The sequence below is a fragment of the Aeoliella straminimaris genome, assembly GCF_024054565.1.
GTDB lineage: Bacteria > Planctomycetota > Planctomycetia > Pirellulales > Lacipirellulaceae > Aeoliella > Aeoliella straminimaris.
In genome coordinates, this window is record NZ_JAMXLR010000072.1 from 230472 (window position 1) to 288142 (window position 57671).

39 protein-coding genes, 1 tRNA gene and 1 pseudogene (1 of these 41 only partly in view) are annotated in these 57671 nt (G+C 56.3%); 26 read left to right on the forward strand and 15 right to left on the reverse strand.

What is annotated here, in order from left to right; translation table 11 throughout:
* Positions 1 to 294 precede the first annotated feature (294 nt).
* A complete protein-coding gene (locus tag NG895_RS20845) occupies positions 295 to 465 on the reverse strand; it encodes a hypothetical protein (protein WP_252854467.1) in 171 nt (56 codons plus the stop codon).
* A gap of 227 nt (positions 466 to 692) precedes the next feature.
* Between NG895_RS20845 and NG895_RS20850 the strand changes: the two genes are divergently transcribed.
* The 5 genes from NG895_RS20850 (at position 693) to NG895_RS20870 (ending at position 5810) form a co-directional block, all read left to right on the forward strand.
* Complete coding sequence (locus NG895_RS20850; protein WP_252854468.1) at positions 693 to 1184, forward strand: bacterioferritin; 492 nt, start codon at positions 693 to 695, stop codon at positions 1182 to 1184.
* Positions 1185 to 1269: 85 nt separating this feature from the next.
* The gene (locus NG895_RS20855) at positions 1270 to 1914 is read left to right on the forward strand and encodes a DUF1801 domain-containing protein (RefSeq protein ID WP_252854469.1); all 645 of its coding nucleotides are present in this window, start codon (positions 1270 to 1272) and stop codon (positions 1912 to 1914) included.
* Positions 1915 to 1968: 54 nt separating this feature from the next.
* On the forward strand, positions 1969 to 3081 hold the full coding sequence (locus NG895_RS20860) for a DUF2891 domain-containing protein (RefSeq protein WP_252854470.1): 1113 nt from the start codon (positions 1969 to 1971) through the stop codon (positions 3079 to 3081).
* Positions 3078 to 4310 (forward strand): Nramp family divalent metal transporter, encoded by a 1233-nt coding sequence (locus NG895_RS20865; protein WP_252854471.1) that lies wholly within the window; start codon positions 3078 to 3080, stop codon positions 4308 to 4310. The genes NG895_RS20860 and NG895_RS20865 overlap by 4 nt, the downstream gene beginning before the upstream one ends.
* 135 nt (positions 4311 to 4445) lie before the next feature.
* Positions 4446 to 5810: an outer membrane protein assembly factor BamB family protein gene (locus tag NG895_RS20870; RefSeq protein WP_252854472.1), complete on the forward strand. Its 1365-nt coding sequence runs from the start codon at positions 4446 to 4448 to the stop codon at positions 5808 to 5810.
* A gap of 16 nt (positions 5811 to 5826) precedes the next feature.
* On the opposite strand, the gene NG895_RS20875 is transcribed toward NG895_RS20870, so the two are convergent.
* Positions 5827 to 7701: a heavy metal translocating P-type ATPase gene (locus NG895_RS20875; RefSeq protein ID WP_252854473.1), complete on the reverse strand. Its 1875-nt coding sequence runs from the start codon at positions 7699 to 7701 to the stop codon at positions 5827 to 5829.
* A gap of 615 nt (positions 7702 to 8316) precedes the next feature.
* Between NG895_RS20875 and NG895_RS20880 the strand changes: the two genes are divergently transcribed.
* The 3 genes from NG895_RS20880 to NG895_RS20890 all read left to right on the forward strand — a co-directional run bounded on the left by NG895_RS20880 (position 8317) and on the right by NG895_RS20890 (position 16861).
* Positions 8317 to 8574 (forward strand): hypothetical protein, encoded by a 258-nt coding sequence (locus NG895_RS20880; protein ID WP_252854474.1) that lies wholly within the window; start codon positions 8317 to 8319, stop codon positions 8572 to 8574.
* Between the two features lies 1 nt (position 8575).
* Complete coding sequence (locus NG895_RS20885; RefSeq protein ID WP_252854475.1) at positions 8576 to 8809, forward strand: hypothetical protein; 234 nt, start codon at positions 8576 to 8578, stop codon at positions 8807 to 8809.
* 465 nt (positions 8810 to 9274) lie between these two features.
* Positions 9275 to 16861 (forward strand): FG-GAP-like repeat-containing protein, encoded by a 7587-nt coding sequence (locus NG895_RS20890; RefSeq protein WP_252854476.1) that lies wholly within the window; start codon positions 9275 to 9277, stop codon positions 16859 to 16861.
* A 95-nt stretch (positions 16862 to 16956) separates the two neighbouring features.
* Here NG895_RS20890 and NG895_RS20895 read toward each other — a convergent pair whose 3' ends face one another.
* On the reverse strand, positions 16957 to 18243 hold the full coding sequence (locus NG895_RS20895) for a prenyltransferase/squalene oxidase repeat-containing protein (RefSeq protein WP_252854477.1): 1287 nt from the start codon (positions 18241 to 18243) through the stop codon (positions 16957 to 16959).
* A 618-nt stretch (positions 18244 to 18861) separates the two neighbouring features.
* Between NG895_RS20895 and NG895_RS20900 the strand changes: the two genes are divergently transcribed.
* Together NG895_RS20900 and NG895_RS20905 are read left to right on the forward strand one after the other, a co-directional pair.
* Positions 18862 to 18935 (forward strand) — tRNA-Met (locus NG895_RS20900).
* 150 nt (positions 18936 to 19085) lie between these two features.
* Positions 19086 to 19922 (forward strand): hypothetical protein, encoded by an 837-nt coding sequence (locus tag NG895_RS20905; RefSeq protein WP_252854478.1) that lies wholly within the window; start codon positions 19086 to 19088, stop codon positions 19920 to 19922.
* Between the two features lie 342 nt (positions 19923 to 20264).
* On the opposite strand, the gene NG895_RS20910 is transcribed toward NG895_RS20905, so the two are convergent.
* The 3 genes from NG895_RS20910 to NG895_RS20920 are packed head-to-tail and all read right to left on the reverse strand — an operon-like array spanning position 20265 to position 23690.
* Positions 20265 to 22022: a class I mannose-6-phosphate isomerase gene (locus NG895_RS20910; protein WP_252854479.1), complete on the reverse strand. Its 1758-nt coding sequence runs from the start codon at positions 22020 to 22022 to the stop codon at positions 20265 to 20267.
* A 1-nt stretch (position 22023) separates the two neighbouring features.
* Positions 22024 to 22959: an ROK family protein gene (locus NG895_RS20915; RefSeq protein WP_252854480.1), complete on the reverse strand. Its 936-nt coding sequence runs from the start codon at positions 22957 to 22959 to the stop codon at positions 22024 to 22026.
* A complete protein-coding gene (locus NG895_RS20920; protein ID WP_252854481.1) occupies positions 22956 to 23690 on the reverse strand; it encodes a GntR family transcriptional regulator in 735 nt (244 codons plus the stop codon). Before NG895_RS20920 ends, NG895_RS20915 begins: the two co-directional genes overlap by 4 nt.
* A gap of 151 nt (positions 23691 to 23841) precedes the next feature.
* Between NG895_RS20920 and NG895_RS20925 the strand changes: the two genes are divergently transcribed.
* Entirely contained in the window at positions 23842 to 25260 is a 1419-nt protein-coding gene (locus NG895_RS20925) for a sugar porter family MFS transporter (protein WP_252854482.1), read from the forward strand.
* Between the two features lie 27 nt (positions 25261 to 25287).
* Positions 25288 to 27717 (forward strand): GH92 family glycosyl hydrolase, encoded by a 2430-nt coding sequence (locus NG895_RS20930; RefSeq protein WP_252854483.1) that lies wholly within the window; start codon positions 25288 to 25290, stop codon positions 27715 to 27717.
* Between the two features lie 530 nt (positions 27718 to 28247).
* On the opposite strand, the gene NG895_RS20935 is transcribed toward NG895_RS20930, so the two are convergent.
* The 3 genes from NG895_RS20935 to NG895_RS20945 all read right to left on the reverse strand — a co-directional run bounded on the left by NG895_RS20935 (position 28248) and on the right by NG895_RS20945 (position 32791).
* A complete protein-coding gene (locus NG895_RS20935; RefSeq protein WP_252854484.1) occupies positions 28248 to 30308 on the reverse strand; it encodes an amylo-alpha-1,6-glucosidase in 2061 nt (686 codons plus the stop codon).
* Between the two features lie 3 nt (positions 30309 to 30311).
* Positions 30312 to 31916 carry an alpha-amylase family protein gene (locus NG895_RS20940; RefSeq protein WP_252854485.1) on the reverse strand — a complete coding sequence of 535 codons (1605 nt, stop codon included), beginning with the start codon at positions 31914 to 31916 and terminating at the stop codon, positions 30312 to 30314.
* 68 nt (positions 31917 to 31984) lie between these two features.
* Positions 31985 to 32791 carry a glucose 1-dehydrogenase gene (locus NG895_RS20945; protein WP_252854486.1) on the reverse strand — a complete coding sequence of 269 codons (807 nt, stop codon included), beginning with the start codon at positions 32789 to 32791 and terminating at the stop codon, positions 31985 to 31987.
* Positions 32792 to 33342: 551 nt separating this feature from the next.
* On the opposite strand from NG895_RS20945, the gene NG895_RS20950 reads away from it, so the two are divergent.
* The 5 genes from NG895_RS20950 to NG895_RS20970 all read left to right on the forward strand — a co-directional run bounded on the left by NG895_RS20950 (position 33343) and on the right by NG895_RS20970 (position 38037).
* Positions 33343 to 33888, forward strand: coding sequence for a hypothetical protein (locus NG895_RS20950; RefSeq protein ID WP_252854487.1), 546 nt, complete (start codon positions 33343 to 33345; stop codon positions 33886 to 33888).
* Positions 33889 to 35550: 1662 nt separating this feature from the next.
* Positions 35551 to 35736, forward strand: coding sequence for a hypothetical protein (locus NG895_RS20955; protein WP_252854488.1), 186 nt, complete (start codon positions 35551 to 35553; stop codon positions 35734 to 35736).
* 414 nt (positions 35737 to 36150) lie between these two features.
* Positions 36151 to 36627, forward strand: a complete 477-nt coding sequence (locus tag NG895_RS20960; protein WP_252854507.1) for a COG1470 family protein — start codon at positions 36151 to 36153, stop codon at positions 36625 to 36627.
* Between the two features lie 35 nt (positions 36628 to 36662).
* Positions 36663 to 36866: a hypothetical protein gene (locus NG895_RS20965; protein ID WP_252854489.1), complete on the forward strand. Its 204-nt coding sequence runs from the start codon at positions 36663 to 36665 to the stop codon at positions 36864 to 36866.
* 274 nt (positions 36867 to 37140) lie between these two features.
* Positions 37141 to 38037, forward strand: a complete 897-nt coding sequence (locus NG895_RS20970) for a PP2C family protein-serine/threonine phosphatase (protein WP_252854490.1) — start codon at positions 37141 to 37143, stop codon at positions 38035 to 38037.
* A gap of 543 nt (positions 38038 to 38580) precedes the next feature.
* On the opposite strand, the gene NG895_RS20975 is transcribed toward NG895_RS20970, so the two are convergent.
* Complete coding sequence (locus tag NG895_RS20975) at positions 38581 to 39624, reverse strand: SDR family NAD(P)-dependent oxidoreductase (protein ID WP_252854491.1); 1044 nt, start codon at positions 39622 to 39624, stop codon at positions 38581 to 38583.
* A gap of 128 nt (positions 39625 to 39752) precedes the next feature.
* Between NG895_RS20975 and sbnA the strand changes: the two genes are divergently transcribed.
* The 6 genes from sbnA (at position 39753) to NG895_RS21005 (ending at position 45719) form a co-directional block, all read left to right on the forward strand.
* Entirely contained in the window at positions 39753 to 40781 is a 1029-nt protein-coding gene (sbnA, locus tag NG895_RS20980) for a 2,3-diaminopropionate biosynthesis protein SbnA (RefSeq protein WP_252854492.1), read from the forward strand.
* Positions 40778 to 42472: an FAD/NAD(P)-binding protein gene (locus NG895_RS20985; RefSeq protein WP_252854493.1), complete on the forward strand. Its 1695-nt coding sequence runs from the start codon at positions 40778 to 40780 to the stop codon at positions 42470 to 42472. Before sbnA ends, NG895_RS20985 begins: the two co-directional genes overlap by 4 nt.
* The gene (locus NG895_RS20990) at positions 42469 to 43980 is read left to right on the forward strand and encodes a type III PLP-dependent enzyme domain-containing protein (RefSeq protein ID WP_252854494.1); all 1512 of its coding nucleotides are present in this window, start codon (positions 42469 to 42471) and stop codon (positions 43978 to 43980) included. Before NG895_RS20985 ends, NG895_RS20990 begins: the two co-directional genes overlap by 4 nt.
* On the forward strand, positions 43977 to 44198 hold the full coding sequence (locus tag NG895_RS20995; protein ID WP_252854495.1) for a DUF3891 family protein: 222 nt from the start codon (positions 43977 to 43979) through the stop codon (positions 44196 to 44198). The genes NG895_RS20990 and NG895_RS20995 overlap by 4 nt, the downstream gene beginning before the upstream one ends.
* A 28-nt stretch (positions 44199 to 44226) precedes the next feature.
* Positions 44227 to 44451 carry a hypervirulence associated TUDOR domain-containing protein gene (locus NG895_RS21000; protein ID WP_261361661.1) on the forward strand — a complete coding sequence of 75 codons (225 nt, stop codon included), beginning with the start codon at positions 44227 to 44229 and terminating at the stop codon, positions 44449 to 44451.
* Between the two features lie 377 nt (positions 44452 to 44828).
* Positions 44829 to 45719 (forward strand): SDR family oxidoreductase, encoded by an 891-nt coding sequence (locus NG895_RS21005; RefSeq protein ID WP_252854497.1) that lies wholly within the window; start codon positions 44829 to 44831, stop codon positions 45717 to 45719.
* Between the two features lie 254 nt (positions 45720 to 45973).
* On the opposite strand, the pseudogene NG895_RS21010 reads toward NG895_RS21005, so the two are convergent.
* The 5 genes and pseudogenes from NG895_RS21010 to NG895_RS21035 all read right to left on the reverse strand — a co-directional run.
* Positions 45974 to 46368, reverse strand: a pseudogene (locus tag NG895_RS21010) (transposase); the annotation flags it as partial.
* A gap of 558 nt (positions 46369 to 46926) precedes the next feature.
* Positions 46927 to 47205, reverse strand: coding sequence for a hypothetical protein (locus NG895_RS21015; protein ID WP_252854498.1), 279 nt, complete (start codon positions 47203 to 47205; stop codon positions 46927 to 46929).
* Positions 47206 to 47348: 143 nt separating this feature from the next.
* On the reverse strand, positions 47349 to 49262 hold the full coding sequence (locus NG895_RS30495; protein ID WP_279676583.1) for a C2 family cysteine protease: 1914 nt from the start codon (positions 49260 to 49262) through the stop codon (positions 47349 to 47351).
* Between the two features lie 1066 nt (positions 49263 to 50328).
* Complete coding sequence (locus tag NG895_RS21030) at positions 50329 to 50946, reverse strand: PEP-CTERM sorting domain-containing protein (RefSeq protein ID WP_252854499.1); 618 nt, start codon at positions 50944 to 50946, stop codon at positions 50329 to 50331.
* Between the two features lie 178 nt (positions 50947 to 51124).
* Entirely contained in the window at positions 51125 to 51922 is a 798-nt protein-coding gene (locus tag NG895_RS21035) for a hypothetical protein (protein WP_252854500.1), read from the reverse strand.
* A gap of 124 nt (positions 51923 to 52046) precedes the next feature.
* Between NG895_RS21035 and NG895_RS21040 the strand changes: the two genes are divergently transcribed.
* From NG895_RS21040 to NG895_RS21050, 3 genes are all read left to right on the forward strand, one after another.
* A complete protein-coding gene (locus tag NG895_RS21040) occupies positions 52047 to 52619 on the forward strand; it encodes an ECF-type sigma factor (RefSeq protein ID WP_252854501.1) in 573 nt (190 codons plus the stop codon).
* Between the two features lie 161 nt (positions 52620 to 52780).
* A complete protein-coding gene (locus NG895_RS21045) occupies positions 52781 to 56308 on the forward strand; it encodes a serine/threonine-protein kinase (RefSeq protein WP_252854502.1) in 3528 nt (1175 codons plus the stop codon).
* A gap of 991 nt (positions 56309 to 57299) precedes the next feature.
* On the forward strand, positions 57300 to 57671 hold part of the coding region annotated (locus NG895_RS21050; RefSeq protein WP_252854503.1) for a hypothetical protein (this coding region is incomplete at its 3' end). 1247 nt of the annotated region lie beyond the right edge of the window; 372 of 1619 annotated nt are visible.

The following is a 57671-nucleotide window of genomic DNA, read 5'->3' on the forward strand; positions in this document are numbered from 1 at the left end:
CGGACGGTGAGGCAAAGAAACGCTTAGATAGCTAGACAGGTGAACCCCCTCCTCGGAGGGGGTGGCGTGGGCTTCTATCCGCGAGGTTCTTGTTAATGTCCACTGGGCGTAGCGGCGAACAAAAGGCTTCTTGGCCCCGAGCAACTCGGTCGCTTGCACTTTGACGGCCTGCGGCGCCAGTCGGATCGCCATGTTAAGTTGAGCCCTAAACTGCTCGGAAAACTCAGCAGTCCTCAGTTTGCGGCAAACGGCGTCGATCAGCATGCCATGGTGTTTTTTGGCAAGGTGCCGGTTCTACAACAATTGTGCCATGCCGGCCTGTGCTCTGCCATGCCAGTGGCCGAACGACTCGGCCACAAAGTAATGGACGCATTCATCCATTACCTGGTCCCCGTCGGTTCGCAATCGAGCGAACAACTCCGGCAAGTCCTGCTTCGAATATTTTTGCGGTGTGTGCGATCTCATCACGTCAATCTACTTCACGCTATCGCGGAATTTGACCTTGCTGAATTACCGTCTGACAGTTTGCAGCGAACGGGAAGAACAGGTCGCGCACGGACATCACGCACAATTGTACGACTAGTCGCCAAGTCCTAGACTAATAATATCACAAGTTCGACGGGCACGACGCGGGAGGCTCCGCTCATGTGACCCAGACAATAACAAACAAGAAAACCGAGGTGTAATCAAACATGGCCGCTAATCCAGAGGTGCTTGCCGACCTGCAGAAGGCGCTTTCCATGGAACTCACTGCTGCCCATCAGTACCAATTGCACAGCAGCGTACTGACCGATTGGGGAATCGACCGGCTTGCGGCGCAGATGAGCGAAGAGATGACCGAGGAACTGGGGCACTCCAAGGCGTTTCTGGATCGCATTCTCTTCCTAAAAGGTACGCCCGAGATGACCTTCGAGAAGACGCCGGTTGTCGCCAAGTCGCTAGCCGATGTGTTCAAGCTCGATCTGGAAGACGAGAAGGAAGCCATTTGTTTCTATACCGGCGCCGCCAAGAAGGCATACGACGCAGGCGACATCGGCTCGCGGAGCATCTTCGAGAAGATCGTGCTCGATGAGGAAGAGCACATGAGCTGGCTGGAGTTACAGCTCGATCTGCTCGAACGCATGGGCGAGCCAGCCTACATTGCCAAGCACATGTCGGCCCCCACTGAAGGTGGCGAAGCTTAGGAGACACGCTCCAACAAGGTTGCCAAGCATTGCGAGAGACGCCGCACGAACGGCGTCTCTCTTCTTTTCATCCCCGTCCAATCGCATGAACGACACCGATTCCAAAGTCGACGAATACTTTAGAAATGCCAAGCAGTGGTCGAAGGAAATGGAGGAACTGCGAGAGGTCGTGCTTCAATGCGATCTCAAGGAAGAACTCAAGTGGCGCGCTCCCTGTTATACGTACCAGGGAAGCAATATTGCGATGATTGGCGGGTTCAAGGAGTATTTTTGCCTCAGCTTTTTCAAAGGGGCCTTACTGAAGGACTCCAAGGGCGTTTTGGTGAAGCAGGGTGAGAACTCTCGTTCGGCACGGATCGTCAAATTCGCCGATGCAGCAGAGGTAACCAAGCTCGCGGCGACGGTGAAGCGATATCTCCGCGAGGCGATCGAAGTAGAGAAGTCTGGACTAAAAGTTGAATCCGTGCCCGCCGGCGAGATTGCCATCCCCGAAGAACTTCAGGCTGCTTGGAACGAAGACCGCGAGTTTGAGAAGGCATTCAAATCCCTCACGCCCGGTCGGCAGCGGGCGTACGTGATGCACTTTGCGGCTGCCAAGCAGTCGCGAACACGGAATTCAAGGATCGAAAAATACCGGGAACGTATAATCGATGGCAAAGGTATCAACGACTGCGTCTGTGGGTTGTCAAAGAGGATGCCCGGTTGCGACGGCTCGCATAAGTTTGCTTAAAGTAAGTTGTCCCTCGTATCATCGGTGGTAAGTAAACTCTGGGAGTGAGCCGAAATGCGTTTGGTTTTGTACTTGGCGATTATTTGCATGGTGCTGATGAGTACCCATTGTATGGCGAATGACATTCGTCCCGACGTCGAGCTTACCGACGAGCAGGTAACTCGTTTTGCCCGTTTGGCGCTGGACGGGATTACCAAGGAGTATCCGAATAAGCCCAGTAACGTGATGGTGGGCCGCGAGTCGGTGCAATCACCACGGGAGATGCATCCTGTGTTCTATGGGTGTTTCGACTGGCATTCCTCTGTGCACGGACACTGGATGCTTGTGCGTTTGGCGAAGGAGTATCCCAACGCCTCGGTTGTTGGCGAGATTCGCGCGCTGTTAAATAGCCAATTCACTGCCGAGAAATTGCAGGCCGAAGCCGACTATTTCGAGGCCAAAGAGAATCGTAGCTTCGAACGCACTTACGGTTGGGCTTGGACGTTGCGGTTGGCGGCAGAGCTAAAGCAGTGGAACGACGCGGATGCCCGGCGGTGGGCGAAGAATCTGGCGCCGCTCGAAGATCGAATCGTTGAACTGACGCAAGGCTATCTACCAAAACTTACCTATCCGATTCGCACAGGCGTGCACCCCGACACCGCGTTCGCTCTGGGGCAGATGCTTGATTACTCCCGGATCGTGAACAATGAAGAGCTCGAGTCGCTCATTGTTTCCTTTGCCCGTGAGAAGTATCAGGGAGATCGCGATTATCCCAGTCGCTTTGAGCCATCGGGTGAGGACTTCTTCTCGACAGCGTGGAACGAAGCCGACCTCATGCGGCGGGTGCTCTCTCGGGACGATTTCGCTGACTGGCTGGAACTGTTCTTGCCAGGACTGGCCTCGGCGGATTCCGACGCAGCCAATCTGCTTAAGCCGGCGCAGGTGTCCGACGTGACCGATCCAAAGATCGTGCATCTGGTGGGGCTGAATCTATCCCGCGGCTGGACGCAGCAAGGGGTGTTGTCGGCGCTGCCGGCGGACGATCCTCGCAGGGTGGCACTTCAAGATTCCATCACTGCCCACACCGAGGAGGGCATGAAGTATGTCTTTAGCGGCCATTACGAAGGGGAACACTGGCTGGCTACTTTTTCGGTCTACCTGCTGACCCAAGTTGGTTGCGAGCAATGAGCGACACCCGTCCCGCTGCGGCACGGCGGCGCTGGAGATTTGGCCCGGGATTTGTCGTCACCGCTGCTTTCATTGGTCCGGGTACAGTGATCACTGCCGGTCACGCCGGAGCTTTGTTCGGATACTCGCTTCTGTGGACGTTGCTTGTGGCGATTGCGGCGACCATTGTGCTGCAAGAAATGGCGGGGCGGTTGGGCTTGGTAACTCGCTGTGGTCTGGCCTCCGCGATACACAAATCGATCCCCAATGCATCGGCTCAAAGAGCCGCCACTTTGCTGGTGCTAGCGGCTATTGTAGTGGGGAACACCGCTTACCAGACCGGCAACTTGATAGGGGCTGGGTTGGGGTTTTCAATTCTCACAGGCGCATCGGTGCGACTGGGGGCCATGATGCTCGGTGGCATCGCGATGCTGCTTTTGGCATTCGGCGGTGGGGCTCGGCGACTGATGAAGTTGCTGATTGCGGTAGTCATCTTAATGAGTATTGCCTTCGTGAGCACCGCCATGCTCGTCAGACCCGATGCCTCTCAGGTGCTTCGGGAGGTATTCACATTCTCTCTCCCCGAAGGCTCAATGCTCACGGCCATGGCGCTCATTGGCACGACTGTTGTTCCGTACAACTTGTTCTTGCACGCTCGAGTGGTGCAAGAGCGATGGAGCGAGGCCAATTCTCTGAGGCACTCGCTCCGCGAATCGCGACTAGATACCCTGCTGGCGGTCACGCTTGGCGGGCTGGTGACCATGGCGATACTCGTCACTGCCGCGGTCGCGTTCGGAGGAACCGCGGATGGCGCGATTTCCCGGGACGACCTTGCGCGTCAGTTGCAGCCCTTGCTTGGGCCGATGGGAAAGTACTTGTTCGCGGCCGGGCTGCTGGCCGCTGGACTTACGAGCGCCATCACCGCCCCTCTTGCAGCGGGGTTTGTTGTGTCGGAGTCGGTGCGTCAGTCGAGCCCATCGTTAGCGAGGAATGCTTCATTGATTGTCGCCCTGGTGGGAACTGTGCTGGCGGGAGCCAGTGGGCAAAGCCCTCAGGTGACGATCGTGTTTGCGCAAGCGGCCAACGGACTCTTACTGCCATTGGTCGCTGCGTTTTTACTGTGGACTATGAATCGCCCTCAACTTCTGGGCCAGAACTGCAACAATTGGATGCTTAACATCGCAGCAGGGTTCGTCGTAGGGATCGCGGCCCTCCCGGGGGTGAAGAGTTTGATTGGCCTGTTCCACTGACCCCATGTTTTCGCGACTGGACGACACTTCAGAACCCCGGCGGGGTTCTTAACTGGGAGAGTTGCGCGCCGGCGGCCAGTTTGAAGATTGGCGGGCACTGCAGGCGAATTGAAGTCGACCAATGAGGACGGTGAGATGAAGAGTGAAGCAAGATGGATTGTTGGCGTATTCGCATTGGCGCTAGCCACGGCGGGCACCACGGTGGCGGCCGACTGGCCGCAGTGGCAGGGGCCGAACCGTGATGGAAAGTCGATAGAAGCCGGGCTCTTGCAGCAGTGGCCCAAAGATGGGCCATCGCTTGCATGGCGCGTCGATGATCTTGGCGGAGGATACAGTGCTCCCGCAATTGTCGACGGGCGAATCTACGGCATGAGTAGTCAGGGAGACGATGACGTCGTCTGGTGCCGATCGGAGGACGATGGCAAAGTAATCTGGACCAGCCGCATCGGCCCCGCGAGCAAAGGTGGCATGCCGCAAGGGTCCGAGGGCCCGGGCTGTACGCCGACCATCGATGGCGATCGACTTTATGTGATTGGGCTTGGCGGAGAGCTGGCCTGCCTCAGTTTGCCGGATGGCAAGGTCCTGTGGCATCATCACTTGGTCAATGACTTCGGAGGTATCCCACCTGCCTGGAGGTACAATGAGTCGCCGCTGGTCGATGAGGCCAAGGTAGTCTGCACGCCCGGTGGCTACGAGCATACCATGGTGGCGCTCGACAAGATGTCGGGTGAGTTGATGTGGAAGCTATCGACGCCAGAGCCTGAACCGCAGCCCGAGCCAGAAGCGTCTGAGGAAGAATCGGAGGGCAGGGGGCGTCGATCACGCGGCCGCGGACGATTCGGAAGAGGTCCTCGTTCATTGGCCGGATACTCCTCGCCCATCGCCATCGACTTTGCGGGGGGAAAGCAATACGTCCAGTTCTTGGCTAAGGCAGTGATTGGTGTGGACGCCGAGACGGGAGATCTGCTGTGGGAGTACAAACGCCCCGCTAACAACATGGGCATTAACTGTTCGACGCCGTTGTACAAAGATGGCCACGTGTTTGCCGCTTCAGCCTACGGCGCCGGGGGTGGGTTGGTGGAGCTTAACCAGGCAGCTGGAGGAGAGATCTCCACCGAGGAGGTCTACTCGACGAACAAGATGCAGAATCATCATGGTGGGATGATCCTCGTTGATGGTGTGCTGTATGGAGCCAACGGTGGCAATGGCGGCGGCTTCTTGCGTTGCCTCGACTTCGAGACCGGCGAGGACCTGTGGACCGTTCGCGATGCCAGAAAGGGTGCGCTCTCGTTTGCTGATGGCAGGCTCTATCTGTACACCGAGGATGGCGAAGTGATTCTCATCGAGCCAAACCGGGAAGAGTACGTCGAACGGGGGCGGTTTGAACAACCCGATCGTAGCGAATCACCCGCCTGGACTCATCCGGTGATTGCCAATGGGCGGCTGTACATCCGCGACCAGGGCTTGTTGCTTTGCTATGACATTAATGCGGGTGGGTGAGAAACGGAAGGAAGTGTTATCGAACTCCGTGCTGGAAGTCCGTTAACGACTGCGGTGGCAGCGAGATTCGCAATGCGTTAAGCACTGCCAGGACGTCGATGATCTCCTGCGCCACCGCGCCGGCGACTGGCGGCAGGTATCCTGCCGCCGCGAAAGCCATGCCGACAACGCTAAGGGCCATGCCGCCCACGGCACTTTGCAGCGCAATGCGCCGCATCCGCTGGCTGATGTGCATGAACTCGTCGACTTTTTCTAAGGAACTGTCCAAGATCACTACGCCGGCCGCTTCAGCGGTGACGTCGCTATTCTGGCCGACGGCAACGCCCACGGTCGCGGCGATCAGGGCCGGGGCATCGTTGATGCCATCGCCCACAAACATTGTGTTGGCTTGGGCATTTTCCTGTTCGACGATGGCGACCTTTTGTTCTGGGCTTTGGCTGGCATAGACTTGAGTTATCCCCACTCGCTTGGCCAGGTGCTCAACCTCAGACGCACGGTCCCCTGAAACCAAGAGCACCCGATCGAAGCGGTGCATCGGTTCCAGATGGTGGATGAACTGCGCGCCTTCGCGGCGGGGTTCATCGCGGAAGCGATAAGTACCAACATACTGGTCGTCGACGACTAGCACGCACTCCATGCCACCAATCGTCGGCGGAACTTCGTTTCCTGCGGTGGGATTGGCGGCCAGGAACTGCTTGCGACTGGTGATCCAAACGGTATGTCCATCCACTTCGCCTCGCAATCCTTCGCCGGGCCGCTCACTTATTTCGCGGACGTCGCGGAGCACGATTTGATCCTTCTTGACCTCTTCAGAAATGGCCTGGGACAGGGGGTGCTTTGAGTACCTTTCGACACTGCCCACCAGGCTCAACAGTTCTTTGTTGTCGAAGACACCGGTTGTCAGTTGTTCGGTAAGTTGTGGTCGACCATAAGTGAGTGTGCCCGTTTTGTCGAAGATGGCCGTGCGGCAGGTGCTGATTCGTTCGAGCGCCACGGGGTCCTTCACGACGATCCCGCGTTTCGCCGCCAGCGAGATCGAGCCAATGATCGCCACGGGAATGGCGATCAACAACGGACATGGCGTAGCCACGACCAGCACGGCCAGAAAGCGGATTGGCTCGCCACTTGCCATCCAGGCAGCTGCCGCAATCGCCAAGGCGAGCGGGGTGTACCACGCTCCGAGTTGATCGCCAAGTCGCCGAAGACGCGGCCGCCGTTGCTGGGTGGCTTCCATCACGGTCATGATCTTGGCATACCGCGAGTCGACCGCTCGCTTAGTGGCGCGAATCGTAAGCGCCGATTCACCATTCACCGCCCCCGACAGCACTTCCGAGCCAGGTGTCTTCGACATCATGTAGGGCTCGCCGGTCAGATACGACTCATCCATCACGCCATGGCCGTCGATCACCTCGCCATCGATAGGGCAGATCTCGTGCGGCAGCACCACGAGGACATCTCCCGGTATCACGTCGTCGAGGTGCACATCTTTCAGTGTCGAGTCCAGCTTGCGATGAGCAACGGTCGGCATCCGGCGAGCCAGAGCTTCCAACACGCTGGACGCGCTGCGTACGGCAAATGCCTCCAGCGCTTCGCCGCCGGAGAGCATCAAGACAACCAACGTACCGGCGAGATACTCGCCCAATATTGCGGCAGTCAAGATCGAGATGCCTGCCAGCAAGTCGGAGCCAAACTCCCCGCGAAACATCTTCACCAGCAACTCCGCGACCAACGGAATTCCACCCAGCAGGAGGGCAGCGATTAATGGAGAGTCAACCCACTTCGAATCGCCAGCAATGCGAAACGCCAAGTGCAGGCAGATAGCGACAACTGCAATCGCAGCAATTAGGTACTGCCTAATCGACCACAGATAGCCCACTGAGAACCGAGACATGAAGCGGCTGACGATCTAACGGAAGTAAGCAGGGGAAGAGCCACTTCCGTATCTTAGCAATCCCCCTCTCCGTGCAGAAGTTGCCTCGCGTCATCAAGTGTGCCATCCGTGGCTTTGACGACCGGCGTGTCCACTTGTAGTTGAGATTGAGACTGAGACGGCAACTAGTGGGCGGGGTGAGGTCGAGATTGCAGGGGCGTGTGGCGGTTGCCGATACCACAACTTAGCTTGCCCAGCAGTGTGATAATGTCGCCAAGCCCGCAACGTAGTGGACGGCATGACCTCCAGCACAACGCCGAGACGTAGGGAAACAAGGTAGATGCGTCTGCGGTGCCGTTTCTCCGCATGCGTTTTCAGTGAAGGGGAAATTAGGAGGGCAAGCCTGGGATTTCCAGATAATTTGGCTCGCTCATGTAGAGTGATACTTTTAGATACCAGGGATAGAGTGAGGAGTTGCTGCCAAACGGTGGTGTGCGACGGAACAACACGGCTTCAGCACGTTGCCAAGGGGTTCTTGGCGCGAAGTTTGCATCCATTGGACTGCAGGAGGAGCATGGCGCGACCTCTGCCGATTGGGGCCGTCGCAGTTGAGCCACTATCTGCCAAGGTAGTCGGTTGCAATACATTGCTTGTAGCGAATCTGGGAATGACGCCATTTCCGAACAGGTGGTCGGATGCTTCGCCGGCATCATGGCGTTCATTTTGAGTGACCTGGTCGTGTTCCCCGTGCTTCGCATCAATGCCAAGTACTACGGTTCGAAGATGGCCTACTACATTTTGGCCGTTTTTTTGGGTTTCGCTGGTGGCGGCATCCTTGATGCTGCACTATGGATTTGCCGCCATCGATTTACTGCCCGAGGGTGGAACGCGTGAGATGGTGAGACCGACGGAGCGATTTAAGATCGACTACACCTACTTTCTCAATCTGCGATTCTTGGGGGGCACCCTTGTTTTGTGGTGGCTTAAACGAACGGGGGCGACCATGGAACAACATGGGCACCATGGCGAAAGCAATCTTGGCGACGAACTGCTGACTTGGCTCGCCTATCTTTCATTCCTAGGGCTGGCTGGTGGGTTGGTGGCCAGTTTGCTCACCCACTATGCGTAGCACCCGCCGGGGTGAGTACTTCTCCGCCAGCCAAAAGGTCACACCGAGATTCAGTGAACATCGCACAGACCGATCTTGCATACCGCTGGCAGGACCAAATTGTTGACGCGAAACAGAGGATGTCGCTCGGTCGTTACCGACGCACTCGTGCGACTACGGTCCGAATTGACTGGCAAGTTGCGCACTGGCGCAACTTATGAGTGGGCGACTTTCTCTGGTGTTCGGGCGAGTCAACATAATCCAGTTGAAACTACTGGTATCGAGTGGGGGGAGCTGCTAAGCTTAGCCTCTCAATTCATGGTGTCGAAGGCGTTTCGCGGGGGCGATTCCGACGACGGGACATCCTCTTGTCGTCGATTTCGGAATGGATAAAGCCAAAATGCCACCATTCATCCTTATCCACGTTGACTCACCTAGTAGTGCGGCCATTTAGTGCTCCTCTGGGGTCCGGACTTGGAGCGAAGCATGTATCGTGCATTCAGTCGATCGCGATGTGCCCATTCTGAACGCAATCGTAGAAGTAGATTTGAAGTACTCGAAGATCGCAGGGTTCTGGCTACCGTTACCGTGGGCGAGTTAACGCTCAGCGGCGATTTCCAGAATGGCGTTGCTACAGGACAGGTTCTCGTCGGCTTTGAGGAGGCCACCCCTCTTATAGCAATCAATAGCGGACAGGTAACGGCCGACACCGCAGGCGGGTCATTCTCGGTCGTCCCTGCCGGGGCGGGCACTCCCGTCTCGATCAGCCTGTATGCGCTCGCAGCCAATCCCGTAATCTGGCAGAGTGGTTCGTCGAATGCTGTGATCTTCGACGCCAGCACATTGGTTACGACCGGACATTCCTTCACGGCAGACGGCGGCACTGCTGAGGGGGTCACGGTTGCGGACCTTGCCAGTGGGTTCTTTGCCGACAATCTCGCCTTGTTCGACGGAACCAGCGGGGCGGCCGATCTGGTTAACCTTCAAGGTTACCTCGACTTCGGCGTGATCCAGCTCGATGGGCTCCACGTGGACGTCGACCAGACAAACTTCGTTCAAGTCGATAGCGACACAAAGACGGTGACGCTGACGGGCGTCGACGCCATGAGCGACGACGATTTCACTCTTGCAGGTGTTGAGATTCAGGGTGAGTTGAACGTAACCTACGCCAATTCGAGTGGAAATCAGTTTTCGTTCGGAGGTTCGGTCGACGTTATAGCTTCCGGGCTGGCAGGGGGCCCTACTACATCCAACCTGCAGGCGGGGTTGGACCTGGTCGTGCACCAGGGCGCAATCAGTTCGGTCGACCTGCAGCCAAGTGGATCTTTCCGAGTGTGGGACCTGGTAGTAGCTCCGGATGATCTGACGTTCGAGTACGTGGCCGGCGATAAGCAGTTTGTCATGTACGGCGACGCCGAACTACTAGTGCCCAATGGCTCAGCGAGCGACTCCGGCGGCAACACGACGAGCCTTACCGCGCAGCTAGGGACGGCCAGCAGTCCAGGGCTCGTGATCGATGGCTCGGGCATGGTGAGTCAGGTGGACGTAAGCGTTTACGGCAAGCTCAATATGCTGGGATTCAATTTTGAGTCGCCACAGTCGGATCCCGCGACGTTCCAGTACCAGTCGTCCGACGGCTTTTACGAGTTGTCGGGAAAGGTCACTGCGCCAAACTTCTGGAACGCCGAGGTCACGATGGGCACGGCGCAACAGCCGGGGGTGAAGATTAAGAACGGTAGCTGGTCAGTCGACAATCTCGATGTTGCATTCACCGATGTGGAACTCGGCGCGTTTGAGATCAAGAATTTCAACGCAAAGTTCTTCCAGGCGGCTTCGACGGAGCTTGATTTCGACTTCGACCTGGAGGTCGCGTTTCCGCAAAGCTGGTCGGTTGATGCGGATATCAAGACTTCCTTCAATGAGCAGACCAAGCTGTTCGAGATCGACGACGTGTCGATGAAGGCGTCTGGTCTGCAGGTGCCGATAGGTGAGACTGGTCTATTCTTGATCGAAATTGATGCCTCGATCCAGAACATCGAGCAGCCTTCCGATCTGATCGTGGCGGGCGACGTGACGGTCGAATACGGAGAGGCGGTGAAGATCTTTGACGAGTCGGTCAGGCTGTTCCAGGCCAGGGGTGGGTTCTTGGTCGACAAGGATGAGCTGAAGATCGACGCGACCGTGTGGCTGGGTGCCCTGAGCAAGAGTGATGGAAAGACCATCGGGCTACTCGGAGAAGGTTCCGGAAAACTGGTGCTGGACTGGAACGATCGGGATTATTCGCTGGATGTGAAAGCGTCGCTACTAGATGGCGTGTTCGACTTCGAGGGAGCCTTTGACTTCTATGGCGCCACGTCGACGCGTCCCTTGGAGATCATCATTTCAGCAGAGGTCGATCTCGAAGTGCCTCATGGCATTCCGCTGATCGGTGGCGACAAGCTGGGCAGTGCCGATTTTCTTTTCAAGTACATCGCGCCCGACTCCAAAGGTGGACAGGCGGATGGATTTATTGCCGCGTGGACTCGAGTTGACCTGATCGTCTCGCACGTCGAGTTTGGTATCGAATACGACTTTACCAGTGACAAGGTCAAGACCATCGGCGCGCATGAGATAAATGCCTTGAAGAGAAGTGGGGAAAAGCCGAAGAAGAAGACCTACGTCTACTCCCAGCCTTTCACCAATGATAGCGGTGCAACCCAGGCCACCCTGTCGGTCGACTGGAGCAGGACCTTCGCGTCGGTACCGGAATCGGCCGTTATTTCGGTAGTGTTACCCGACGGAACCAAGGTTGAAGAAAGCAACTTTGCCGCTAACGGATTGAGCTTGATTACGACCTCGGCCGGTGGCAATTTGGGCTCGGAGATGCAAACCCACATTGGGGCCGTCAATCCGCAGGCGGACTCTCAGTCTTACACGGGCAACCTGAGTGGCGATAGCAATCTGGTAACCATTGTTGGGGCGACACTCACGCCCGCTATCAATGGCTGGGCGGTTTCCGGGGCTGGAATCGCCGCGGGAGCCACCGCAACTTACGTGAATGCGACAACGATCAAACTAAGCGACATTCCCACGGCCAGCGCGCCCGGAACCGAGCTGACGTTTACCAATCCGTACGTAGCACTTCCGAAAGCCTCAGGGGAAGACTACACCAGCTATACGTTGCAGATTGAGTTCGAGAGCGAGTCGAAACCCATCGACACAACGTCAGATATAGAAATGATCGAGAAGGACCCGAATTCGAACAACATCCTCATCGTTCTGAAGGATGGAATTCCTGGGGGACTTCGAATTGGTGACACCGTTTCCATCAGTGGTAGCAGTGTTGGCGGCTACAACGTATCGGACACGCACACTGTAACGGAGATTACCGCCAGCGGGGTTGTCGTCGACATGCCTTACACCCGTAGCGCCACTGGTGGCAAACTGAGCGGCTGGACTCTGCCTCAATTCAACGCTACGTACCACTTGCCCCGACCAACGGTGCTCGTCGACTCGCCGAATTTGGACGTGACAAGTTCGGAATTGACCGTCACGATGCCCGTCCAAGTCGATAACGCGCTGGCTGGCACGACGAAAGTCGATTTGTATATTGATGCGTTCGACTCCAGTCTGGGCGCCAACCAGGATTTCAAGGGAGTGCTACTATCGAAAGATGTTGCGCTGGGCCCCGGTACGCAGGTAAATGGTCAGCTGCAGTACAACGCGTCCACGACTGTCGACCTCTCCCAACCAGGCTTGGAGCTCTTGCCTATTGAGTACTATCTATACGCGGTCGTCAACGACGGCACCAACACACCGGTGACATCCACCCTCACCAGCAATGGCAGTGGCGGTTTCAACGACGTGTTCGACAACGTGTTTTCCGTGAGCGGTTCGGTTACGAATCAGGTGCATCAGGACCTTGGCGGCTGGACCGTGTTTGTCGATGCCAACAGCAACAACATCCTCGATTTGGGAGAGCCGAGCTACGTCACGAGTTCCGATGGTTTCTATGGTTTCTATGCGAATCAGCTGCCCACAGGCACGCCGTTCAACGTCGTGGTGAATATGCTCGATCCCACGGCGTACACGTTTGATGCACCCAGCTTGGGTATCCCGGCTGTAGGAAACTCCGTTGTTCAAGATGGTTCAGGCCTCGCGGCCCAGGTCAACTGGAACGGTTCGAGTCCCGTCTCGGCGGACTTTAAGGTTGCAAAGTTCAGCGTGATTGAGGGCGTGGTAACCAACGCTAGCAGTAGCGAGCCCTTAAGCGGATGGACGGTGTTCCTGGATGCCAATGGCAATGGGCAATTGGACCCCGGCGAAGGCTCCACTCAGACCGCCTCGAACGGCGGTTACGAACTCACGAATCTCTTGGCTTCGTCCATCAGATCGATCTCGTCGTCCGGCAGTGCCACTTCGCCCACAACCGTGCTGAACCTGGCGGGTGCCGTACCCACGTCATTGAAAGTAGGCGATACCATCACGGTGTCGGGCACTTCGGAGAGCGCTTACAACACGACGCACACTATCACGGCGATCAACGCCACAAGCATCGTAACCGATCAAACATTCACGGCCACGGCGACGGGTGGTTTGGTCGTCGGACCCGATGTGTCGGAGACGGTTGCCTTGGCGATTTGGAACGGCTCCGCGGCCACCTACGCCTTCGCGTTGGACCAGGTGCAAGGTGACTTGGTGCTCGACGGTTCCGGTGGGCCGAACACGCAGCAGCACGCTGGAACGCTCGAGGGAGGAGCCACGGTTGGAACCGCGACTTCGTTTGGTGTGATCGATCATCCGAATGCCGCTACCGACAACCAAATACTCAGCGTAGATCAGGCCAGTGGAGCGCAGTTTGTCAGCGTGAGTTCATTGGCGGATCTATCGCCAGGATCGGGTGCGTTTTCCGCAGCGGGATGGGTAAGGCCCGACAGCGGCAGTTTCGCCGTCACCCAGGGTGTTGCCGGGGCACTAGGCACTGGTGGCGGCTGGGCGCTCAACCTGGCACCAGCCTTTGGTTTCGCACCTCAGCAGACTTTTGCTTCGTCATCTGGGCCGGCGTCCACGGCTGTTGGCGATTTCAACGGGGACAACAAGCCGGACATTGCCGTCGCGAGCATACTGGGAGGCGTGGGTATCCTGCTGAACGACACGGCTGCCGGAGCAACCACGACCAATTTTGCCGACCAAGTGACCATAACGGCCGGTCTAGCGCCCAATTCGATCTCCACGGGAGATTTCAACGGAGATGGCAAACTTGATATCGTGGTGGCCGATCTCTTCGGTAACGTTGCTACGGTCTTGATTAACAATACGGCCACGGGATCCACGACTCTGAGCTTCGCTGCTCCACAAACGTTCGCCACCGGCTCTCAGCCCGACGGCTTGGAGGTGGTCGATGTTAACGCCGATGGCAAACCCGATCTCGTGCTTGCCAATCAAAATGACCACAACTTATCGGTGCTACTAAACACCACAGCGGCGGGCTCATCCACATCCAGTTTCGCGGCTCAACAGACCTTTGACGTCGGCGACGATCCTCAGTTCGTAGCCACCGGCGATCTCAATGACGACGGCAAACTGGATCTGGCGGTGCTAAACGGTGGAAGCCTATCCATTCTGTTCAATACCACGGCCGCAGGTGCTGCGGTCGCCAGCTTCTCCCCGCAGCAGGTGTTTGACACGGGAGAACACTCGGCAACCTTAGCAATCGGCGATCTGAATGGCGACACCAAACCCGACCTCGCCATTGGTTACTCCGAAGGCTCGGAAGTGTTGGTGATGCTCAACACCACCGCCGCTCAATCTGCCACGGCGAGCTTCGCTGCTTCACAGCCGTTTGCAGCCGGAAAAATGCCGAACTACGTCGCTATTGAGGATTTGGACGGCGATGGCAAGCTCGATCTGGCCGCTGTGAACAACGGGGACGCCAGTGCGTCAATCTTGCTGAACACCACGGCGAGCGGCGCAGCAACGGCTAGCTTTGCCTCGCAATTGACGTTTGCCCTCGGAAAGTCGCCCAGTGCAATTGCTTTTGCAGATTTCAATGGCGACATGCTGCCCGATCTCACTGCGCCCAATCTGCAAGATAACAATGTGTCGGTGCTACTGAACGATAGCGCCGCCAACCTGGAAGTCGAGCTGGTGCAGAATGCGAGCAGCAGGTCCGGTTCTCTGACGCTTCAGGATACGAGTCGCCTTGCGGGCGACACTTGGCATCATGTGGCATTTACCTACGATCCCGATGCAGACGACACTAGTGACGGAACTGGCGCCGGTACCGTCAAGCTGTATGTGGATGGCGCACTCGCTGCCAGCAGTACAAACCGTGGATCGCTGCCAACTTCTGCCGACATTTCCGACTCGTCAGGGGTGAGCTTCAATATTGGGGGCCAGGGTGGAGGAGTTGCACCACTGGATGGCTACCTCGACGACGTGAGCCTCTGGGACCAGACGCTCTCCGCCACACAGGTGCTTGCTCTTTATAACGGAACGACCACGCCCAGCTATTCGCAGATCACCCCTACGAACCCAGACACCTACGATGTGTCACTCAACGGGGCGTTCGACCTGGAGCAAGATGACAATTTTGTTATTACCGAATTGAGCAGCCTGGCCGGATCGGTTTTTGCTCTGCCATTGCAGGACGAACATTTGGCTGTGATAGCGATTCCGGCGCAAGGTTGGACCGTCAACCTCCTTGATGACCAGAGCCAGGTGATCGCCAGCACCACTTCGAATGCGCTGGGGGATTACCAGTTCGCCGGTCTGACGCCTGGAACTTACGGAGTGGAACTGGTGCTCCCTGAAGGGTGGGCACAGGTAAGCGGGTTCGTTGGCGAATTTGTGCTCGAAGCTGGTGAAGGTATCGACGGTTTCGACTTCGTCGCTGCCCAGTTGGGGCTGGTTAACGGCAATGTGTACGACGACATGAATGGCAATGGAGTGCACGATGCCGGCGACACACCTCGCGGCGGTGCGTTAGTCTACATCGACATGAATCACGACGGTCAGTACGACGTCGGTGTAGAGCCTGCCACCACGACTTCCGAGGCCGGCGCCTACGCGTTCGATGGCCTGGGCGATGGCACCTACCAACTCCGTCTGGCTCCGATTGCCGGACGACTTGTTACGGGCCCAGTTGCCGAACTTCACGAAATCACAATCGTTGGGGGCGATCAGACCACAGGCGAGTTCTACGACTTCCTCACCGCCACCAACACTCCACCGATTGTCGACAGCCTCGTTACCACGCCAACGGTCGAAGGAATGCCATTCAGTTTCCACGCGACCTGGACCGACGTCGATACGGAAGGGACGTCTACCGAGGTCACCATCAACTGGGGTGACGGGACTTTCTCGACGCAGACCATCGCCCTGGTCAACGGCCAAGGATCCATTACAACTAAGCACGTTTACGCCAACGGCGGTTTCTACGACGCCACTCTGTTGCTGGCGGATGGATCCGACAACTCGGTGGTGAGTTCGACGCCCTTCACTGCGATTGTCACTGGTGTCGGTATCCATGATGGCGTGTTTGAGATTGTCGGTACCGATGAGGACGACAATGTCACCGTCATAAAGAATGGACGGCATGGTTTCCTGGTCATTGCCAACTTTCTTCCTCGCATCAAACAAAGATTGAGCTCAGCGGACGTTACGCTTGTGGAGGTGTCAACGTTTGCTGGCGAAGACTCAATTCGGATTTCCGGCCGTTTCGACGTCCCCGTCGATGTCAACGGTTTGCCCGTCGATGTCAGGCCTGGTTCCTTGCCTCCGTATTTTTCGCCTCGGCCGGGCCATTCACCTCGGTGCAGGTCCTTTCACCGTCCCGCTTCTCCGCCAGGTCGCAGCGCCGAAATGCCACGTGAAGGGGCACCTCACGTGCATCGAGGCAATGCTGACAAGGACAGTCCCAGCGGGAGTAAGTCGAATGCTGGCGCCGGTATGCGAGGCAGGTTCAATGAGCAATCCGTCGATGCGTTGTTCGAAGAGCTTGGCGAAAAAGGCGATGGCAACGGGGAATTGTTGGGACGCCCTTCCAATTTCGGCCGGATGCGGAAGGCCATGTGTGGGGCCCGCGGCCGATGATCGCACGGCGCGTGAATGCAGTGGTCCGGTGCTCGTCGTAGTTCAACTTCCGGTGTCGCGGGGTGACGAACTCAGACGCCGCATTGCTCGGAAGATCAATACGCCGCTCCGTGCCCATAGAGTGGCAGGTGTCGGTAGTACACTTCGAGCATGTAGATTGACAGGCAAGTGGTGAACAATCGCCCTCCTTGGGAGCCCCAGCGATCGCCGTTGGGGTCCCAGCTACCTCGGTCGCGGCCGTGCTTTTCCTGTTCCTGAGGGAGCAGCTGTCGCATAACACCATTCCACTTTCGCCATGCATCGCCTTCCATGTGATGCATGACTTGTGTGGCATAATACCAATGGTAGACATTCCGTTCGTCCCATTCGGGTAGAAATCCGAGCAGATACGATACGCCATCCTGAAGCCGTTGATCATTTCGTTCCCAACCAAGATACTGCCGGCAAAGCAGGCCTTCGGCGGTCATGGCCGGCGTTGCTCCACTACCGCGAGAGCGGTACGAATAGCGGCTGCCGTACTCATGCGACACGGAGTCAAGGTACTCGCTCAACCGACGAAATGTATCGCTGGGAACCTCGAGTCCTGCCATGCGAGCGCTTTGCAGTGCCATCGCAAACCAACCCGTCACCGAAAGATCCTCGTCGCGCCCTGGTTGATAACGCCAACCGCCGGCGGATGTCTGAATCTTTACACAATAGTCGACTGCCTTCTGAGCTGGCTTGCGCAGTTCCGGATCACGGGTCATCGCGTAGAGTTCGCAAATTGCGATAGTGCACTGGGCGTGCGTGTAGAGTCGCGCGTCGCCGACGTTTTCCTGATAAAAATGGCCATCATCATACTGTTGCGCAAGAAGCCAATTCCAGCCGCGAGTCACGACCCGTGGAAACTCGTCACCCGGCAGCGGTTGATGCGTGTGGCCATGCCCCTGAAAGGCCAGCAACGCCATCGCCGTGGCGGCCTCGCGGTTCTCGCGATTACCTCCGTCGCGGTACGGTCCACGAAGGCTCCATGAACCATTGCTTTGCTGTTGCTTCGCAAGCCATCGCAAACCCTCCATCACTGCGCCGTCCGTCAGCGCGGTTCCGCCGTAGGCATCTCGAAGTGCCTCACGCATGCCTGGCGTACGTCCACTCAGCGCCAGGCCGACGCTAATCGAGGGGGTGTCGCTAGCTGCTAGCATTCCTTCGGGGTTAACGGGAACCACGTCAGGCATACTCAATGGATCGATCACGACAGGTAGTTCATCGGGCGAGAGTTCACTCTGCTCGATCACCACGTCTTGCGGCACGTTCAGGTCATCGATAGCGTCGAGGTCAATGTCGCCGAGTTCCTCGGCATATCGGGCGTTGAGTAGAAACGGCACCTCAACCGTACTGGCCATAGCCAACAGTCCTAGGATAATTAGCGCGACCATATGAACGACAGCGCTCGCAAGCCACGGCGGTGACTCGCGGAGCCAGGAGGTGAGATCGATCAGTGGGGCAGCCTCCTGATCATTGGCCGAAGGCGGGACGGCACCTGGCTGCGGAGTCCTCTCTCCTCCGGCTGGCGATTGGGCCGCCGCTGGGTGCTTAAGGTCGAGTTCAAGGTCCGCTGTCGGCATGAGGTGGCGATGAGCAGAAGTGATGGATGCCGCAAACGCAAGCATGCCGCTGGGTCCGTCCACTTTCACGGTATCGGCGTGTACCCCGCCCGGCAACCAGCACTCGCAGCGGAATCGGCAATTCCGCGCGAACCGGTGGGCTGAACAGCCTGTCTTCCCCATTGTTCGCCAAATCGCCCTCAAGCATTCCCGCCGGAGACCCGACCAACAGTTAGAACGGAGATTTTGCGAAACTCCATACGGTTCACGAGCAGATAATCGTCCGCCCGGCAATTAGGACTTTAGCAGCAGGAAAATTACCCCGGGCCCCCCATTGAAGCTTCCAACCTGGGGGCATAGAATTTGGGACTCGCATGGGACGCTTCTCGATTACCGTCCCAGAAGCAAAATCATTGTCGCGGGGTGGAGCAGCCAGGTAGCTCGCGAGGCTCATAACCTCGAGGTCGTCGGTTCGAATCCGGCCCCCGCCACTTTTTCTAAACCCTAGCCAGACCTGGACTTAGGTTACCCGGCCACGCGTGCCGGAGCGGCTCTTTGCCGAAGCCAAAGGGGGAATGCTAAGGGGGAACTCTTCGAGACTTCCCCCTTTGCGCCCTCTTGCTACCGCAAAGGGCGCTATCATGCCGCGACTTTTTCATCGGCCTCCCGCGTATCGACTCCACAAGTCAACCAAGCAAGCGGTCGTCTCGTTGTTTGGTGAGCGGCTCTACTTGGGGCCCTACGGCTCGCAGCAGAGCCATGCTCGCTACCAAGAGATACTCAAGCAGTGGGAGCGGGCTCGCCATCAGCAATCGCAGCCAGCGACTCCCCAGCATGCCAGCGGTGACGCCGCTGTCGAGGCGAAAATCGCCTCGGTTACCACCGCCACACTCCGCGAAAAGCGACTGGCTGGCTCGCCGGTGACCCTCAGCGAGCTGATCCTTGTCTACCGCCGCCACACGCACGAGTACTACCGGAAAAACGGCCAAGTAACCCGCGAGGCGGGAGCCATCGACGATGTCCTTCGTCTGTTGCGGAAGCATCATGCGATGACCTACGCAGCCGACTTCGGTCCGCTCGCCCTTGACGAGCTGCGGGGGGCGATGATCGATGAACTCGATTGGTCGCGGAAGTACATCAACAAGCAAGTCAACCGCTTGCGGGCCATGTTCAAGTGGGCGTCTGCCAAAGAAGTCATTGAGGCTTCGGTATCCACGGCGCTCCGCGAGTTGCCGGGACTCAAGAAAGGGCGTACGCGAGCTCGTGAGATCGAGCGTGTCACAGTGGTTGATGATGGCATCATCGACGCGACGCTCACCCACTTGCCGCCGATGGTGGCCGACATGGTCCGTATCCAGCGGCTTACCAGTGCTCGGCCGGGGGAAATTTGCAGTATGTCCCCTGTGGATATCGACACCCTGGGCGATGTTTGGGTCGCGTACGTCGGTAGTAGTTTTCTGCCGGGATTGCCAGCGTAGTAAGAGGATGCGATTGAGGTCCAATTGGTAGCGTCAAGAGCGCCCGCATTTGGAGAATTGATCTGATAGGTGGAGAAGGTTACCGGCGCTCCGGTGGAGTTCCCGCGCCGCTCACGGTGGGCAAGCATCTCCAAACGTACAACGTGTTGAGATGTTCCAGACAACTCTCGTCGGCCACGCTTCGCGAACTGTGGGATGACCTTGGAGGTCACCGTGGACCCGCTGCCCGTTGACGCTGCTCCATTAAAGCATGAACGGAATCAGGACCGTTTGTGCGCCTTTTCAACGGATTGCTCTGCACACTGCGACGCACTAGAAATCCGGAAAGTAGATATGTCCGTCCTAATGTCTAACGAACGCTTTCACCGTCGCATGCGGTCGTTGAGGATCGGCATCAACTGCTCGCACCCGATAGCGCCCCACGGCGGCAGGCACGATGAATGTCTCCGCGTAATGCACCACAAACGGTTCGAACGCGCCGCTGGGGCTCTCCACGATGGCTTCGCTTCCTTCCACTAAGTTCAGAACGTTGACGCCGCCGTTCGTGTTGTGATCGACCGGCTCGGTGAACCAATGACGTCGGGTTTCAATGAACTCGGTTTTGTGGAGACCAGTCACCTCCTCCCGCCAGCCCTTTCCTGAGTCTACGGTTTGGATTTGATTGACGAGTTCACGTTCGACCCATGCCGTGGTGCGATCCCACTGGATGTTTGCAATCCCGTGATCGAGGTGAATCGGGCGTGGAAGTCCATCGAGCCCCAGGCGGCCCCAGTCCCACATTTTGAACGTGAAGATGTAGGGAGTTGCACTGATCTCGAGCACCATGCTGTCGGAACCACTGCAGTGGCAGGTTCCCGCCGGAATCAGGAAATGATCATGTTTTTTGGCCGGGAATCTATTGGCGTAAGCGTCGGCGTCGAACTCAATCTCGCCAGCTTGAGCGCGTTGCAGGTCTTTGATCATGGATTCGCAATCCACACCCTCGCGCAAGCCCAGGTATACCGACGCCTCTGGACCTGCGTCTAGCAGGTAATAACTTTCATCCTGCGTATAGTTCATCCCAAAGTGCTTTTGAATGTAGCTTGTGAGCGGGTGCACTTGAAACGACAGATTGCCTCCGCCCATCGTATCGAGAAAGTCGAAACGAATGGGGAACTCCACACCGAAGCGTTCGAACACCCTATCGCCGAGCAACTCTTTGGGATGACGCAGCACCAGATCGAGTGACGGAATCTCGATGGCTGTGTCGGCAATGCCGAGCAGCAGGCTGTTCTCTTCGGGTACGCAATCGAAGCACCAGCCGTAGTTCGGTGGGTCCCGGTCCAAGTCGCAAACTTCTCGCATCCACTGCCCGCCCCAGGGGGCTGGATCGAAGAACGGCACCACGCGAAACGGGCGCGACACAGTATATTCGAGGCCACGCCGTACCGCCTCGCCAGTCGCCAATTTCGGTTCTGCGTGATTGTGGGTATCGAGTACGAAATCGCAGCGTTCTAGCAACGGCAGTTTCCATCGATCAGCGACACGCCAATCCACGAAGAAGGCTCGTTTGTACTGGAGTTTTGCGTCCTCGTGACGATTTTCGATGCCGAGGTTACTCGCCTCATTGCGACGGAAACGGCCTTGCGCTTCCCAGCGGGCAAGATCCGCATACACGAGAATGTCCGCCTCTACGAGGTGCGTGGCACCTGGGCCCACCACCAGGACGAGCCCCGGCGGCGAGGAGCGAATCTCGTTCCGTGTTGCTGCCGTCCGATCTTCGTCGAACCAGGCGGGAAGTGTGAGCGGTGATAAGTATCCGAACACCAAATCTTCGCCACCAAGGTAGGGCTCCACTAAGGCTTCGACTCGTTCGGATTCGAGCATTGCCTGGTTCGCATTGCAAACGGCCACCGGCTTGAGTAGCTCGGAGAATTGCTTCAGCAAGTAGTCTACGTCTACGCCTGGATAGCAATCGACGGCAAGCACGATTCGACCCGAACCCTGCTCCTTTACAGCCGCGGCAAGCCGATGTCCGATCTCGTTCCAACCTGCAACGCACGCGTCCTCAGTGGCAGGCACCTGGATGATGGGTTTCTTGTTGTACGTACTTCGTCTCACGTCACGCTTTCAAAGATAGTCTCTGATCGACGAGCCACTCCGCACCTACCAGGGCCGCAGCGTCGCCGAGCTGCGAGGCCACTACTGTTACGTTTCCCCACGGGGTGTGGGCATGCTTCGTCACATACTCAGCAATTGCCGGTAGAATGATATCCCGGCTCCGCATTACGCCACCGCCGAGCACAACGATGGAAGGGTCATAGGCATGCACAAGATTAACGGCAACTGTCCCCCAAACGGCCAGACTTCTCGCAACAACGGCCGCAGCGCATTCGTCTCCCGACGCAGCCGCTTTAAAAACGTCCTCGTACTGGGGTGCAAGGGTCGAGAGGTCTGAACGTCCCATCGCGGCCAAAATGCGCGGAAGTGCTGAACTGGATGCTTCGGTCTCGGCGCAACCACGATTGCCGCAGACACACTGGCGGCCGCCAACGACGACGGTCTGATGTCCGCCAAGAATGGCGGCCTGCCCATGGATGCCGACGAGCAATTCACCCTGCACCAGGGCGGCGGTCCCGATACCGGTGCCCAGAGTGATCATCACCGCGTTGTCGTGCCCCGTCGCGGCCCCCGCGACTTTCTCCCCAATCAATGCAAGGCGGGCGTCGTTCTCAATGACTGCGGGCAAGCTCCAGCTTGATTCAGTCCATCGCGTGAAGTCTTCAGCAGCCACTGGACCATACTTACCAAATTCGCCCAATACCCGACCGTCGGGATCGATGATACTGGGAAAGGAGATACCGACCCCGTTGCAGTCCCGGGGGCGAATCGCCGCCGATTCGCAAAGCTGCTGCACAGCCGCGGCAACTTCGGCAAGTCGCTCCACCAGCGGCCGGGACGAACGAGCATCGATTGCGAGTTGCCGCAACACATATCCACTTCGCACCAGGCCAACCTTGATGCGAGTGCCGCCGAAGTCACACGCGATAACCGTCATCCCTTGCTCCGCTGCGAATCAATCGTCAGGGCGTATCGTTCGCTTACGTAGTGAACCTCGGCATATTCAAACGGTTTTTGTGCCCGATCCATTACCGTGTGTTTTCGAAGCAGCAGCGGTGAGCCTTTGCGCACCTTGAGTTTCTTAGCCATCAAGGCGTCAGCAGGCACGGCTGCTAGTTCCTCCCGCGCGCAGTAGGCAACCACGCCTGTAGTTTCTTCTATCACCTCGTAGAGGGGCTTGCTGTAGTCTTCTTCGCCCTTCAGCTTCAGGCGTGGATGAAACCAGGACCGAGAATGCAAAACGGGTGTATTGCCCCAACCGCGCAGGCGATCCAATCGTAAGGCGAATGTTCCCGCCTTGATCCTGAGTGCCTGTGAGGCCGCCGTGCTGGCTATGTGCTTTCCCACGCCCGTCTCATAGCTCTCGACCACGATCCCCTTCGAGGTCATCTCGCGCGTTAGGCTCTGCCATGCCGATATCGCCGAAGTTGCGGGTTGCGATACCACACGCGTGCCCACGCCCGACCGTCGCTCGAGAATCCCCTCATCGACTAACCGCAGAATTGCCGCTCTCACCGTGCCACGGCTGATGCCGAGTTGCGTTGCCAAGCTCATTTCATCCGGTAAAAGCCTTCCATCTCGATAAGCATCAGCTTGTATCAGCTGCCGCAGGGCCGCCTCTGCTTGCACGTGCAAGGGGACAGGGTCTGCGGGGTTGAGGGCGGACATCGTGGTAAGCACGTCAATTATCCTAGAAAAGCACCGACGCCGGCTGGACAAATGATCGAATGTTTATACATTATGACATTATCGCAACGCGCGTCAAGTGGCTTGTTTCCCGCTTGCGGCAATCTGACCTCCTCTTCCTGACTACACCGCGATGACCGTTCAGGCCGAGCACGCAAGTGAAATTTCCCCAGACCGATTGGTGCTTCTGCTGGTCGCGGGCGTCACCATCCTCGGTGGCTTCCTTTTCGGTTACGACACCGCTGTTATCAACGGTGCGAATCAGTATCTGACCGCGCGCTTCTCTCTTAGCCCCTTCCAGGAAGGGTTGGCCGGGGCAAGTGCCATCCTCGGTTGCATTCCTGGCGCACTGGTAGCGGGAGCACTCAGCGACCGCTTCGGGCGACGGCGGGTATTGTTTGTCAGCGCCATCTTATTTGCGGTCTCTGCCATCCTGTCGGCGGTACCGTATAGCTTCACTGAGTTCCTAGTCGCCCGCTGGATCGGCGGCGTCGGCATCGGGGTCACCTCCATGGTATGCCCCGTGTATATCGCCGAGCTTTCTCCCGCGAAGTATCGAGGAACGTTGGGGGCACTGTTTCAGCTGGGGATCGTCGTGGGGATATTTCTCACGCTATTCGTGAATGCCGCAATTCAGTCACTTGGCGATGACACATGGAATACCCTGCGCGGATGGCGGTGGATGCTGGGGAGCGAGGTGATCCCCGCTGGGGTACTGCTGCTGCTCTTGACCCGTGCACCTGAGAGCCCCCGTTGGCTCGCCAGCCGCGGGGACCTCGCCACCGCTCGGCGAATCATCGGCCAACTGTCCGGAAGCACGCGAGTGGAACCTCTGCTCGCAGACATGCTCGCCGCCAAAAGCGCGGAACAGGGTGGTTTTGCCTCCTTGTTTAATCCTCGGTATCGCCGCCCCTTGCTAATCGCGGTGGTGCTAATGGCTGTCTCGCAGTTCAGCGGTATCAACGTGGTGATGTACTACTCCACGCAGATTTTCACTTCTGCTGGTGCTGGCATTGAGGATGCCTTTGCGTCGTCGGTCTTGGTCGGCCTTGTGAACTTGGTGGCCACGGGCGTAGCGCTCGCGGGTGTCGACCGCGTGGGACGCAAGCCGTTGCTATTATTCGGGCTGGTGGTCCAAGTGGTGACACTTGCCACGACGGCGTGGATGTTCAGTAACGGTATCGGCGGATTACCCCTTCTTGTTTCAATCATCGGCTACATCGCAGTGTTCGCGATGGCGCTAGGACCACTCCCTTGGATTATCTGCTCCGAGATCTTTCCAACGTCGGTTCGAGGCGCGGCAATGTCCGTGGCCACCCTCACCATTTGGACGTCCTGCTTTGTGGTCATCCAGACCTTTCCCTGGCTCAATGCCAACCCCGCAGTGGGGCCCGCAACGCTTTTCTCTGCTTATAGTTTCTTCAGTCTGTGCGGCCTGATCTTTGTTGCCCTTTATGTGCCGGAGACCAAGGGCAAGTCGCTTGAGGAAATTGGCGAAGAGTGGGGGGCTCCACAACCGCCTCAATCAACTGGCCGCTCTGCAGGCGTATAATTACAACTCCATGCTCAAGTAAATATCATGTGCATTCGCGTTTTCCTGCAACTTTGGACTTCCTCCACGCGGCAGGCCGTACGGCCTCGGTGGCACGTCATTGCGTGCGTGTTGGTCATCTTGCCGTCGCTACTGGTCGCGACTTCACAACTGTTTGCGGCTGAGCCCGATCGAGACCACCGCCTCATCGATTACGTCGATCCCCGAATCGGGACCGCCCATTCGCGTTGGTTTTTCTTCACTCCCGCCGCCATGCCATTCGGCATGGCGAAACTTGCGCCCACTACCGACGGGCACCTCGGAAACCCCAGCGGCTGGGAGGCAGTTGGATACGACGCCCGACACACCTCCATCGAGGGCTTTGCGCACTTTCACGAGTTTCAGATTGGCGGCGTGGTGTTCGCACCCACGGTTGGCGAATTACAGACTGTGCCGGGGAATCTGGAGGATCCAGATAGCGGCTATCGGTCGCGCTTCGATAAACAGGAAGAAACGGCCGAGCCTGGGTACTACAGTGTGCGGCTCAAGGATTATGACATCCAGGCGGAATTGACAGCCACCCCACGCGTGGGCCTGCATCGGTATACCTACCCGGGAACCGAGCAAGCCCACCTGATTTTTAACGTTGGTACGCGGATGGGCGAAAGCGGGCCAGTGGTCGACGCCTCCGTAACATATGCCGACGACGGCCGAATTGAAGGCTGGGTAGCTACTCGTCCGGCATACGTAGACATTTATCAGCCGGGTGCAACCATCACGATGTACTTCAGCGCCCGGGTCGATCGTGAGCCCACATCGTATGGCACCTTCGATGGCGCACAGGTCTTTGCCGGTAGACGCGAGCAATCCGGCGCTGGAGCTGGGCTGTACTTGACGTTTGATACCCGCGAAGAGTCCATCGTGCACGCGAAGGTGGGGTTGTCTTACACGTCAGTGGCCAATGCCCGAATGAACTTCGAGCAGGAGGCGCGTGATCTAACATTTGACAACGCTCGTGCCGAAGCCCAACGCACGTGGGAGAGCCTGCTCGGACGGGTCCGCGTAGAGGGCGGGGCCCGCGAAGCCCGGGTAAAATTCTACACAGGCCTGTTTCACGCTTTGCTCGGGCGCGGATTGGCCAGCGACTGCAACGGTAGCTACCCGAAGAACGAAGGAACGGTCGGTCAGATTCCGCTAGATGAGACCGGCACTCCCGTCCACAATCACTACAATACAGATGCAGTGTGGGGAGCATTCTGGAACCTGTCGCAATTATGGGCCCTCGCGTACCCGGAGTACTATTCCGACTGGATTTCTAGCCAACTGCTAGTATACCGCGAAACAGGTTGGCTGGGCGACGGTATCGCTTGCAGCCGTTACGTGTCAGGAGTCGGTACTAACTTCACAGGCCTTTTCATCGCAACGGCCTATAAGTGCGGAATTCGCGACTACGATGTTCCGTTGGCATGGGAGGCCACGCGAAAGAACGAGCTGGAAGGGCGCGGTCGTCCGGCAGGCGCTGGCAAGCTAGACGTCGATCAGTTTCTCACGCGTGGTTACTCTCCCTACCTGCCCGAACTCGGGTATCAAACGACTCCCGAGGGGTCGGGCTTTGCTGCCTCCCATACGCTGGAGTATGCATTCAGCGCGTCCGCTGCTGCGCAGTTCGCAAAGCAACTCGGTCATCATGCCGATGCAGAGCGTCTCTCGTCATTGGCTGATAATTGGACGACACTGTTCGACGACGAGCGACGCCTCGTCCGGCCACGCGATCAGCAAGGACGTTTCATCACGCCGTTCGATCCTTTGACGCCATGGATCGGCTTTCAAGAAGGCAACGCACAACAGTATACCCAGTACGTCCCTCATCGTATCGAGCAACTGATCTCGCGTGTCGGTCGCGACACCTTCAACGATCGACTCGACCAGACATTCGTACGGTCCCGTGCGGACGTCTTCGGAGGTGGCAAAACCATTGACGCCTTCGCCGGCGTCCGTGCGGTATACAATCATGGCAATCAGCCAAGCTTGCACATGCCTGGTCTGTTCAACTTCTCTGGAAAGCCGTGGCTCTCTCAAAAATGGATGCGAACTATCTGCGACGAATTTTACGGCATCGACGGCATCCATGGGTATGGCTACGGCCAAGACGAGGACCAAGGTCAGTTGGGCGCCTGGTATGTGATGGCATCGATGGGCCTATTTGATGTGAAAGGGCTAACGACAGAAGAGCCTGGCTTTCAGGTTGTCAGCCCCTTGTTTGATCGCGTCACGCTGCACCTGAACGCTAAATACTATGAGGGCGACACCTTTGTCATTGAGACGAAAAACAATAGCAAGGCGAACACCTATATCCATAGCCTGCACCTCAATGGCGAGTCAATTACTAGCATCCAACTGCGGTTTGCGGACATCGTGCGTGGAGGCCGCTTGCGAGTCGAGCTAACCGATGAGCCCAACAGGCAACTCGTTGATTAGCGTTTTTTCCGCTGCCTTGTGTGCTGATGAGAGACAACAAAAAGTTCTCCCGCATTGCATCAACATTGGACTCGATCTGTCGACTACCGGCGGCCTCACGATTTTCCGCTCTTTATGGGTGACGTAAGAGAAGAAGCGCAAGCTCAGCATGCCACATGGGGAGGCGACGTCACCTGAAAGCCCGACAGCACAGTTCGACCGGTTCTTCAACTGGGCTCGCGATCGACGAGCTTAGTAGCCCATTGATAGGGCGTGACATCCCCGATTGCTAACGTATGGATCTCTGATTGCGTCACTCAGCTAGCCGCCGTTCCAGCTAGAGAAGCTAGGAAAGTGACCCCGTCGCTTGATGGAGGAGGGGCTACGAATGCTCAAGCGGCTTGCGAAGAGAGACGCCGCACAAAGGCACTCTCAATCGTGGCAAGTGTATTCTGAGGAAGCCAAACAGGCTGAAGAACATGTCGCAAGTCTTAAGAATCTTTTGGGAAACTTTGAACTGCATCGTTGAGTGCTTTCGCGTCGCGAACTACCTAGAGGGCCGTGCCTACTTCTGTACGAAGCAATTCTGCCACGCTCCAAGCCTGAGCAAAACAGCCGCGGGGCATGTGGGGCGCATTGCCATCGAAGACCTCGCTCACTTGGCCAATACAGGCTTCGCTCAGATGCCGGTCGAGTGCCTCGTATATCCGCGACTTGAACTCTTGTGGTTCGACCTCGAGTTTGCCGCAAGCTTCCAGGTAGGGCCCGAGCAGCCATGACCATGCAGTACCCTGATGGTACGCGGCATCGCGTGCCCACACATCGCCTGTGTAGTCGCCTTTATATTCGGGGTCGGAAGGGGCAAGGGAGCGAAGGCCCACAGGTGTGAATAACTCGGCCGATACCCTTTCGACCACCGCCTGCCAATGCTGTCGCGCGAGCACGGGGTACGCAAGCGAAATGGCAAACAGCTGATTGGGACGCAACGACTGGTCGTCACCGGACTCGCCGTCGACGACATCGTACAGATAGCGACCCGACGCGAACCAGAATCTCTGATTGAATGACTTGAAAGCTCGGTCGGCTGCCTGCCTTGCTTCGTTCGCCAAACGTTCGTGACCGAGCGTCTTCATCCACTGCTCATAGTGGCGCAATGCATTAAACCACAAAGCGTTGATTTCTACCGCTTTGCCGCGACGTGGGGTGACCACCCAGTCGCCAACTTTGGCGTCCATCCAGGTGAGCTGCACGTCCGGGGCTCCTTGACGCAGTAGCCCATCGTTGGCGTCCACCCCAATACCGTAGTGAGTTCCTCCAATATGTGCCCCGATGATCTCCGTCAGTACCGGCTGTAACTCGGCCATAAGCTCGCCATCATCTCTGCAATTGTGGTAGGCAGCCAAGGCCTGAAAGAACCACAAGGTAGCGTCCGCCGTGTGGTACATGCCCACATTGGCTCCTTCGGGAAAAAGATTGGGGATCAAGCCATCGCGAACATAGTCGGCGAACGTCAGCAGAATGCGACGTGCTTCATCGAATCGTCCCGTCGACAATGCAAGGCCGGGCAGACTGATCATCGTGTCTCGCCCCCAGTCCGTAAACCAGGGATATCCCGCAATCACAGAGCGACGATCGGGATGCGAATGCTGCCCTTGCATCTGCTTGTGGTCAGCGGCTCGATAGGCTGGGCGGATTAGAAACTGGTCCGCGGCCAACACCAGCTCTCGGTGTAACCGGCTCGTGGCCTGGGTTCCAATCTCCAACAGTTTGTCCCGACGATCCATTTCCCTTTGTGTCAACTTCTCCATGGAATGCTTAGAGAACGTCAACCATGGCTCCGTGGAGACCAGCAGGCAGATCGGGCTTGCGGCCGTCAGAGTTGCCAGCATGCGACCGGGACTCCAAAGAGAACCGACATGGTCGTAGCCCCGCTCATCTTCGATACCGTAGTAGCTGTTTTCGATTCGCAGCTCGTCATCACAGCAGCGGAAGTCCATCCCATCTAGCCTCAAACGCAATGGTGTATTCGCGTTCGAGGCCAACACCTCCACTTGCCCATCTGTGCGGAAACTCCACTCTCCGTTCTCCACAGGAGTGTTCACCGGGGCGTCATGGCCACGAAACTGGATCATTGGCCGCAAGTCGAGCGAAACCGCTTCGTCACCATCGAGCACTTCGTAGCACACGGCCAGTGTGTTTTCTCGAAAGGCTGGAACGATCCGCTTCTGAATGAGGGTATTGGCAACACGGTAGTGCCAATTTGGTAGTCCTTGTTGGAGAAAGAAGCTCTCAAAGTTTTCGCTGCCGTGCAGCTCTGGAGACTCCCCAAGAAGGTGTTGGCCCCACAATCGTTCACGTGAGCCATCACTCGAGATCACTTCCTCACGCACATGGCTTAACGTGTGTGTACGGCCATAAGGGGCAGGCAGCCCTGCAATAAGCAGTCCGTGGTGCCGTCGACTAGGTGGTCCTCCGACGGTTCCGCTGGCATACCCGCCGTTGCCGAGAGTGACGAGCCATTCTCGCTCCAAAAGCTGCGAAGCGAGCGTAGCCGGATCGGATGACCACGCGGGTTTGCGAGTAACCAGTTCAGTTGCCCTTTGCTCTGGCACGTGCTATTCCTTCTGCTCAAACCGAAACCAGCGGTACCCCAATCCGCCCACGTCAATTGCCGATTCGATTGTCTTGGGGATCTCGTAGGCATCGTCGGAGAGTATCTCTTGGAAACTCCATCCAGCTAAGTCAGCCAGGTCGAGGGAGATGGTTCTCTGGTCATCGTCCATGTTGTGCACCGCCACAACTACGGTGCCATTTAATCCGCAGCGATGCCCTATAACATGCTGGTCACCTGTCTCTACGATTTGCCACTCCCCTGTTCCGAATTCCGGATTCTCGCGCCGAGCGCGAATCATTTGCTCGGTAACTTTTAGCAGAGAGTCGGCATCTCGTTGCTGCTCGGCAACGTTCACCTGTTGATAGCGGAATTTGCCACGGCTGATCGGAGGGCGGATGCATTTGTCCCGGTTGGCCGTCGAGAAGCCACCGTTACTATCACCGCTCCATTGCATCGGCGTACGCGTGCTGTTTCGCTCGGGCAAGGAAAGGTCCTCCCCCATGCCGATTTCCTCCCCGTAGCGTATCACCGGCGTACCAGGGAGTGTTAACAGCAAGCTGTGCGCGAGCTTCAGTTTTTTCTCATTGCCTTCCAGCATCGGCGGCAGACGGCGGCGAATGCCGCGGTCGTAAATACGCATCGACTCCTCGGGGGCCCAAGCTTCGTAGATCTCTTCCTGCTGACTCTTGCTTAAACGCCCGACGGGAAACTCATCATGGTTGCGAAGAAAGTTGGCCCACTGGCACTTGTTGGGTATGGTCGGTGGCTTATACAGGCCTTCTCTTATTGCCAAAGCGTGGCCCTTTAGAATCGAATACATGACATGTTGATTCAACACGAAGTTGAACATCATGTGCAGCTTGTCACCACTCCCAAAGTAGTCTGGCGCTTCTCGCATATTGATATTCGCCTCAGCCAGCAGAATTGCGTCTCCGCGTTGCCACGATAGATAGTTGCGGAACTCTGTCAGGTATTCGTAGGGCTCGTCTACCTCGGCGCCGTCCAGCGACTTGAGTTCTATGAGAAAGGGCGCCGCATCCACACGAAATCCTGACACACCCAGCCTTAGCCAAAACGCCATGACTTGACGGATCTCATTTCGCACGGCGGGGTTGGCGATGTTTAGCTCTGCTTGATGCTCGTAGAAGCGATGGAAGTAGTACTCCTTGGCCTTTCGATCGTATGTCCAGCTGGTTTCTTGAAATCCCGGAAACACGAGGAATTCGTCGGCGTCTTCCGGTTTGTCTTTCTTCCACACGTAGTAGTCGCGATAAGGTGAACTCGGAGACTCGCGAGCCGCCTGGAACCAGGGATGCTCAATCGAGGTGTGATTGATCACCAAATCGATGATCACACGAATTCCTCGATTTTCAGCAGCCTCGACGAAGTCGACGAAATCGCCAAGGTCCCCGAGTCGTGGATCGACTGCGAAATAGTCCTTTACATCGTACCCATTATCACGGTTTGGCGTCGGGTAGAATGGCATCAGCCACACGCAGGTCACCCCGAGTCCGGACAAGTAGTCGAGCCGGGAGTTCAGCCCACGAAAGTCGCCAATACCATCACCGTTCGAATCTTGGAATGTTTCGACGTCTAGGCAATACAAGATCGCATTCTTATACCAAAGTTGTTGCAAGGCTCTTTGCTCCCTTCGCTATTGGAACCCGTGAGTGATCATCCGCCACCTTCAGAGAAGCCAGGATACAGCGTCATTCCGCCATCGATAAATAGCGTGGTCCCATGAACATAGTCCGATTCGTCTGAAGCCAACCACACTGCGGCCTTAGCCACATCTTGTGGATCGCCAATTCTTCCCTTTGGTATCAATCTCAACATCCCAGCACGACCCTCGGGTTGGCTCCACACCGATTGATTGATAGGCGTGCGAATCGCGCCTGGGGCAATGCTGTTGATACGAACCGACTGGTCAGCGACTTCCTGAGCGGTCGATTGCATTAGCAGATTGAGGCCACCCTTGCTTGCCGCGTAGTTTACATGTCCTGCCCACGGAATGATCTCATGCACACTGCTCATGCAGATGATCTTACCTGCGGAGCGGGAGACCTTTTGTCGAACCCCCTGTCGGAGGAACTGCTTCACCGCCTCGCGAATACACAAGAACTGTCCAGTTAAGTTCACAGCCAACACACGATTCCACTGCTCCAAAGACATCTCCACCAGAGCAGCGTCTTGCTGGATACCTGCGTTAGCAACTACGATATCCACGCGATCAAAGCGGTCGATGGTTTCGGAGAACAGCCGCTTTACCTCCGACTCATTGCTCACATCGGCATCAATGGCGAGAGACTGCCCACCTGTTGCAATGATCTCGTCGCACACCTCGCTAGCGGCAGTGCCATCGCGATAGTGATCCACAGTCACTGATGCCCCTGCTTTGGCCATGGCAAGCGCGATCGCCCGCCCGATTCCTGAAGATGCCCCGGTAACGATGGCGACCTGTTGAGAGAGCGAGATAGACATGAAAAAGAGTTGCTTTCTCGGGGAGCAGTGGAGTCGGCTCGAGCGGTGTGTTGCCTCGGTGCGTGCATGTAGACTCGACACAGATGGTGCAAACTCCGTTCCATGTTCGGGGCACCAGAGATATTAGGCTCGATTCTAATCTTGCGAAAGCAACATGCGCCAAATCAATGGTTGAAAAGCTACCACGTAGACGTGCGGGCCACCAACAAGCAGACCGCTACTTGACCTAGATTCTAGTGGCGATTGCGCCGTTAGACTTCAAACGCGTCCACTGCGACCGACTGACCATGGTGCGTAGCTACTCGAAGTGCCGAAGCAAGGTTACACGCTAAGCTCTGAAGCACATAGGCATGGTGAGTGGTTCCAGCAGGCGGCGATGTAACCACATTGGTTGCATCGTTGCTTACTGGTAGGACTCACCCAGTCCAAGGTCGACGGGCAATTGCGCGTCGGCTGCGCTGGCCAGTGAGCTCCAGACAGTAGCAGAATTGGGCCCAATAGTCGTCCGTCGCCCCTGCATTTGCACCGGTGCGGCACAAGACTTGCCTTTCATGCGCGCAATCGATGCAACGGTCGAGGTCGCTGAACTCGCCATTCTCTCAACATCTGGAACTGTGATTAACGAACTGATTGTTGAATTGCTCAAGAGACTGCACGCTAGTGAGCAGATTGCGGTGTTGGCCTATGACTCCGCCGCAGCGAATGCCAGTACTTCGGCGGAATCGGACAGATTGAGAACCGTGAGGGAACGGCATTGGCAGAGCCATGTTGAGTTAGAAGCTCGTATCAATTTGCTCGGTGGCATACCAGCTTCCTGTGTGCATGATGAATTGGCTGTAGTGGAGGTGATGGATTCAGATCGTTTCACTCAGCGGTCATTATCGGAGTCGCTGATAGAAATCGAGGAGCACTTACTTTATGCTTATCTAGCTGCTCTCACTGCGGAGTCTATGGACCCTACCTGCCAAGAGTTCCTTCAGTCGCAAATCGATATCACCCGACGACATCTCAACGCGCTGCGGTGGACGCTGTTTTGCGAGGCACACGCGAGGGAACCAATGCCCGCAACAAATTTGCCTGCAGTGACGACCCGCTAGCTGGATGATTCGCGTAATGTTCAGTAAGTCTCCGCATCGTCATGGCTCCAGTACGGGCTCACTGACTGCTCTGAACAATTAGGACCTATTCCGCATTGTTGCATTGGCTGTTGCGGCGACTGCTCCCACTGCCAAATCCGCCACCAACGCCCGACCTTTTGTCAACCAGGCTGCTGAGAATGCCCACACTGCTACCCACTCACCCCAGAGTAAGATATGGTATTCATCCAAATGCGCCCTTTGTGACGGACTAAGCAAGAATAGGTACGCGCTCATCACGAGGAGACTGAAGAGTATGACAATACCACTGGCACGGTATACGGAGTTTCGGACCAAGTCGTTTTCGTCACCAAGTGGTGTATTTGAACGCGGGAAGTGGACGAGCGAATAGAACGCCAAAGTTAGAAAAAACACCCCACCGCACATAGTGTGCGCGTACCCTACCCAAGAACGTTGCAATAGTGGATCACTGTGGGGATCGAGAGGCAGCAGTGCTAAGCCCATGGCTGCGGCACAACCAACGTTGGCGGTCCAGTTTTCCGCCCAATCGTGTCCTCTGTAGCAGAATAGGAATACGCCGATAGCGAACAAAGTTCCTACGAACACATCCCGAAGCGGGGTGTGGTAGTAACTGCTGAGATTGTCCTGGATAGGTATTCCAAACACCCACCATCCGATCGGCCCGAGAGCAATGGGCAGCAAGAGCCCACTCATGCCGATTGCACGACGCAATCCGAAGTAGGATACAACGAGTGGTTGCGTCTGGATTGGAAGATGTGGGAACACGCTTGCCTGTTAGGCTCGATCTTTGAGTACTGTTGCACCGGAACGCTCGGCGCAGTGATCACAGCAAAAGTACCGCTGGCTGCTTTGTAGCCCGTGTCCAATGATCCTCGTTCCACATGCTCCGCATGTAGGATCGAGCTTTGCAATCGCGCATTCAAAAGAATCAAATGTGTAAGTCTGCCCTTTCTTCACAACGCCAAAAGTGGCATCGTATTCATTGCCGCAGGTTAAGCATTTACCCAACTTTCATCTCCTGGTTTCTACCGTGCTGATCCAGGGAGGCAAGTAACCAACCACACCTATCTGATGAAGAATGTCTTAACCTTGGATGGGTCAAAGTGGTGATGGTCGACCTCGCAACGAATCATGGGTGCAGGTTTCTAGATGTGCATGACGTTAATGTGCCGAACTTGAGCAAATCCTGGGCCATCGATTCCCTGCCGCCGCTCCCGCACTACTACAACGGTGACCGCCCAGCCTGCGCGAAATAGCTTCGCGGCCATCTGTAGTGATCAGCTGGCCGCCAGACGGCCATGATGGGCTGCAGTTGCTCACCTAGTGCGAAGAGAAAGGTAGCTTTCAGCACGTCGGATGACAGCGGTCACGCTTCGCTGGCAGGACGTTCACTTGCCTGCCGGGCTCGTTACCTGCAGGGCGAACCGTCTCTCAATTCGGTGCGGTACCCTCAGTAGATAGTTAAACATAGATAGATGAACTGCGGTCTGTCGGTGGAATCCGGTTCGTCGTTGCCGGTCGGGAATGCCCAAGTTAATACAAATCGGTTCTCACACAATTTGACTCTATGGCATTCAGGTTGCGTGGTTGAACTGGCGTCAAACATCAAAAATTTTGATATCACCCGACCAGAGTTTACCCATGAACAAGATATCCCTTCTCCAAGCCACCTTTGGCGTGACCGTGCTAACCGTAGCGTTCGCGTTTTTCTCCGCCATCGCCTCGAGTCAACAAATAAACTCCGATTCAGCCCAGTCGTCCGAGAGCACTCAAGCGATCCCCGGCGCCGACCAACTGCGCGAGCTGAAGCTGGACGCCCCCGAATAAGTAAGGGTTGGGGAAACTTACGACATCTCCGTCACGCTTCTGAACAAGAGGCGTGAGTTTGACATGTCGAGATCGAACTCGAGGCAAAACTCACAGGTCCGATTGAGATTCGAGCCACCAGCCTGACGGAGCCAGAACAATCGAAAAGTAGTAGTCAGTCTTTCGGTCAAAGTGGGAAGTCAGACGAGCAGTATTCGCCGCCAACTGGTTCTGAGGAGAAGTCGTGGACCATCGACAAGCTTCCAGCTGGAAAATCACTTCAGCTGACGATGACAGCAGTTGGAGACGAGCAGAAAGAAGCGGAATGCCGTCTCAGCGTCTAAAACGTTTCGCATTGTACCAAAGAATGTATCTCTCTCGGCCGCCACCAGCTTCATTCAACCCGACCTTGAAATTACTAAGCAAGCTCCGGACATGGCAAGCCTGTGCGACCCGTGTCGAACATCCGAGGGAGAGGAAGCTCTCACTTCGAGTGAGGCGAACGCCCAAACCACAATCGTTGCAGTACCAGCACTACGTGTATCGGTGGTCGACCAACAAGATCCGATACGGGGTGGAGACCAGGTCGTATATAAGATTGTCGTTTTCAACCAAGGGAAGGCTCCCGACAAGAATGTGCAAGTTTCCGCGGAACTGCCTGGCAATCTCGAGTTCCAGCAGGCTAGTGGCGAAACGTCTGCCAGTGCCGACGGGCGGCAAGTTAGTTTTGAGGCGGTCGAACAAGTCATGCCGGGAGAGAAACTCGAATGGAAGCTGATCGCTGCCGCCGAGGGTTCTGGAGAAGCCCTCATCAAAGTTAATGTAAGTAGCGACAGCCTCGAAGGAACTGTGCAGAGCCAAGAGCCCACTTATCTGCTAGGAGAGAGCTCTAATGGCTCTTCTGGCAACTAGTAACTCTCTAGAATCCGTATTGGAGAATTCCACTTATGTTACGCAAGCTATTCTCTCACTCGATTATCACTCTTTCCCTATGCATACCTTTGGCTGGTTGCGAAACAGAGACGGAGGAGACAATCGCCCCAGCTGCCGAATCCAGCGCTCCCCCGGTTTCGGCAGACCCATCGGGGGCCGACCCGGGCGAAACGGACGAGGATGAGATCGACCACGAAGATGTAACGGAGATTGAATAACGGTGCCCTAACGACAGTCAACGGCCGACCGCGTGGTGCAGGGACCAAGTCCTGGTCGCTCAAGGAGGCACTACGGACGTTTGGAATCAAGTGTCTCTCGCCGAATTGTGAGCCTGCCACAAGGTTGGTTGACTCGATCCGAACATCGATACTCCGCACAGCATGCATAAAGCGTATAAAGGCGGAGGGAGAAGTGGTTGCGAATCTCTCCTCGCTGTGCGAAGGTGAACCTCGTGCCCGAATAGCCAGATATGTGACAAGCGGAGATTGGATTGTGGCCAAACCTTCAGATCTCGATGACACGGACGACTACCTTACGGATGACAGGTTTGCGGATTTCTTCTTTGCTCCAGCTGGAACTCAGCTATGGTATGAGTTCGGCGCGGCGTCACATCCTGGTCATGTCCGGCCGAACAACGAGGATCACTACGCTGTAGTAAAACGACGCCGGTCGAGCGAACTGTTGATGACCAACTTGGAAAGGGAAGGTTGTGAGTTGAGCGACGACAGCGTCTACGCACTGATTGTTGCCGATGGCATGGGTGGTGAACGGTTCGGAGAGTTTGCCAGTCGATTGGCGCTGGAGACCATGTTCGACCTCGCCAAACAGGCTACGAGTTGGGTGATGAATTTCACAGACTTTGAAGCCCAACAAATCCGTCAGCGCGTAAGTGCCTACGTCGACAAAATGCAGTCGACTCTTCGAGAATACATAAAGGCCGACCCAGCTCTGGCCGGCATGGGAACCACATGGACCTCTGCGCTATGCCTTGGTCATGATGTACTGGTGATCCATGTCGGCGACTCTCGTGCCTATACATTGCGGCAAGAGGAGTTGAGGCAAATCACTCGAGATGAGACGGTAGCACAAGCCTTGGTGGATGCGGGCAAAGCCCCACCCAGCGTCAAGCAATTCCGCCATTTGCTGCTCAACAATTTGGGCGGTGAACAGGAACATATCTCGGCGCAAATTCACCACGTACGCGTCGACGCAGGCGATCGACTGTTGCTTTGCTCGGACGGACTAACAGATATGGTGAGTGACGCCGAGATTTCTCAGACCTTGCAACGATTTGGTAGACCTCAAGAAGCGGTCGACGAGCTAATTGAATGCGCTCTTCGAGTAGGTGGTAAAGACAACATTACTGTCTTAGTCGCAGCGATAAGCTGAGTGAGTGGTTTCAGGTGTGTCGCCGCGGTGCAACGAGAAACTGAGCGACGGACAAAGCGAATCGGCTGCCGAGATAGAACAGAGTACTGTGGATGAGGAGTCTTGAAAAGGACGGCCTACTTGGATTTGATTTTGTTTTGCGAATAAACCTCAATTCCAGGAGTAAGCCACCGTGGCTGAGAGTACCAGTGCCACGATCGAGTCTCCAGTGAGCCGCCTGGCAATCATGAAAAACTCATCCCCAGTTACTGCAATACGTCATCGGTGCATCGAGTGTGGCTGTGGTGAATACTTAAGCAAACCAATCGACAATGACCCGCACTTGTTGTGCGTTCGACGTCTGACCTACTCCGCACCTTCGCAGTAGAGTTTCTGCATATCGAGTCCTTCTTGCCCGTGATCGGGTGGTATTGCTTACGTCTTGACCAACTTTTAGGTTTCTCGTGAGGTCACAGCATTCGTGCTTTCAGGTATTGCAGTGGCCATAAGTTTGACTTGTCCTCGGAGTATAAGGGCCAGCTTGTCTTGTTGAGCTTAGGTGGGTCACTCTGCTGCATTCAGTGGATGGGGATGCATCTCGTTGTTCCTTCGGGCGGCTTCGTCGCTAAGATGAGTGATCCAGGAAGGAGACCATGAAGATTGGCTTTCGTAACCGCGAGCCGGTTGGACGCCATTGCCCCCCATGACCGGCAGCAAGGCGTCTATCTGCGCTAGCGCAAAACGGGTCGCATTGGGGAGAGCCAATTGGAGCACGACGCCGAGGTTCGCTATGCCGCGGATAACAACTTCCCCGGCGCCGTCTTGGCACGCTTGAATTATCTGATCTGCGGCCACCTCAGCATTCATGCTGACCAGCGGAAGCGAATCGCCAATGCTAAACCAGGTGTATTCTTCGCGGTGGCGTCCCTTGAAGATCGCATTGCGAGGACTGCCGGTCCGCATCAAGCTGGGGCAAGCTGTCGTCACATAGATGCCGTCTTTCAGCAGTTCGGTTCGCAAACCATTGCTTAGGCCTACTTGAGCGAACTTGCTGGCGCTGTAGGGAAGCATGTGTGGGACGGCTCGTTTGCCTCCGAGTGATGCGACATTGACGATCCGTCCCCAGCGTCGCTTTCGCATCGCCGGCAGCACAGCCCACACCGTGTGCAGGACTCCCCAACAGTGAGTTTCCATAGCCTGACGAAAGTCGTCCATGGTCATTGCGTCGAGCGGCCCGACTTGAATGATACCGGCTACATTGAACAGCAATTCGACGGGACCGAAGCGATCGCTGACCAGTTCGACCATCGCATCGACGTCGTCTTTGTTGCGAACATCACATTTTACGGCTAGGATCTCGCCCCCCATCGCCACGAGTTCGGCTTCGGCCGCGTCCAGGTCGACACGGGTGCGGGCGCAAATCGCAACTTTCGCTCCCCGCTTGACCAGTTCACGTGCAAGGATGAGCCCCAAGCCTCTTGCCCCGCCTGTTACTAGCGCGGTACGGCCTTCAAAATCGAAGTGTCGCGTTCTCTGAACAGCTTTCTTGGCGAGATGCACTCCCGCCAATCCGCCTGCTACGATCATCGCGAGTTTTGTCAATCTCATGATTAGCTCTCCAGCTTTCGACTAGGGGGCGAAGTTCGCGGTGCTGGCGACGCACATGGCGCGCCATTTGCGAAACTAAGTAAGCAAAATCACTAACCGTTACTTCTCCTTGGGTCCTCAAGACAACCATGGAAAGATCAAATCTTCGCACCGGAGTCGGCATACTGTCGACCATTGGCCGAACACCTCTGGTCGAGTTAACTCGCTACTGCCCACTAAGTGGTGGTCACCTGTACGCCAAGCTGGAAGCGTTTAATCCAGGGGGTAGCGCCAAAGATCGCCCGGCGAGGTCGATGCTTGAGGCCGCTATGGCGGCGGGGTTGGTGACAAAAGGGACAACGATCATTGAGTCCACCTCTGGGAACATGGGCATTGGCTTGGCGCAGGTATGCCGCTACCACAAGTTACCATTGATCTGTGTCGTTGACCCACGCACGCAGTCGCAGAACCTGGCGATGTTGAGAGCTTATGGAGCCCAGGTTGACGTGGTGACGACGCCCATTCGAGGTGACTTTCTCCACGCCCGGCTGGCGCGTGTATGCTACCTGCTCGAAACAACTCCTAACAGCTTCTGGCCAAATCAATATGCGAACCCCGCCAATCCTCGCGCCCATTGCACGGGCACAATTTCCGAGATAGACGATCAGTTGCAGGGCGCCTACGACTATGTCTTTGTGGCGGTCAGCAGCACTGGCACACTCCAGGGCTGTCAAGAATTGCTTAAATCGCGAGGGCGCCGCGCCAAACTGATCGCGGTGGACGCTTTCGGCAGCGTACTGTTTGGCGGGAGCGCCGGGCGTCGGTTAATTCCAGGGCTCGGAGCAGGTCGAATTCCGCCACTCGCGCGGGAGAGTCGGAATACCGAGGTGCGACGGGTTTCCGATCTCGACTGCGTGATCGAGTGCCGCCGTCTGGCTCACCGTGAGGCGATTCTGGCGGGCGGTTCGGGAGGCGGCGTGCTGTCAGCCATCCGCTCGATGTGGAACCAGCTTGACGGCAAGACTGTTGTCGCCGTATTGCACGACTCTGGGACACGTTATCTGAACACCATTTTCGATGACGCGTGGGTCGAAGCCAACTTAGGGGTGTCCGCCGGGGAACTAGCTTCTCTCGTTCACTCCGATGAGCCGATTTCGATGGAAGCGAGGCAACCATGAGTGCACTTGACCGACGTGGGACGGCCGTAGCAAGCACGCTTGATCGACCGCTCACCCCACTTCGAGTTGCTGTTATTGGTTGCGGCCCCAAGGGGCTTTTCTGCATCCAACAACTGGCGACTCTATTAGAGAAAGGAAATTTCGGACGGCCATTGCAGGTTGCAATTTTCGAACCCGCCGAGTTCCCAGGCGCCGGAGTCGTCTACGACTCACGCCAGCCCCACTATCTGCGGATGAACTTCGCCGCCGAGCACATCCACGTGCGGAAAAGCGAGGCCGATGGATCAAGTCTGCTGCAGTGGCTGCGACAGGAGCACCCCGAGTTTGCCGCCGCGGGCCAATTCGTGCCGCGAGCGATCGTCGGCGAATACTTGCACGACAGCTACCTAACGACGATGAATCGACTTTCAAAGCATGGAACCGTCGACCGGATCAAGGAGCAGGTCCTCGACCTGGTTGACACAGACATCGGATGGCGAGTCACTACCGACAACGGGCGAGGCTATCACGGTTTTGATGAAGTCTTACTCGCGGTAGGACACGAGGGATGGCGTGGCACGGCTACCGACGGGCGACAGATGGGGTCGTTCGACATCTCTCATGTCTACCCAACCGATGTTCAACTCTCCTTGGCAATGGCGCCAGCCCGGAGCTACGTCGCTCTACGCGGTATCGGATTAACCGCTATCGACGCGATCCTCGCTCTTACCGAGGGCCGTGGCGGGGTGTTCCGACCGGGCCAGAAGGCTTGGCATTATCAGACTTCTGGGAATGAACCTGCGCGAATCTACCCGTACTCGCGCAGCGGACGTCCGATGCTCTCCAAGCCGATGGCTCGTCAGATGTCCGTGTCGAACCTGGAAGAAATGTGGGAGTATCACTCAGGCAGACTAGCCGCGCTAGCACATCTTCGTCCCCTTGGTTTTAGCGATGAGATCTGGCCCCTAGTCGAAGCTGCCGCCGAGGCCGCGTTGCAGGCCGTCGGCGGATCGGGGGCGGCGGAGTGGTTCAAGTCATGGCTGCATTGCTGTCCCAGTGGCGATGAACTCCGTAATCAGATTTCTGCCTCGGTCGAGGTCGCCACCGGAAAGAAAGAACCCGACGCTGCGTGGGCGATGGGCGAGGCTTGGCGTCGTTTGTACCCGACGCTGGTCGGCTTAATCAGCCATGACGGCCTGACGAAAGGCTCGTGGCCTCACTTTCGCACCTTGGCCGCCGAGATGGAACGCATTGCGTTCGGTCCGCCGGTAGAGAACTGCCGCAAGTTTCTATCACTCGTCGATTGCGGATTGGTAGATCTGGAATTTTTGCAAGGGAACGTAGCTTCCCACGAGTCGGGATTTAGAGAACTACGGACCAACTGTGGATGCCGAATCGTGAGAATCGATCGCCATATTAACGCCGTTCTGCCCAGTCCCGCGTCGTCAAATCCCCACGGACCGCTTCGTTCGCTCGCACAGCGCGGTAAGCTCGTGCCCCACGCTAGCGGCTGCGGCTACCGGATAGACCGCCTGGGACGCCCCGTTACCGCCACAGGCCAAACCCTGTGCGGCGTGACGCTCGTCGGGCGACCTACGGAAGGCGCAGTCTTAGGCAACGACACATTGAATTCCGAGCTGCACGATGGACCCAGCCGTTGGGCGAGTAACATTGTCGAGCAGTTGCAACGGGTTGAGAGGAGTACGCTGTGAGCGTAAAGATTGCCCTTCCGCAGGAGAATGCACCTGAACTCAACACCGAAGAGCCGCGCGATGGTTGCTGTGGCGTCGTGCCGCTTCCAGGACGCATCGCCGATTGGATGCGGATCCTCCTGCAAGACGAAAGCCTGCACCCATTGGTGGATCAGTACGGTTCGCCACTGAATGTCGTAAACATCACGCCCTTCCTTACCCATGCTGCAGCGCTCTCGCGAGTCGCCGCCGAGCGAAGCGTGCAATTTCGCCCATTCTTCGCTAGGAAAGCCAATAAATGCCTCGCATTCGTGGATGCCGCAGTCGATGCCCGACTCGGACTCGACTGTGCGAGCAGCCAAGAGATTCAGCAGTCGCTGTCACGCGGAGCGAGTCCAGGCGACATTATTTGCACGGCCGCGGTCAAAGGTGCCGATCTGCTGAAGCTTTGCGTTTCAGCGGGCGTAACGATCGCTATCGACAACTTCCAGGAACTAACGGCGGTCGACTCTCTGCTCAGGGAAGAGAACTCAACTGCTGAGCTGGCACTGCGCATCAGCGGATTCAGCCACCAGGGAGAGAAACTCCATTCGCGGTTTGGCTTCGACATTGATCAAATCGACGAGTTGCTGAGCTTCCTCCAAGAACGTCGGTCGAGCCGGCGAAGCATCGCCGGGCTGCATTTTCATTTGGATGGCTATTGTGCTTCGGAGCGCGTATCGGCGATCCGACAGTCGCTTCCGCTTGTTGATTCGTTGCGACGTGCCGGCGAATCTGTCTCGTTTCTTGACATCGGCGGCGGACTTCCTGTCTGCTATCTCGCCAACGAGGCTGACTGGGCCCAATTTTGGCAGGAGCATGAACGCGCGATCACGGCGAAACGCGGGGAGGTTACATATCGCAACGATCCCTTGGGCCGCTTCGTCCACGGCGACCATGTGCTGGGGGAGCCGCGTATCTACCCGTTCTACCAGCAGCCCACGCGAGAAGCTTGGCTCGCCGCGATTCTCGACACTGAAATCGATGGTACATGCATCGCTCGGCAAGTGAAGTCACGCGGCCTTGAATTGCGGTGCCAGCCGGGACGGAGTTTACTGGACGACGCCGGGCTGACCGTTGCCCGGGTGGAAGGCGTCAAGCCACTCTGGGGCGGCGACATTGCGGTGCTGCTGGCCATGAATAGTACGCAGTGCCGTACATCGAGCGTCGACTTCTGCGTCGATCCGGTGTTGGTCGAACACAGAGGCAAAGGTCGCCATCTCACTCAGCCTGGCCACCAAACCGGTTACCTGTTTGGCGCTTACTGCACCGAATCGGACCTGATTATCAAGCGGAGATTGCTTTTCCCGCGGGGGATAGGAGTTGGCGATTTAGTCGTGCTGCCTAACACCGCCGGCTACTTCATGCACTTCTTCGAGAGCCGCTCGCATCAGTTCCCGTTGGCAAAGAATGTCATCTACGACCCAGAGTTCCCCGAGATGCTCGGTCTCGACAAGATCGACGAACTACCAAGCGAAGCCACTCAATGATTGTCAAACCTTGCGAAGAAGGGTGGATTGTGATCTTCCAGCCGGCTCACGGATTGCTGGCGGCGAAGGTAGCTAGCGAGTCTACCGAGGAGCGTCGCTTCCCGTACTGGTTCGAGATGATCATCAATCTGATTTCAGGGGTATTGACTGTTGTATGGGACCGGGCGGCACAGGTTTTGCTTTGTAGTTGCTCGCCCACCGTCGCGTCGTCATGGTGACTTTAACCATTCCCTTAGGAGAGCCCGGATGCCGCACTCTTGCAGAGAAGGCGAGAGAGTGAAATGGAAGTGGAGAAACGATTTTGGACATGGGAGCGTGAAAAGTCGTTTCAACTTGAGGGTCGCCCGCAAGGTTGACGGCAGCGATATCACTCGGGACGGCTCAGAAGAGAATCCGGCCTGCTACGTCGATGGCGACGATGGTGGAAGCGTGCTCAAATTGAAAAGCGAGCTGGAATCGGCGTATGGCTGACTCAAAGCGAAAAAATAGAGAGGTTGCATACTCCGGTCGGTACACCGTCGTAGACCGAGTTCTTTGGAGGGCAACCAATCCCGCGTAATCGTTGAACGAGCGAAACTTGCTGGTCCGTGAGCTAATGGCCGCGCGTCGGGCGGTGAAGGCAGTGTTAACTGCGATTGGGCTTCGGTTCGTCCGGTAGCGTGTCCATGCAGCGAAGGTACAGTTGGAAGAGCGGGGACCATTGTGGTGGGAAGACGGACAGCCCGATTGGATCAGGTAAAAATCGCTCTACTCGCCATACGCCCGGCTGCACCGGCGATCCATGCCCGCCGATCCGAGCGAAGGCGTGATAGAAGTTCTGAAAACTTGACGATCGAGGAGAGGTCATGATGGCTGAAGAAGTGAAACTTGTTGATCCGCGAACACGATACGCTCAGCCTCCGTACGATCAGCAACAGCTTATCGACATGCCCGGTCATACTGGCGAGATGAACCCGCGTCCAGATCATGGGGAGGAATCGTACCGAGGCGCCGGGCTGCTGACTGGACTCACGGCCGTGGTAACGGGAGCCGACAGCGGAATTGGCCGCGCCGTGGCCCTGGCCTACGCCCGCGAGGGGGCGAGCGTCGTCATTGGTTATCTCTCGGAAGACACAGACGCTGATATTACTCGCAAGCTCGTGGAAGCAGCTGGAGGCAAGGCTTTGTGCATTGCTGGCGACCTCACCAGCGAATCATTCTGCGAGAAGCTGATTGGCGATGCCGTACAGCACTTCGGCAAACTCGACATCCTCGTCAATAACGCTGCATACCAGGTGACGCGGGAGGAGATCGACGGTTTCTCGACGGAAGTGTTCGATCGGATTCTCAAGACCAATGTGTACGCCCCGTTTTGGTTGTCGCGAGGCGCTCTTCCTAAGCTGTCTTGCGGGGGCAGCATCATCAACACCGTATCCATTCAGGGTTACGATCCCTCTCCGGAGTTGCTTCCCTATGCCGTGACAAAGTCGGCCTTAATCGGCATGACGAAGGGGCTGGCGAAGCTGGCGATTGATCGCGGGGTCCGTGTCAACGCTGTGGCGCCAGGGCCGGTTTGGACGCCACTGATTCCGGGCTCGGTAGACGAGGAGAAAGTTCGGCAATTTGGCTCCAACACTGTCTTTGGCCGCGCAGCGCAACCCGCAGAACTGGCTCCACTCTACGTTTGGCTCGCGTCCCCCTCGGCGAGTTATGTCACCGGGGAGGTTTTTGGCGCGACCGGGGGGCGGACCCCCGTTTAACTGCTTTTGTGCGCGGCAGAGGATGCGCATGAACACACCGCTGCTAGCCTTGAGTGCTCCAGATGGACTGAGAATCATTCTAGTGTTCTGTCAGTCTTGATCTGAAGGATGAATTCTGTTCAGATTCCGGTGAGATTCTAACATCCCGGCAAGGAGGCTGACGATGGCAAAAAAGTATCGCGTGACTTTGGAGCTAGCGGAACGTGATGAATTGGAGGCCTTGCTGCGTCGCGGCAAGGCCGATGTTCGTCGACTCAATCATGCCCGAATTCTCCTGAAAGCAGATGAGTCGAAGTGGGGATCGTTCGCGCTGCGGCGCTGCGGAGTAGTGCCTTGAGTTTGGCGAAGGCCAGCGCGATCGGGTTGAGGTCGGGGATGTAGAGCGGTAGATATTACAGTCTCGCGCCAACCACTTCAATCGCTTCTCGAACCCCGCTCGCTTGTGACTGGAGAGATTGTCGAGAATGTCGGTGTCGCCGGGACGAAGGGTCGGTACCAAGTGCTGACGCACGTAGGCCAGGAATACGTCTCCGTTCATCGGGCCATCCACGACCAGCGGGGCTGTGATGCCGGTGGCCCGCAACGCCCCAACGAAGGTGGTGGTCTTCCAATGGCCGTGAGGAACCTTTGCCACGACACGCTGTCCGCGAAAAGCTGTATTAAGCACTACATCACCTGCCTGGAAAAACGCCATGAGCTGGCCAAAGACGCTTAACTCTCCTTGGCCCTAGCCGGCGTATCGACAGATGCCCAGATCCAAAACGGCGCCACACGAAAGGGAGAAAATGGCGGCAATTCTTGCTATTGGGAAGCCCAGGCTCGTTTTCTGATGCATGTGTTGTGGATATGCCTGCTGATTCGCCGGCGTACACGCGTGGGGTTAGAACGTCGCATTGTGATGCCTCCTTGCTGAGGATAGGGTTGTGCAAATACCATCCGAGCAAGCGAGGCCTTCTTTGGCGACATCACTTTGAAACTAATGCGTGGCATGCAGTACTGCGATAGCGAAGCTAGGCATCTAGCTGCAAAGAGGTTGTGCGTTTCTACGTGCCATTCGTTGCATCGTCCGACACGGTTTGCGGATTCTGCAAATTGCGGGAAGTGTCTTCGCCACAAACCGACCGCTGCAGCTACGGTACCCAGACTGGAGGTCGCCCATTCGCTGCAATTCAAAGCACCTCTATGGAGACTGGTCAATCCGCTGGTATTAGTCCAGCCGATAGATCAGTGGCGACAGTGAGTCAGGGGCGTCGCCGCCACTACCGCGATCCGCTTTCTGGAAGTCGCCGTTGCGGAGCACTTCCATTCGATTGCTGTCGCCCATGCTGATGATGGGAAACGTCTCAGAGACGTCGCTACTGAATTTCGCTCCAAAACCCTGGTCCGTGCCATCTTCGAAGTCGAAAAGAAGAGTTTGTGCATTAGCGGTGGCAGCAAATATTGCAATCACTGCGTACGTCGCCAGCATCATTTGTGTTCTGCACATCGTTTCATCACTCCCAACAAAGAGACCGCTCGGCAGCAGAGGAACTCGTCGATGCACTGGATGCCGTCAATATGACATTTTTGGATTCGGTGTCACTTACTACAAGCACGGAAAGCGACTTATGTACGCCTAAGGTGCATTGCCTACCGCCAGCCCCAAACCTCCGCGAGAGCCACGTCCACGGCTGCTTCGTGCTTTGACTTGATAGCGGTACTACCTGTCCAGGTTCGGGTAGTGCTTGCTGTCGCTATCTTCCTCACCTCAGGTTTGGACTGCACGGCGGGCATCTCGGTGCCGAACCAATTGTTTGGGAGCACGACGGACGTTTCTTCTTTCCATTCCATGTTGCTATGGTCGACGATCTTCAATCCAGGGTTCACCTGGAACGAAGCGCCCGCGCTCAGGCAGAAGTAGATGCGGGTAAAGTCGGTGAGGGTGTGATACCAACCGTAGGGGTTGTAGAGCCTCACGCCGATGATGTTGTCATCGCCGTCCTTCAGAACGCTGTCCACCATATAAATGTGTTGACCACGACGGAACGTGCTTTGATTGCCGTCAACATTGGGGTCGTCGAGCTGAAGCGGCGTGTTGTCGCTGACTCCTGAACGGGCGCCAGTGTAGACCGCCTGACCTTCGGCGAGTTGATTGTCCATCCACTGCAACAGGCTGAGAGCGCCTGCCTCGACGGCATCGGCAAACGGTCCCGCAGGTGAACCGTTGGTGTGCCAATCGATCACTTGTTGAGCATCTACGCCGTCCTCGACCTTGTAGCTCATCTTTGCCAGATTCAAGTGATCCTGGACGGTTCCGTTGCCGGAAGCGATCGACGCGTACGTCCCTTGCATTTTGCGGAAGAAGCAGTATGCCTTTTCCACAATGGCAACCCACATCGCGTTGTCATTGCCAAGCTTGGCGTACCGCAGGGTGCCGTTATCGGTGACATACAGATCGGCGTCGACACGGACGTACACCTCCTGTCCGCTGTCATAGAACCGGACTGCATAGGTGCCATCGCCCAAGTCAACCACCATCTGCTCGATATACTCTGGTTTCGCACGAGCAATGGCCGACAGTGTGGTCATGAAGTAGCAGTCGCCGACCGATCCCTGCTTTACGTCGTCATTTCTCGGACCGCCTTCAGCGAACAGCGGGTTTGAAGAGAAGTTCTCTAGATGCAACGGAACATACTTATCAGGATCGGAACTGTAGATGGCAAGCGGATCGGTGAGATTGCCACCATTCAGCTGTTTCCCGACGGGCGCGGATGTATCACCACCATCAAAGCTGTAGCCCATAAACTGGTCGATGGTGTGGATATTTCCAGCGTCGATTTCGGTGCTCGAAGCGTCGCTCACCACCTCACTAGTATCAATCCAGTAGCCATCGGTACCGGTTCCGCCCGCGAGGATGGCCAGACCGCCGCCGATGCTCACCAGGACATCGTTGTCGCTGCCACCGTGGAGGCTGTCGCTGCCCGCTCCGGCGTAGAGTGCGTCGTCACCCGACCCGCCGTTCAGGCTATTGTTACCGCCATTGCCCCAAAGCCTGTCGTTACCGGCATTGCCGTTCAGCGTGTCGTTGCCACCGCCGCCGGACAACAGGTCATTGCCCGCGCCGCCGTTTGCCGTCATGGGGATGTTGGTGTGGTTATAGACTTCATCATCTCCTCCGTACCCCCAGACGTAAATGGCCGCCGGACTACCCGGTATTACTTGAGTTTCGGTGACCACGAAGGTTCGCTCACCTTCGACCATCTCATAATGGCCAAGCGATACCATGGTCAGAACCACGGGCGGAGTATTGAGGTCCACCTGGGAAACGCTCTGGGAGACTTCCACCTTGTCATCTGCCTCACTCCCATAGATGTTCAGTGCCCCGTTCTGTTGATCATAGCCAATTCCCGTTGCCACTTGCGCATGGGGCGCATGATAACTCGTATCGTCGTTCGTGGTCGGGAGGGACGTGGCGGTGGCCGCAAATGCCAGTCGTTGTTCCAGGTCCTCAAAGCCGTGTTGGAGAGTACGTCCGGCGCACGGTCGATGCTTGCGATTCTTCATCATTTTCTCCTATCGCTGTACGAGACCGCCCTCGACATATCGCATTTCCGACTCGACAAAAGGGGAATGCGATAAATCGGGCGATGAAGGGCAAGAGTCCCTGCCTCGGTGCTACCTGCTGGCAGCACGGCGTTATGATTTCGCCGGAATCACTTACGCTGTACTCGTCCGTCTGTTACAGCGACGGGTCGGCTGAAAGAAAAACTTTCGCCCAAGGCAGACCACGGCGTTGCGGCCGACAGGAAGGGCTACGGGTATTGTCCAGCCAAAACGACTTTTCCGGAGCCAAATCTCGACGAGGCGAGGTACACCGACGCGTCTTGCGCGGTTTTCTTCCTGGACGCGGATGCATCGTCGGCCAGCTCGAAGGAATCGGCGTTCGGCGCAGCGGTGGTGGTCACCGACTGCAGATCAGGGGCAAGCAAGAGCGTACTCAAATGGATGACGCCCGCCGAGCCGTGACAGACCAGGAAACTGACCCATGTGGAACCGCAGATTGGTCCGTGCGCAAGTAGAGGCACTCACAGGGTACCAAGGCATTTCGCTAAGTCGCATAGGCGCCCGTTCTCGGAGAGCAGAGCGTCTCGCCCCGAGAACAACGGTGGGCGATCAACCGTGCGACGGCGGCCCGGCAAGAAGGGTCTGCGCAAAGCAACTGGCCAAGAAAGACCCGCAGAGTTACCAGCGGAGTGTAGATGCGATCCTTCCGAACGCTATCGATTGCTTTCAGTGCTGGCGCTATCGTCCCCAGGGAAAGTACCTCCGCAAACGGCAGATCACCGACTTGCAGAAACTGACGTCTCCGAAAATTGATCTGTTGTCGGATCGATCCATGGTTACCATCCCGCATCGTAAAGCCTCCTTGCCGTGATGGGTTGTGACAAGAACCATCTGAGCAAGCGAGGCCTTTTTCGCCTATCTCTCTTCAGGCAAACAATTTAGCTAAATCTAAGTGCCATTCGTCTCGCCACCTCTGCAACTATCTTAGTTCATCGTACTCTCCGGTCTGCGGCGTTCTGCAAGTTCACCCGCTATCGAAGGATAGGCACTGTCCCCGGACTGCAGTCTAAACATCAACTGCACGCTTTCGGCATCGCGAACTGAGCAAGCCCAAGCTCATCATACCGAGCAACACAATCGAAGCAGGTTCGGGAACATACGTGTACCTGACTGTGACAAGACTTGGACTCTCCCACAATCCGTCCGGAGCCACAGACAAGTCGTCGACAAATTCATTCAGCACTAATGTCAGGATTCCTTCAGGGGCAGTGAACGATAGATCGAAAGTATCTTCTGTCCCAGGGATTGGGATCATCGTGATGTCTTCGATGCCGCCACTGGAATACGAAGCAGTGCCGGAGAAATCATCGCCGCCAAACATGGGGAAACCAGCGGGGTTGACGATGTATGAAGAATGAAAATCTATCGAAGCGTGGGACAACCAACTCGGATCGTCGGCCGTAATTGTGACGTCCCAACCTACTCCGATGATCACCGCGTCTTGTCCGCCAGTTCCCAGATCGATCATCAAGACTTCGTCGTCGAGAGGGTCAGCGCCACCTGTGGGCAAACCACTGATATCGATGTCCCTAGTGCCCGTCAAATGCGCTTGCGCCACGCCGGTGATTGCCAGAAAAAGAAGTGTAGTCCTACTTACAGTGGTGGTAGTATGATGTAATTCCATCTCGACTTTCCATTTTTGAAGTACGTGGATGCGAGGTAAGTAGCTACACTTTGTCCCAATCAATATGGTCGCTAGGGCTACTGTATAAGCGTTGATTTGCAGGGCGAGCACACCACCGACTCTGGACGAACCCAATCTTTCCGGTTTTCGATCTGTGAAGATTGTCTGAGGGGCCTTATCAGAAGCGTTTGGCTTTCCCGTGGCGAATTGCGGAAGTCCCTGCGGCAAGACCAATGCACAGCAAAACGCCACTGCAGGGCTCAGGAACGGGTGCAAACGTGAACTCAGTAATGATTCCGCCGAACTCGAGCACTGCGGTAGTCCCTTCTGCTGGACCAGCAATCCATTTCGTCGTCAAAGTCGGATCGGGCACCGCGACGTTGTCCGCCGGGAGTTCCGAAGCCGAAGAGATTATGAAATCCAGTAGCAGATTTCCTTGACTTGGATCGTATAAAAATGGGTTCGTCAGCTCAGAGATGATTGTGAATTCCATGGGCCCGCCAGGAGGCCCAACAACTGGGTACTCGATCGACATCGGATCGTCGTTCTGTGCCACTACTTGTTCGTCTGGACCGACATTCTCATCGAACGTCGAGCTCATGTTGCCAACCGTCTTCTCGGTTGTCGACAATCTGAACAGCACGCTCTCGGAAGAAACTATGAACGACTCGGATTGGCTACCATTTGGCCGCCACGCGAACTGCGTAATCAGGTGCGGTCCCGCGAGTGAAAAAAAATCGGAGGCCTCGTAGAGGATTTGCCCGCGAAATGAGCCTTCCGACCCAGGGATGGTGGGTAGGTCATTTTGTGACTCCATGTCAGCGAATTGGCTGGGAGAGACGAGTTGGATCTGCTCACTTAGGGCGCATTTCGGTCCCACAAAGAATGCAACCAAAGCGGTAAGAAATCTAAAGCCGTACAGATGATTCGAACATGCCATTTTTCTAAGCCTTTCTGAAATGGAGGAGCGGTACATTCGAAAGTGCCAGCTGTGAGGCGTCGTTCGTGATGTTGAGCCGCCATGCGACTGACAGGGCCGCACAGTGTATAATGCGACGTTGCAGATGACGGTGTCCGAAGAAAGTCGGAAGATCCTAAATATGTCTGAAGCACGTAAATCTAAGAGAACTGATCTAACCCAGTTGCTACTGCAGGCGGAAGAAGGAGACCCCCTAGCTGCGGAGCAACTGTTGCCGACCGTTTACGACGAACTTCGGTTCTTGGCGAGCAGTCGAATTAGGAAGGAACTGCCGGGACAAACGTTAGCTGCAACTGACCTGGTCCACGAAGCCTATTTGCGGCTCATTGGCGGTGGTCAATCCTGGGAGAACCGCTCACACTTTTTCGCCGCTGCTGGTGAAGCGATGCGACGCATCCTCGTCGAACGCGCTCGGAGAAAGCAGAGGATCAAGCATGGCGGGCAAGTGCAACGCGTACCTATGAATGATGACCTGCTCAAGTCTGGGCAGTCTCCCGACGACCTGATTGCTGTTGATGATCTATTGGATCAGTTTGCTGAAAAACACCCCACGGAAGCCCAGATCGTCAAACTCCATTTCTTCTCCGGGTTCAGTATCGCAGACTGTGCTAAGGCGTTAGGGATCGCCCGCAGCACAGCACACGAGCGTTGGAGGTTTGCACGAGCATGGCTACATCGCGAGCTGCAACGCTGAGTCCGCCAAGCCTGCCCACCCGGTTTATCCCTGCATTTTTAAAGCATGAATATCGCCCGTGATTTTTTCTGGATTCAAGCCTCGAAAAAAACGCATTAGATATAGCTGCGCAATAGTGCAGAAAATCCAAGGCACTTTTTGTAATCTCTGAAGTCTTCTCAATGTCCGACTTAAAAGAATTCGAAAAGGCCATTTTTCGTGTCGCGCTTTCCTTAGACGACGCGGAACAGCGGGAGCAATTCCTAAACAACGTTTGTCGCGACAATGACCTGCTTAGACGTGAAATCGAATCTCTGCTGGCTGAAGACGCCCGTGCCGAAGGCTTCATGGCGATGGGAGTAGACCCCCTCGGGGAAAGCATCGATGTGACAGAAGATTGGCACGAACAGTCAACAAGCGAATCCATTGGCCGCTACAAATTGCTACAAAAAATTGGGGAAGGCGGTTTTGGCGATGTCTACATGGCTGAACAAACCGAACCGATAGTCCGTAGAGTTGCCTTGAAGGTCATTAAGCTGGGCATGGACACCCGGCAAGTGATTGCTCGCTTTGAGGCGGAGCGACAAGCTCTCGCCATGATGGATCACCCGAACATCGCCAAGGTGTTTGATGCGGGGGCAACCAGTCAGGGGCGTCCCTTCTTTGTGATGGAATTGGTCCATGGCCAACCTGTCACAGAATTCTGTGATAAAAATCGCCTTAGTACGGAACAAAGACTTCGGCTCTTCGCGAACATTTGCAATGCGGTGCAGCACGCACACCAAAAAGGAATTATCCACCGCGACCTGAAACCGTCTAATGTACTCGTCTCGCAGTCGGACGAAGGGCCGATACCCAAGATCATCGACTTCGGCATCGTCAAAGCAACTCAGCATCGCTTGACAGACAAGACCCTATTTACACGGTTCGAACAGTTCATCGGCACACCGTACTACATGAGCCCGGAACAGGCCGACCCGAGCCGCTCGGATATCGACACGCGTAGCGACGTCTATTCTCTCGGAGTTCTGCTCTATGAACTACTGACAGGCAAAACGCCGCTTGACCAGAATGCGATCCGCGGCGTCGGTTTCGATGAAATACGACGCCACATTTGTGAGGATGACACTCCAGCTCCCTCCACACGGCTCGCAGTATTGAGCCAAGCGGAAAAGACGACGGTCGCAGCGAATCGGGACGCCGATCCAAGATTCTTGGACTGTATCTTGCGCCAGGAATTGGATTGGGTGGTCCTGAAGGCGCTAGAGAAGGATCGCACACGCCGTTACCAGTCAGCGTCCGAATTGGAGGACGACGTCAAAGGATATTTAAAGGGAGCGCCCGTGGCTGCGGTTCCTCCGACGACGATGTACATCTTACAAAAATTTGCCCGTCGGCACCGCGCACTTTTGACTATGGCAGCAGCGATCTCCATGATCCTGATCCTGGCAACCCTGGTGAGTACGTGGCAAGCGGTTCGCGCGACCAACGCGCTTCAGATCTCAAGACGGGCTCGCGCCGAGCTGGCACTGGACAAGGGGCAGATGCTTGGCGACCAAGGCGATGCCAATCGCGCACTGTTGTGGATGGCAAGGAGTTTAGAACTTGTTCCTGAACGTGCGCCAGAATTGGAAAGGGTGATTCGCGTAAATCTTGGAAGCTGGCAGGACCGCGTCAACCGTGTTCTTCAGTTGTTAGCTCCGTCTGGTCGCGTCGATGCAGTTGCTTTTGCGCCGGATGGCAACACGGTTATCACGGCGGCCCGTCAGGAGAACAATGGCGTTCTCATTCAACAGTGGAATCGTGAAAACGGCCATTGCAAGGAGACGATCGAACACCTTGACGGTCGAGTTCTGGCGCTGGATCTTTGCGACGACGCGAGCATGTTGGCAGTTGGTTATGCAGATGGACGAGTCGAGCTATTTAATACCAAATCGAGAGAGGCCACTCCCCTTAGTAGACAGCGAGGGTTCATCACCAAGGTGCTCTTTAGCCCCGGCGGCTCGCGGCTCTTGGTGGCTAGCGGCCGTCAAGTAATAACGGAACTAGAAGGGGCAAACGAACACACACAAGCCTTGCAAGGCAAGGGATTCGTCCAGCTTTTCGACACCGCTACGCACCACCAGGAATTAGCCGATCCTCTCGCAATGGGAAATCTTGTCTGGGCTGCTGACTTCGCCAAGGACGGGACCTGGTTCGCCGTGCATGCCGGTCCGTATGCCATGCCAACAAAAGGAAACATCAGCTTTTTCAAGATGAGCGGTGAGGCTTACCGGCCGTCACTTCAGATTCCCGTCTCAGCAATGAGCATAGCCATCAGTGGCAACGGCAAATACTTGCTTACTGGTGATTCCACTCAATGCGCCCGCCGCTGGGATTTAGATACAGGCGAAATCATTGATGAATTTTCCAGCGATGGTCCCATCTCCGTTGTCGCCTTTAGCCCCGTCGACGAGGATATAGTCTTATCGGGATCTTTTGACGGATCGGTGCGGCTCTGGAATGTACGTGATGGCCGTCAACTCGGCCCATCAATTAGAAACAAAACTTTAATTCGCTGTGCCGGCTTTAGTGAGGATGGGAAAGTTCTCTATTCTGGATCAATGAATGCCGTTCAGCTTGTGGCCCCTGCCGATGCATCAGGCACTCTAACTAGCCCCTCCTATGCCCCAAAATACCCGCTTGCGTTCGATTTCCCGCGAAATGCAATCCTCGTACGAGATCAGTTCCGCCTTCAATTAAGAACGGCACTTACAGGACAAGCCATCGGAGAGTCCCTGCCATGGAAAGGTCCGGTTATTCAAGCAGCGTGTGACACGGAGTCTGCACGTGCAGTCATTATCGGGAGTACTGGAGTCGCCACCTTGTGCAATTTGGAGTCGGGCCAACCGATCGCCAAGCTTCTTCGCCAAAGAGAACCTGCGTTTTCCACAGCAATTAGTGCTCAGGGGCTCGTTGCAGTTGGCTATTTCGATGGTGTAGTTAAGCTGTTCGACGCGCAAACAGGAACTCCGCTGGATCAAGAGTTTGCGCATCGTTCCCATACAGGACCGGTGTTCTCTATCGATTTCCACGGAGATCTGATGCTAACGGGCGGAGCGGATGGATTTGCGCGGCTATGGAACGTGAAGACCGGCCAAGCCATTAATAAGTTTCTCCATCCTACTTTTTGCATCGCAGTGTTTAGTCCAGATGGGTCGCGCATCGCGACCTCGGGTTCTGACCAAACCACAAGAATTTGGTCCTCGACAGGGAATTTGATCTCTGCGCCGCTACGTCATCCCTCCCAAGCAACTAGGCCCGCATTCTTTGCGGATGGTGAGTTATTGGTCACCGGGTGCTTAGACGGTAAGGCTCGCTTCTGGGACGTCGCAACCTCGCGTCAATTGGGACCAGCCATTGTTCACACTAAAGACATTGACAAAGGCCCGTTTGTCTGCGTCGCATTTTGGCCAGACAACCACAGTATGGTCACCTCAACTGGACTAGGCTACATAGTCTTACCAAGTCAAGCAACGCCCGCCATCTATCACCGGATTCCAACCCCATTGAAGGGAAATGTGAACGATGTAGCGCTTTGGGCAGAAACGATCACTGGCATGACACTTGACGAAAACGGCATCGCAGATGTTCTAAGCGTTAATGACTGGCGGCAGCGCCGCGAGCAATTGACGCAGCGCGGTTTTCTCTCGCGCCAGTCGGCCGAATGAAGTCCAAAAGTCGCTGAAGTAGTAAGGCATCGATGGACGGTATTCTAATCTACCTCGTGTCATCATCAATGAGGTGCAACACTTTCATCCGTTCATCTTGCCTGGAACTTGCCAATGTGGATCGCTAACAAGAGGACTGATGAACCGGCATTACTTCAAGTGGTTCTGTGGTCTTGCCTCGGCACGTTGATCGCACAGATTCGGCAAAACGGCAGTCTATTCTTTCCTTGGCCGCGGCTCGGTGAAGGTCAACTTGGAACGACGCTACCAGTGCTGGAGCGGCTTCGACAACAGTCGCATTGTGTCGTACCATGATGATCAACATCCCGCTGATCAAAAAGCTGGCACTCCGGCGAACTGACCGAGGTGGCAAATCTAGGACGCGACCGCTGCACGTTAGCGTCCGGCGCAACTCCGGTCGGCTGGTCCATCCGCTGTAGCTCGGATGTCGCGTTTGAGTTAGCTCGTTCACTAGCCGGAAAATGGAAGCCGACGCGTCGTAGCACGCCCGCGGCAGAGCTGAGCCGCCGAACCCCGTGCGATTGCAAATTCGGGGATGCGCACAAATCGCCATGCCTTTGTAGTTTGGAAACGTGCGACTTCAACAGCGGAAGGAGTTTGAACTGAGCTGGCTGACAGAATGTGTCGGAAGTTTCAGAAATTGGAGTCGTAGTGTGCGCAAAGACGAGGAAAACGCTTCGCATCCCGCTGATGAACTTTGTGAACAGTGGTCTGCTTCAGGCCCCCAAGAAGAGTGGCTGTGCCCCGCGATGAAGCTGGCAAAGGCAAACTTAACTTGTGGACTTTGCGGTGATTTTCAAAGAGTCTTTTTTTATTAATTCCGGAGTTAGCTTATTGCTTTGCCTCACTAGCAACGCTATAGAAAGAATTGGGGGCGACAGGCGGTCGACTTCTCAAGCCAAAAATTGCAACCGCTCCCAGCTCATTCCATCTCGCCTTGCGGGGCTTCTGTTCGTGACAGGGGGTTGTCATGGGACGCATCTCTACGCGTCGTCGGCTGCGGAAATCGGTACGCAAGTATTCTGACCGAAAGCGAGGCGTTCGTCCTCGGCGACTTGCCTGCGAGTCGCTTGAAGATCGCCGCTTACTTGCGACCTACGACTTTACATTCACTGGCGTCACGGAGATCGTAAACGATGCCGTTTTCACCAATGACGAAATCGTTTCTGCAGCTGGAAGTGGAAACATTCACTCGTTTGTGCGCATCCAAAACACGGGTACCGAGCAAGGCTACAATACAGATCGTGGTGGCGATTTCGGAACGGCGATTCCGGCTCAGTACGATGAAGGTGCATCAGCGACCTTCAATCGTGCCCTTCAATTGTCGAGCATTCCAGTTGCA

Bases quoted from the DNA above. Each gene is read 5' to 3' on its own strand.
- NG895_RS20845 (WP_252854467.1), bottom strand. From the start codon at position 465: ATGAGATCGCACACACCGCAAAAATATTCGAAGCAGGACTTGCCGGAG.
- NG895_RS20850 (WP_252854468.1), top strand. From the start codon at position 693: ATGGCCGCTAATCCAGAGGTGCTTGCCGACCTGCAGAAGGCGCTTTCC.
- NG895_RS20855 (WP_252854469.1), top strand. From the start codon at position 1,270: ATGAACGACACCGATTCCAAAGTCGACGAATACTTTAGAAATGCCAAG.
- NG895_RS20860 (WP_252854470.1), top strand. From the start codon at position 1,969: ATGCGTTTGGTTTTGTACTTGGCGATTATTTGCATGGTGCTGATGAGT.
- NG895_RS20865 (WP_252854471.1), top strand. From the start codon at position 3,078: ATGAGCGACACCCGTCCCGCTGCGGCACGGCGGCGCTGGAGATTTGGC.
- NG895_RS20870 (WP_252854472.1), top strand. From the start codon at position 4,446: ATGAAGAGTGAAGCAAGATGGATTGTTGGCGTATTCGCATTGGCGCTA.
- NG895_RS20875 (WP_252854473.1), bottom strand. From the start codon at position 7,701: ATGTCTCGGTTCTCAGTGGGCTATCTGTGGTCGATTAGGCAGTACCTA.
- NG895_RS20885 (WP_252854475.1), top strand. From the start codon at position 8,576: ATGGTGAGACCGACGGAGCGATTTAAGATCGACTACACCTACTTTCTC.
- NG895_RS20890 (WP_252854476.1), top strand. From the start codon at position 9,275: ATGTATCGTGCATTCAGTCGATCGCGATGTGCCCATTCTGAACGCAAT.
- NG895_RS20895 (WP_252854477.1), bottom strand. From the start codon at position 18,243: ATGGCCAGTACGGTTGAGGTGCCGTTTCTACTCAACGCCCGATATGCC.
- NG895_RS20905 (WP_252854478.1), top strand. From the start codon at position 19,086: ATGCCGCGACTTTTTCATCGGCCTCCCGCGTATCGACTCCACAAGTCA.
- NG895_RS20915 (WP_252854480.1), bottom strand. From the start codon at position 22,959: ATGACGGTTATCGCGTGTGACTTCGGCGGCACTCGCATCAAGGTTGGC.
- NG895_RS20920 (WP_252854481.1), bottom strand. From the start codon at position 23,690: ATGTCCGCCCTCAACCCCGCAGACCCTGTCCCCTTGCACGTGCAAGCA.
- NG895_RS20925 (WP_252854482.1), top strand. From the start codon at position 23,842: ATGACCGTTCAGGCCGAGCACGCAAGTGAAATTTCCCCAGACCGATTG.
- NG895_RS20930 (WP_252854483.1), top strand. From the start codon at position 25,288: ATGTGCATTCGCGTTTTCCTGCAACTTTGGACTTCCTCCACGCGGCAG.
- NG895_RS20945 (WP_252854486.1), bottom strand. From the start codon at position 32,791: ATGTCTATCTCGCTCTCTCAACAGGTCGCCATCGTTACCGGGGCATCT.
- NG895_RS20950 (WP_252854487.1), top strand. From the start codon at position 33,343: ATGCGCGCAATCGATGCAACGGTCGAGGTCGCTGAACTCGCCATTCTC.
- NG895_RS20955 (WP_252854488.1), top strand. From the start codon at position 35,551: ATGAACAAGATATCCCTTCTCCAAGCCACCTTTGGCGTGACCGTGCTA.
- NG895_RS20960 (WP_252854507.1), top strand. From the start codon at position 36,151: ATGGCAAGCCTGTGCGACCCGTGTCGAACATCCGAGGGAGAGGAAGCT.
- NG895_RS20965 (WP_252854489.1), top strand. From the start codon at position 36,663: ATGTTACGCAAGCTATTCTCTCACTCGATTATCACTCTTTCCCTATGC.
- NG895_RS20975 (WP_252854491.1), bottom strand. From the start codon at position 39,624: ATGAGATTGACAAAACTCGCGATGATCGTAGCAGGCGGATTGGCGGGA.
- sbnA (WP_252854492.1), top strand. From the start codon at position 39,753: ATGGAAAGATCAAATCTTCGCACCGGAGTCGGCATACTGTCGACCATT.
- NG895_RS20985 (WP_252854493.1), top strand. From the start codon at position 40,778: ATGAGTGCACTTGACCGACGTGGGACGGCCGTAGCAAGCACGCTTGAT.
- NG895_RS20995 (WP_252854495.1), top strand. From the start codon at position 43,977: ATGATTGTCAAACCTTGCGAAGAAGGGTGGATTGTGATCTTCCAGCCG.
- NG895_RS21000 (WP_261361661.1), top strand. From the start codon at position 44,227: ATGCCGCACTCTTGCAGAGAAGGCGAGAGAGTGAAATGGAAGTGGAGA.
- NG895_RS21005 (WP_252854497.1), top strand. From the start codon at position 44,829: ATGGCTGAAGAAGTGAAACTTGTTGATCCGCGAACACGATACGCTCAG.
- NG895_RS21015 (WP_252854498.1), bottom strand. From the start codon at position 47,205: ATGTGCAGAACACAAATGATGCTGGCGACGTACGCAGTGATTGCAATA.
- NG895_RS30495 (WP_279676583.1), bottom strand. From the start codon at position 49,262: ATGAAGAATCGCAAGCATCGACCGTGCGCCGGACGTACTCTCCAACAC.
- NG895_RS21030 (WP_252854499.1), bottom strand. From the start codon at position 50,946: ATGGAATTACATCATACTACCACCACTGTAAGTAGGACTACACTTCTT.
- NG895_RS21035 (WP_252854500.1), bottom strand. From the start codon at position 51,922: ATGTACCGCTCCTCCATTTCAGAAAGGCTTAGAAAAATGGCATGTTCG.
- NG895_RS21040 (WP_252854501.1), top strand. From the start codon at position 52,047: ATGTCTGAAGCACGTAAATCTAAGAGAACTGATCTAACCCAGTTGCTA.
- NG895_RS21045 (WP_252854502.1), top strand. From the start codon at position 52,781: ATGTCCGACTTAAAAGAATTCGAAAAGGCCATTTTTCGTGTCGCGCTT.